We start from the raw sequence: 50,037 nt of genomic DNA on the forward strand, positions 1-50,037 counted from the left end.
TCCATGAAAACAGCGTGACGTGGCGTCGATGTCGTGAAAAATGGCCATTCAATGACCCATTGATGAGAAAGTCACCTTGATTTTCAGCCTCCAGAGCGGCTTCGCCGCGACGTCCGACCTAAGTCGGACAGGCTCCTAGTGACATTGGTATTGGCGAGTAACGAGACCGGATTGTCGCTGGCCCACTTTCCGGGGCAATCGCTTTATGCGATGGACATCTTGTTGGACGACGACTGGTTGCCCGACGGGGTCGAGCCATGCTGCTGATCCCGCTGACCGAAGACGATCTCGAGCTGATTCTTCCGTGGCGCAACGCCCCAGCCGTGCGGCGCAATATGTACAGCCATCACGAGATCACCCCGGATGAGCACCGCGCCTGGTTCCAGCGCATGTGTCAAGATCCCGCCATGCGCTGGTATCTCGCTCGCGACAGTCACGGAACGCCGACAGGAGTCGTCTACTTCACCGACCTCGATCCGGGGCAGGGGAGCGCCTTTTGGGGGTTTTACGCCAGACCCGACGCCACGCCCGGCACGGGGACGCGGATTCTCTATGCCTCGCTCTAACTGGCCTTTGGCGAGTTGAGTCTGCACAAGCTCAATGGCGAGGCGCTAGTTTCCAATTCGGCATCCGTCAATCTGCACAAAAAATTCGGTTTTACTCGGGAGGGTGTTTTTCGTGATCAACATTTCGATGGTACGCACTACGTCGACGTGATCCGATTCGGTTTGCTTTCCGCCGAATGGGAGCCGCAACGTGACCGTCTGCGCGCTCGCATTGCGCAACTGGACGCCCTGACGGACCAGCGGAAATCTACCCCCCCCCCCCCGTAAAATCCTGATCCTGTCCGATGCCGAAAGCTGGATTAACGTCTATGTGGAGGATCTTGTGATCGACTGGGGCGAACTGGGTCATGAAGTGCGTTGGGCGCACCAGATCGAGGAATCGCCCGGCGCGGATTTCTGCTTCTGTCTCAGTTTCGGTCGCCTCGTGCCGAGCGCCACGCGGGCCTTGTTCGGCCATACCCTGGTGGTGCATGAAAGCGATCTGCCGCACGGCAAGGGCTGGTCGCCGCTGACCTGGCAGATCCTGGAGGGCCGCGCCCGCATCCCGGTGACGCTCTTTGAGGCGGCCGCAAACATCGACAGCGGAGCGATCTATGCTCAACGCTGGATTGAGTTCCAGGGCCATGAACTGGTGGACGAGCTGCGCGCCGCCCAGGCGGCAGCTACGCTGGATCTGTGCCACTGGTTCGTCGAGCATTATCCGGCCAGCGTCGCGCAGGCCCGACCGCAGACTGGCGCGGAGAGCCTTTACCCTCGCCGTGGCCCCGACGACAGCCGGCTTGATCCCTGCCGGACCATCGCCGAGCAGTTCGATTTATTGCGGGTAGTGGACAACCGGCGCTATCCGGCGTTTTTCGAGTGGCGGGGGCGGCGGTATCGCATCGCGATCAGCCACCATGCGAATGAATCCAGAAGTCACCGAGTTTGACATTGACATGCTTCAACGACTCTACATCGATAATTATCGCAGTTTCGTCAATTTTGAGTTCAAGCCAGAAGCACTCTGTCTCCTGGTTGGCGAAAACGGCGGCGGCAAGAGCACGATTCTCGACGTCATCGCCTTGTTGCGCGATTTTGTCACCGGGAAAGTAACCGTGGATGCGTTTCCGACCGCCACACTGACACGCTGGGATGCACGGCCGCTGCAACGCTTCGAGGCTGATTTCTGGATTGAAGGACAGATGTTCAGCTACCGCCTCGTCATCGAACATGAAATCCAGCGTAGTTTGCAACGGGTCCAGCAGGAGTTCCTGGAACTCGATGGCAAACCGCTCTACGCCTTTCGGGATCGTGTTGCGCAGCTCTATCGAGATGATCATAGCCAAGGCCCCACCATTGCGTTCGACTGGTCGCGGAGTGGTATCGGGATGCTCCAGTCCGGCCCAAGCAATCTGTATCTGAGCCGGTTTCGCGAGCACCTCGGTCGCATCCTCGTGCTGGGCCTCATTCCAGCCATGATCGCCGCTGAATCGGAGCGGGAAACATTGGTTCTGGATCGAGCCGGCCATGATTTCGTGTCCTGGTATCGCGCGATGGCCCTGGAGAATCCAGCCGCGACCATGAAAGTGGTGACGGCCCTGCGCGAAATGATGCCTGGGCTGGCGGCGTTACCGTTACGCGAGAGTGGCAGCAAACGTCTACTCAAGGTTCAATTCGACGGGGTTGCTGGCGCACAGACGCGGTATCAGGAATACGGCTTCGACGAACTGTCCGATGGTCAACGCGCGCTGATGATTCTGTACGCGCTGCTCTATCTGTATGAAGATCGTTCACTGTTGCTGTGCCTCGACGAGCCGGACAACTATGTCGCCCTGCGCGAGATACAACCCTGGCTGGCTGAATTGCAGGAACGCTGCGCGACCAGCGGCGGCATTCAAGCGATTCTCGTCTCGCACCATCCCGAGTTGATGAACTATCTGGGCGACGAACGCATTCTGCTGATCGAGCGCGATCAGGGCGGCCCGACCCGCGTCAAACCCTTCGCATCCACCGATGGGCTGGATGCAGGCGAGACGCTGGCGCGAGGCTGGCAATGACCCGCCCCAGCGCGACCGAGGTGATCCTGCTGTGCGAGGACCAACGCCATGAGCAATTCTGCCGACGTTTTCTGCTTGAGCGTGGCGTGTCCGCGAGGCGAATCCGCGCCTGCATTGCTCCCGCCGGACGGGGCGATGCGAAGCAATGGGTGATCGATCGCTATCCACAGGAATTGCGTGCATATCGCAGCAAGGCCAACCGTATCAACAATGCGCTAATCGTGATGACCGATCTCGACCAGCAAAAGATAGGGCAACGCCGCCAAACACTTCAGATCGCTTGTCAGGCGGTCGATGTCGCGGATGTCGCGCCCGGCGAGCGGATTCTGATTGCATTGCCAAAATGGGCGATCGAGACCTGGATTCTCACGCTGGTGGGCCAGACAGTGGCCGAAGACGAACGAATTCAGCCGACTCATAAGCAACGGGCTGCCGGTCAAATCCGCGTGGCGGCAAAGTTACTCGCGACTTTGTGTGCATCGCGGCAGGGTGGACAGATACCGGAGACCTTGTCGGCATTGCACGACACTTGTTCTCAATTCCATGGTTTGAGGGAGACTTTGTGATTCTCGGTGTCATCAGCCATGAGTGATCAACTACCATGAACAACAAGTACAGCATTGAGCAGCGTCAACTCTTGTCGGGTTGCCTCCCTCAACTCCATGTTCTCTTGGATCGTTGCTACTCACGTCCGCCGCGAGATGTGTTTTACCGACTGATCGAGCAATATCGTACAGGTTTTCCGGCCTGGCTCGCGCGTTCCGGGGACGGGCGGATCATCGGGTTCATCCATCTTGCGCCGAATAGCAAGGGCGGCACCCTGGAGACACTTGCGGTGGATCCAGACTTTCGACATCTCGGCATTGCACGGGCACTTGTGAACCACTTGCTCGATGCGACGTCTGGTGTCGTGTCATTGACCACGCGGATTCCCGCGTTTTTCGCTACCCAGGGATTTCAGTCGATCAGTGTGTTGCCGGATCAATCCGTCTTCATGATCCATGTCCATTTCGATCGTGAAGACTTATTGCCATCGGAAGTCATCGAATGATCAAGATCGTCGATCATCCTGTTGGCCATAACCACCCACCCTTCGTCATCGCTTGAGATGTCCGGCAACCACAACCAATTGTTGGAGCGGGCGTTGGCGCCCGGCCGATCCGACCACTTCGCGACAGTGCCACATGCGTTGGACCGTCATGACTCGGCATTGGGGGGCTTGGCTTCCGACACCCTGAGAGGGATGTCGCCTACACTGAAACCCAGGATATTCCCGGCAAGCGCAATACATTGACTGGAGCCTTCGCTATGACCATGACGTTACGTATTCCTGAAGACATTGCCGCGGCGATCAAGTGGCCGCGCGATCAGCTTGACCATCAATTGGAGACAGAACTCGCGTACGCTCTGTATGCGCGCGGACTCGCATCGATGGGTACGGCTCGCCGTCTGGCCTCGCTTGACAAATGGGCTTTCCTCGAAGGCCTTGCGGAGCGACGCTTGGCCAGGCATTACGGCGAAATGGAATTGGAGGAAGATATTGAGTACGCAAGAGCCGGTCATCAGTAATTCCTCTCCATTGATCCACCTTGCCAAGATTGATCAGTTGGGTTTATTGCCGGGCTGCTTTGGTGAGGTGCTGATTCCTCGCGCGGTCTATGATGAATGCGTGACGGAGGGCAGGGACCGGCCCGAGATGGCAATGATCAAGCAGGCCGCTTGGCTGCGCGTGGTCGAGGTCGAGAACCTTGATCTGGTCCGGCTTCTCCGCGCGGAGATCGACCGCGGTGAAGCCGAGGCCATCGCGCTCGCCTTGGAGCAGCGAAGATCGCTTCTCTTGCTCGACGATTCTGATGCGCGGGAAAAGGCGCGCATCTTACGGCTGCGAATGACTGGCACGTTAGGTGTGCTCCTTTGGGCCAAGCGGGCGGGGAAGATCGCATCCTTATCGGATCAGTTGAAGGCACTTCGCGATACTGGTTTTTGGCTGAGTCGGCGGTTGACTGATCGATTGTTGCTGGAGGCGGGAGAAGGGTCATGAGCAGTGCCATCGTCATGGCGGATTGGCCGATTGGGGCGACTCATCCACCCTTCGTCATCGCCGAGATGTCCGGCAACCACAACCAATCGCTGGAGCGGGCGTTGGCGATCGTCGAGGCGGCGGCGCGTGCCGGTGCCCATGCCATCAAGCTTCAGACCTACACCGCCGACACCATGACCCTGCCGGTCGTCAGCGGCGACTTCTTCATCAGCGACCCAAACAGCCTCTGGCACGGGCACAGTCTGTATGAGTTATACCAAATCGCCCACACCCCCTGGGAGTGGCACGCCCCGATCATGGCGCGGGCGCGAGACTTGGGTATCCTCTGCTTGAGCACGCCGTTCGACGAAACGGCGGTGGATTTCCTCGAAGGGCTCGACTGCCCCTGCTACAAGATCGCCTCCTTCGAGAACGCCGATCTACCCCTGATCCGCAAGGTCGCCGCCACTGGCAAGCCGGTCATCGTCTCCACCGGCATGGCCACGCTGGCCGAACTCGACGAAACCATGCGCACCCTGCGCGAAGGCGGCTGTCAGGACATCGTGCTGCTCAAGTGCACCAGCACCTATCCGGCCAGCCCGGAGAATAGCCATCTCAACACCCTCCCGCACCTGCGCGACCTGTTCGGCTGCGAGGTCGGCCTGTCGGACCATACCCTCGGGATCGGCGTCAGCGTGGCGGCGGTCGCGCTGGGTGCGACCGTCATCGAAAAGCACTTCACGCTCAGCCGCGCCGATGGCGGCGTCGACAGCGCCTTTTCGCTGGAACCCGCCGAAATGGCCGCGCTGGTCACCGAAACCGAACGCGCCTGGCAGGCGCTCGGCGGTATCCATTACGGACCGACCGAGGCAGAGAAGCCCTCGCTGCGCTTCCGCCGTTCGATCTACGCCGCCGCCGATCTCAAGACCGGCGACATCTTGACGCCCGAGAATCTGCGCATTGTGCGTCCCGGTTTCGGCCTGGCGCCGAAGTATTACGAGACCCTGCTTGGGCGTCGGGTGAACCGAGATCTCGCCATGGGGACGGCGATGGCATGGGAGTACCTCGGCTGACTCAGTCAATGACAACAGGCGGAGAGAGGGTCGGGATCCGCAGCGCCTTCTTTTCCGCCGGGCGCTACACTGGACCCCATGTCCATTGGTCGGTTGCATGTCTCATGACCCAACCCCGTCGCAAACTCCCCATCGGAATCCAAACCTTCGCCAAGATCCGCGAGGGTGAGTATTACTATGTCGACAAGACGCCCCTGGCCTGGCGTCTGGCCCAAACCTCCGGCTATTACTTTCTCTCCCGTCCGCGCCGGTTCGGCAAGAGCCTCTTTCTCGACACCCTCAAAGAGCTTTTCGAGGGCAACGAACCGCTGTTTCGGGGGCTGGACATCCATCCGCGCTGGGACTGGACGGTGCGTCATCCGGTGATCGCCATCAGCTTCGGCGGCGGGGTGCTCCAGACCCGGGCGGAACTGGATCGGCGCATCCTCGACATCCTGCGCGTCAACCAGGTGCGTTTGAGCCTGACCTGTCCGGATCCCCAGGATGTCGCTGGCTGTTTCGCCGAACTGATCCGCCTCGCGCACGAACACACCGGCCAACGCGCGGTGGTACTGATCGATGAATACGACAAACCCATCCTCGATAACATTACCGATCCCGCCACCGCGTGCGCCATGCGCGAGGGGTTGAAGAATCTCTATTCGGTCATCAAGGATCAAGACGCCCATCTGCGTTTCGTCTTCCTGACCGGGGTCTCCAAATTCAGCAAGGTCAGCCTTTTTTCGGGCCTGAACAATCTGCGCGATATCACCCTGTCGCCCGAGTATTCGACCCTCTGCGGCTATACCGACGCGGATGTCGACACCGTCTTCACGCCCGAACTCGATGGACTCGACCGCGACGACATCCGCCGCTGGTACAACGGCTATAACTGGACGGGCGAGGCGGTCTACAACCCCTTCGATCTGCTGCTGCTGTTTCAGGAACGCCAATTTCGCCCCTGGTGGTTCGAGACCGGCACCCCGACGTTTCTCATTCGTCTTCTGACCGAGCGCGAGACCTGGTTACCGAAGCTGGGCGAACTGGAGACCGACGCCGACCTGCTCTCCACCTTCGAGGTCGACGACATCCCCACCGAGGCGCTGATGTTCCAAGCCGGGTATCTGACCATCGCGCGCGAGGAACTGCTCGGCGGCACCTACTATTACCAGCTCCGCTTCCCCAACCGCGAGGTTTACCAAAGCCTCTATCACAGCCTGCTACGCGCCTGGACGCAGGAGCCTCAGGCAACCGTCAAAAATCGCAAGCAACTCTATCGATTGCTCCTGGCCAATGACCTGACGGGCCTGAAAGACCTGTTTCACGCCTTCTTCGCCAGCATCCCCAGCGACTGGTATCGCAACAATCCCATCGCCCGGTACGAAGGCTACTATGCCAGCGTCTTCTACAGCTACTTCGCCGCGGTTGGTCTGGACATCACGCTGGAGGACGCCACCAATCAGGGACGGATCGACATGACCGTGCGCTTCAACAGTCGGATTTATCTGTTCGAGTTCAAAGTGGTGGAACTGGCGCCGGAGGGACGCGCCCTGCAACAGATCAAGGACCAGGGCTATGCCGACAAGTACCGCGCCTTGGGCCAGCCGATCCATCTGATCGGGGTGGAGTTCTCGCGCGAGGGGCGCAATGTCGTGGGGTTCGAAGTCGAGACGCTGTGATGGTCCGGTGACAGTGACCTCCTTATCATCTGCCGATCCGAGGTGGTCGCCAGGATGCGGCGCGCACCAGCCAATGGCGAGCGTCGCTAACGAAGTCGGTTAAGCTTGGTCTGACAGGTTGAGTCTGGCAAGCGGCATGATCCAGATAGGACGGGTCGAATACTCCCGGCTCCCTGACCGGCGCACCTGCCAGTTTCTTGACGCGCATGCCGGACGCGACATTTGCCCCATCCGGCTTTCCGTTCAATCCCCCGTCCCGTCTTTCGGAACGTCGTCGCAAGTTCGCGGCGCGGGCGCGGATGGCGCTTTAGGGCGCGCCCGACTGGCCGATAACTTGCTTCGACGGGAGGCGTAAGGTTTCGGTTCTAAAGCTTTTGGTCCACTGGCCGATACCCCAATCGAACTATCCGTTATCACCCCACGGCAGACCGCTGATGCCCAGCAGATCGCCGGTTCGACGAAGACAGGAGAACAGTCATGGCAATGGTCATCAACACCAATGTTGCGTCGCTCAATGCACAGCGCAATATCACCAAGTCTCAGGGCTCCCTGAGTCAGTCCATGGAACGCTTGAGCAGCGGCCTGCGCATCAACTCCGCCAAGGACGACGCGGCGGGCTCGGCCATCGTCAGCCGCCTGACCTCGCAGGTGAAGGGGCTCGATCAGGCGGTGCGCAATGCCAATGACGGGATCTCGCTGGTGCAGACCGCCGAGGGTGCCTTGAGCGAGTCGAGCAACATCCTGCAGCGCATGCGCGAGTTGTCGGTGCAGTCCGCCAACGGCACCTACACCAGCGGCAACCGCACCACCCTGAACGCCGAGACCCAGCAGTTGGTCAAGGAACTCGACCGCATCTCCAGCAGCACCAATTTCAATGGACTGAACCTGCTGGACGGCACCTCACAAGATGTGAAGTTGCAGATCGGCGCCGAGGCGAACCAGACGATTACCGTCAGCATCGGTACGCTCGACGCCAAATCGCTGGGTGTGTCGGAGTCCGTGGGTGTGGGGTCGATCGGGCGGACGGCGTCCGAGACCGTAGTAGCTCACGCAACGGCTAGCACGGTCGCTGCGGCCATGTCGGCCGCTGTTTCAAACAGCACCACTGGAACGCAGGCCCTGGGTACCGGCGATCTCGTTATCAACGGTATCGCGATCGATAGCGCCAAAGGGTCATCCGATAATGCCTCCGCCTATGGCAAGGAGGCCAGCGCCATCTCGACAGCGGCGGCCATCAATGCGAAGAGCGATCAGACCGGTGTTACCGCGATCGTGGGCGAAACCCGCGTCGGCGGGAGCGCCATGGCCACCGGCCCAGGTTTGGGCGGCGCAGCCACCGGAGTGATTGCGCTGAATGGCGTCAAGATCAACCTAACGATCAGCGCGGTCGCCACGGGAACTGCTTCGGCCGATAATGCGGCCAATCGCGCAAACATCATCAAGGCGATCAATCTGGAAAGTGACCGCACAGGGGTCATCGCGACCGATTCCGGGACTGATAATGGCGGAATTACCCTCACCGCCGCAGACGGGCGCAACATCAGCCTGCACATGGCTTCAGGCTCTTTAAGCGCGGCCAATACGGGTATCGGCGGTCTTGCGACCACTGCCGGTGCACTGGGCGTCTCGCTCACCACCGGCACCGTCACCCTGGTGTCTTCGGGCGGGAAGCCGATCGAGATCACCTCTGGCTCCGAGGGTCACTCGATCGATGCGGGTTTCACGGAAGGCACCTATACCGGGAACGCCACGCAGATCTCCTCGAAACTCGCTGATTCGACGCAAGCCATGACGGCGGGCAACGTCTTCGTCAATGGCGTGTCGGTGGGGCCATCCTACGCCACGGACGATACGGCCTCCTCTGGCTCCAAGGCCGCCAGCGCCATCGCCAAGGCAGCGGCTTTCAATTCAGTCTCCGACAAGACCGGGGTGACCGCGACGGTCAACCAGAATCGTGCCGACAACACGACCGCTCAGGTGTCCGGAGCCGCGAGCGTTGCTGGAACCATCAATGGGGTGAGCTTTGTCGGCTTTAATACGACTGTGGGCGACTTGAGCGCCAACCGCACGGCGTTGGTGAATGCGATCAATGAGATCTCCGATCAGACTGGGGTGAAAGCCATCGATACCGGCGAGAAAGGCTCGGCCGATGGTGGTGGTGTCCAGCTTGTTGCCGAGGACGGTCGCAACATCATCACGAATATTTCGAATGGTGAAAATGTCGGTTTTGACGCTGGCGCCAAGACCTTCGTCGGCGAATTCACGCTCAGCTCCGACAAGGAGATCACTATCACGCGCGGGACGGATACCAATCTTTCCTACTCGGGCCTGGCCTTGGGTAACTACGGCGGCGGCAAGGACGGCCAGTCGCTCTCCAGCATCGACATCTCGACCGTGGACGGGGCGAACAAGGCGATCAAGGCGATTGACAACGCCCTCGAAACGGTCAACAACGTGCGGGCCGATCTGGGTGCGGTGAACAACCGGTTGGACTTCACCATCAACAACCTGTCGAGCATCTCGCAGAACGCCACGGCCTCGCGCTCGCGCATCCAGGACGCGGACTTTGCGTCAGAAACGGCGATGCTCTCCCGGTCGCAGGTGTTGCAGCAGGCGAGTTCGGCGATGCTGGCCCAGGCCAACTCGGCACCGCAGCAGGTGCTCTCGCTCCTGCGGTAAGCTAAAGTCGGATGGGTAGAGCGCCAGCGAAACCCATCCTTTCAGCGCCGAGGTTGCAGGATGGGCAGGCCGCGTCCCGCGAATCAACTTAGGGCAAATTTGCCTATCCAGCGACCTCGCAGCCGAACCAGGGAATCAAGATCATGGCCAGTGACTCTTTCAATGTGGTGTCGGTCAGCCATCTACCGATGGCGGCGACGCCGCACGGTCCGTCTCAGGAAACGGCGCCGTCAGCCAATTCGATACAGCAAGCAGCGCCCGCTGAACGCACTCCGCCCGGTCTCGCCGATGTCAATGCGCTGAACAAGGACCGACCTGCCACGGTCGAACAGGTCGCCCAAGCGGTGGATCGCATCAACCAGATGATGCAGAACGGCCAACAGACCTTGAGCTTTCAGCTTGACGACGATTCCGGGCAGATGGTGGTCCGGGTGACGGACGCCCAGACCAAGGAAGTGATCCGCCAGATTCCGAGCGAGGAAACCCTGAAATTCGCGGAGTATGTCGATGGGTTGGTGGGATTGATTTTTAATAAGAAAGCGTAACACCGCATCTGTCGCGATGGGAGCGCCCAGGTGTCGGCGCTTGGGGTGGGCGGAAAATCCTTCACTGAAGGGTATTGAGCGGCAGGTTCATCGAGGTAAGAGGGCGATCGTCGTGGATACCAACATCATCAGCTCGCTCGGCGCAGGGTCGGGGATCGACATCGCCAAACTGGTCCCCCAACTGGTGGCGGTCGAACGCGCCCCGCAGCAGCAGCGACTCGATGCGCGCCAGGAGACGCTCAAGGCGCAGATCTCCGGGTACGGTCAATTGAAGAGCGCGCTCGCGACGCTCCAGACCGCGATGGGTTCGCTGGGCAGCCAGGATCTCTTCAACGCCCGCTCGGCCACTGTCCCCAGCTCGGAAGCCATTACCGCCGACAGCGTGTCGCCCGGCGCGCAAACCGGCACCTATAAAATCGACGTGCTGGCGGTCGCTAGCGCGCAGTCGCTCGCGACCCAGGCACAGACCGAACGCGACAGCGCGCTTGGCAAATCCGGGTCCATGACGATCAGCTTCGGCGAATGGGGCTATAACGCCTCTAAACAGCCCATTAACTTTACGGTCAACGCGGACCGCGCCGCCGTCTCGATCGACGTGAAGGCGACCGATTCGCTCGATACCATCGCCGACAAGATCAACGCGCTGAATTCGGGCGCGCAGGCGTCGGTGCTGAAGGTGGACGGCCAGTATCAGCTCCTGCTGACCTCGCCCTCGGGCGAGTCCAACGCCATGCAGATCACGGTCGATGACCCCAGTCTGAATGCATTCGCCTTCAATGCAACCACCTTCGCCGATGTCACCGAGACCCAGCAAGCTCAGGATGCCGAATTAAAGGTCAACGGTCTGACAGTGGTACGCGAGAACAACGCGATCGACGACGTGATCGATGGCCTGGCCTTCACCGTCAATAAAGTCTCGACCGAGAGTCTGAGCTTTTCGATCACCGCGGATAAAAGCGCCGCCGAGGAAGCCGTGCGCGGCTTCGTCACCGCCTATAACGCCTTCCAGGAAACCACTCAGAAGCTGGTGGGCTACAGCCGCGACGAGGACAACAATCTGGTGCGCGGCGATCTGGCCGGCGATAGCTCGGCCCGCACTATGATCACTCGGATGCGCGAACTGATCGGCAGCGCGGTGCCCGGCCTGGAGTCGGGTTTCACGGCGTTGACCAATGTCGGCATCCGCACCGAGCGCGACGGCAGTCTCTCGATCAGCGAGACCGAATTCAGCAGCGCGATCGCTAACCAGTTCGACCTGCTCGGCGATCTATTCGCGGACAAGACGACCTCGGCCAACACGGCGGTGACGGTCAATCAGGGCACCTTTGCGGCCAACGCGGTCGCTGGTACCTACGCGGTTAAGATCACTCAGGATCCGACGCACGGACAGGCTCTGGCCGCCGGAATCACGCACGCGAATTTCGTGGCGGCGAGCGATACCTTTAGTACGCCGCTGGATACCTCCGGCGGGGGCTACAACTTCAAGATCAACGTCGATGGCAACAATTCCAATCTGATCACGCTGACCGGCACTTATAGCTCCGCCGAGCAGTTACGGGCGGATCTCCAGTCGAAGATCAATGGCGATGCGAGTCTCAAGGCGGCGGGCGTGGCGTTGGATGTCGGCTTCGATACCGCGACCAACGGTTTCACCTTTACCTCGCGCGACTATGGCGCGATCTCGCGGGCAACGCTCACCGAGACGAGCGCGAGCCTGAGCGCCCTGGGGCTTGCGCCAACGCGGGCAAACATCACGGGGAGCGCGGTGACGCAGACGGGCTTCGATGCGCCGACCGATACCTTTACCACGCCATTGGATACGGCCAGCGGGGATTACGGGTTCAAGATCAGTATCGATGGCGTGGAGTCAAACGCCATCGATCTGACCGACACCTATGCGTCAGCCGAGGCGTTGCGCGCGGATCTCGAATTAAAGATCAATGCCGATGCGAAACTGACGGCGGCGGGCGTGGCACTGGAGGTTGCCTATGACACGACCACCAATCGATTCAGTTTCATCTCAAGCACGGGCGGTGCCAACTCCGCGGTCGCGTTGACCGAGACCGGAACCGACATGAGCAAGCTGGGCATCAGTCAGGCGATGACCGGCACCCGTGGCCTCGACGTGGTCGGGACGATCAACGGCGTGGCGGGTTTCGGTGCCGGCAACGTGCTGTTGCCCGACATCGAGTCGGATGCCTATGGCTTGAATCTCAGCGTTGGCGCCGGGGCGCGGGCGCAGAGCGAGGCGAGCGGAACGAATGGCTTCCAGATCGGCTTCTCGCGCGGTTTCGGCGGCGAGTTATCCAAACTGATCGACGATTTTCTCGGCTCCTCGGGCATCATCAAGACCCGCGAGACTGGCATTCAGACCCAACTCGACGGGCTCGACGAGCAAACGACCCGGCTGGATCGCCGGATGGAGGGCGTCTCCGCGCGTCTCTTCGCCCAGTTCACCGCGATGGAGAATATCGTCAACAGTCTCCAGGGGACCGGCAGTCAACTGGAAGGGCTGGTGGATCGGATGCCGTTTACGGCGTCGAGTTGACGTTCGACGATCCGCGCAGCGGTTCCTGAGAACCGCGAGTTTTTTGGATGGTCCGCTCCCTGAGCGGACTTTTTTTGGACCTAAAGAAATCTCTCGAGCCGCCGTTACTTTCACCATGAGCGGAGCAGGACACCACGCCAAATCCCTGGCGATGGACCGAGAAGAGCCGAAATCCATCCATCCATCCATCAATCACCGCAAGGTAGGTACGAAAGGTGCGTTGTTTCGGCTCAGACTTGGTTGTCACTTGCCCGCGGACGATGAGGGCGTCCTCATGATCGAAGCGATTTCAAGTCTCGCGGGAGTGACTGCCAAAACAGTACAGACGACCGTGAAGACGGAGGCGAAACGCGCCGAAGATCCGTCGGTTTCGAGTCCGCCAACGGGTTCGTCCACGCCGATCGAGCGATCCTCGGAGCACGCGCGGACGCCACCGGAAGAAACCAAGAGCGGCGGTCCAGAGCCGAAGCCCACCACGGAACTGAAGCAGGCGGTCGAGTCGATGAACAGCTTCCTGCAGGACCAAAAACGCGCGCTGGAGTTCAGCGTGGACGAGGAGACGGGGCATGTCGTGATTAGCGTCATGGATGTCGAGCGCAAGGAGGTGATCCGTCAGATTCCGTCGGAACAGGCGTTGAAGCTCATGGCGCAGATGCGCGAGGGTGGCATGAGGTGGACCGGCCTGACTGAGAAGGCGTAGACGCCGCAACTTGTTGTCGATTGACAATTAATCTTTTAACCACTCATCTGGAGTGAAGAACGCCATGTTAGCGATGCGCAGAGAATTACAGCAATACCGTCAGTCCGGTCCCATGGCGGAAGCGGCCGTTGCCGATCCACATCGCTTGATCCAGATGCTGTTCGAAGGTGCGCTTGAGCGCATCGCCGTGGCGCGCGGCGCGATGGAGCAGGGCAATATCCGCGTCAAGGGCGAGAAGCTGAGCCAGGCGATCACGATTATCGACGGTCTGCGGACGTGCCTGGACCACGGCAAGGGTTTGGATCTGGCCGAGAAGCTAGAGGCGCTCTACGAGTACATGTCCCGGCGTCTGTTAGAGGGAAACTTGCGTAACGATCTGGGCGCGCTGGATGAAGTGAGCCGCCTGCTGCGCGAGATCAAATCCGGTTGGGATGCGATTCCTCAGATGTTGCGCCAAGCGTCTTGATGAGGTTTGCGCTGGGTTGTTGACTCGGTTCGGTTGGCGGCGGGCGACCCCCGACGTCTTCCGAGGCTGGCCGAACCGAGGTTTTTCTTCCGGTGGCCTTTTCTCTAGCCGGACGGGGCGCATGCCCCATCCGGCACGGGTTCCAACCATCCTCGCTACAGATAACGCAGGGCGGCGATGACGAGACCCGTGCTGGTGGCGATGAATCCGACCAGCCAGAGAAACTGCTGGTCGTGGCGCTTGAGCATCTCGTCAAAGCGTTTGTCTATCTGCTCGAAGCGTTTGTCGATCAGTTCGAAGCGTTTTTCCATCTGCTCGAAGCGTTTGTCGACCTGCTCGAAGCGCTTCTCTACCATCTCGAAGCGTTTATCGACCTGCTCGAAGCGCTTGTCGATCTGCTCGAAGCGTTTCTCCATCTGCTCGAAGCCTTGGCGCATCAGTTCGCGCTGGTGCTTGAGTTCTTCCTCCACCCGCACCATGCGCTCGCGCAGTTCGATTTCGTAGACTAGCGGCGGCTTGCCGAGGCTTTGTTCGGCCAGCCATTCGCCGAGGTGGTCTTTGATGAAGGCAATATCTTCCTGGGCCAGGGCCATGCGGGCGTCTCCTCTTTCGCACCAATCAAGACAAGGACTCTAGCGGATCGCGGCGCGGGACGACAAGGGCAGTCGATCCATCGCCGACCGACTCGTCCGACGACAAGTCGAACGCCCCAGGGGCCGACGACAAGTCGGCGCTCCCAGCATGGTCTCTCTACGGGAGTACGGTTTCGACCTCGAACCCGACGAGGGTGCGTCGCTCGCGGCTGAATTCCACGCCGATCAGATGGATCGGCTGGCCCTCGGCGCGGTATTGGTCGGCATAGCCTCGGTCCTTGATCTGTTGCAATGCCTTCCCTTCCGGTTCCAACTCCACGACCTTGAACTCGAACAGCCAGATCTGGCCGTTGAACCGTAACGCGAGATCCAGGCGTCCGGCGTGGCTGCTGTCCTCGGGCGTGAGGTCCAGACCGAGCGCGGCGAAATGGCTGTAGAAGACACTGGCGTAATAGCCTTCGTACTCGGTCATTGGGTTGTTGGTCTGCCATTGATAGGGAATGGCGGCGAACAGGCTTTCGAGATGGGCGCGCAGTCCGCTGAAGTCGGCGGCCATCAGCAGGTCGTAGAGTCGGCTTGCCAGTTCGCTGGCCCGACCCGGATTGCCGATCAGCGCCTTGACGAGCACGTCGTTGAGGGCGCTTTCGACTTCCAGATTGGGGTAGCGCAGGGTGTATTCGGTGCGCGCGCCGATGCGTCGCGAGGTGCTGAAGGTGAGATAGCCGGTCTGCCAGAGCAGCGCCTCGGGAGTCAGGTGCTCGACATCGAAGGCCGACAGCAGGGCCTGATCGGCGCGTAGATGCGCCAGACGGGGGGTGAAAAAGCCCTGTTGGGTGAGCAGATCGACCAGAAAGGTTGGGGTGCCGGTCTCGAACCACCAGGGGTGGATGAGGCGTTTGCGGAACAACAACAGCAGGTCGAAAGGGTTATAGACGGCCTCGCCGGTCCAGTTGTAGCCGTTGTACCAGCGGCGGATGGCGTCGCGATCCAGACCGTCAAGCTCCGGCGCGAAGACGCTGTCGACATCCGTGTCGGTGTAGCCGCAGATGGCGGAATAGGCGGCATCGACGGTGATGTCGTTCAGGTTATTCAGCCCGGAGAAAATGCTGACCTTGCTGAACTTGCTCACGCCGGTGAGGAAGGCGAACTTGAGGTTTGCATCCTGGCCCTTGATCACCGAGTAGAGATCGCGCAGTCCGTCGCGCATCTCGCGGGCGATCTCGGGGCGGGTCAGGTTGTCGAGAATCGGTTTGTCATATTCGTCCACCAGCACGACCACGCGCTCTCCGTGTTGTTCATGCGTCCGTTGAATCAGTCGGGAAAAGCGCCCTGAAATGCTCCGGGCTTCGCCCGCGACACCAAGTCGTTGTTCGTTCTCCTCCAGCAAGTCGAGGATTCTCCCGTCGAGTGCCGCGCGGCTGTGCAGCACGCCTTCGGCAAAGCTCAGGCGGATGACCGGGTAGCGGATCGTCCAGTCCCAGCGATCCTGAATGAATAACCCTCGGAACAGCGGCTCGTTGCCGGCGAAGAGTTCCGCCAGGGTGTCGATGAACAGCGATTTACCGAAACGGCGCGGGCGCGAGAGAAAGTAATAGGATCCCTCTTCGATGAGCTTCAGCGCAAAGTGGGTCTTGTCAACGTAATAGCAGTCCGTCGCGCGCAGTTTCGCGAAGGTCTGAATGCCAATAGGGAGTTTTTTCGGGGTCATGCTCAGAATCCTCCAGCGGAATGGTTGGCATCGGCAAACTCCCGCATGAACCGACACAGCGCGTCGACGGCTGCCGGTGTCATGGCGTTATAGATGGAGGCCCGGATGCCGCCGAGCGAGCGATGTCCCTTGAGTCCGCTGAAACCTTGCGCGGCGGACTGGCGCAGAAAGTCCGCTTCCAGGTCGGCGGTCGGCAGTGTGAAGACCACGTTCATCAGCGAGCGATCCTCGCGCGCCGCCCAGCCGTCATAAAAACCGTCGCTGCGATCAATGATGTCATAGAGGCTGTCGGCTTTTTGACGGTTGATGGCGTCCATGCGGTCCAGTCCGCCGATGTCGTTCAGCAACCAGCGGGTGACCAGCAGCACGACATAGATAGCAAAGACCGGGGGCGTGTTGTAGATCGAATGGGCCTTGAGATGGGCGCGGTAGTCGAGCATGGCGGGGAGTCCGTCCGGCGTCCGGTCCAGCAACTCGCGCCGGACGATGACGACAGTGACGCCGGCGGGTCCGATGTTCTTCTGGGCGTGGGCGTAAATGAGATCGAAACGCTCGGGATCGAAGGGCCGCGACAGAAAATCCGATGACATATCGCAGACGCGCGTGACTTGGTCGAGTCCGGGGATGGCGTGGTACTGGATGCCTTCGACCGTTTCGTTGGAGACATAGTGCAGGTAGGCCGCCGTGTCGGAAAAGTCGAGTTCGTCGGGGCGGGGCAGTCGTCGGAAGCCCCAGGGCTCGCCATCCCAGAGGACGCGCACCTCGCCTTCCAGCCGGGCATCGGGAATCGCCTTGGCGCTCCAGTAGCCGGTGCGCAGATAGTCGGCGGTTTGGCGGCGATGGCGCAGCAGCAGCATGGGGATCATGGAGAACTGGAGCGTGGCACCGCCCTGCAGGAAGAGCACGGCGTGGCTCTCGGGAAGCTGGAGCAGTTGGCGGATATTGCGCTCGGCCTCGTCGACGACGCCCGCGAACCAGTCCGAGCGATGGCTGATGCCCAGGATCGACAGCCCGACCTCGGGGACGCACGCGATGGCCTGTTGAGTTTCGGCCAGCACCGTGGCGGGCAAGACACCGGGTCCGCCGGAAAAATTCAGATGGTTCATCGTCAGGTGCCGGATGACCCTGACGCGGCGGCCTGGAGCAGCATGGCGCGAAAGGCGGTAAAAATGGTTTGCATGGCGGCCTGTTTATAAGGGAAAAGATCGACCGGATCCATGGCGTGAACGACCATGGCGTGATCGACCTCGAAGATCAGCAGGCGTCCGTCCGGTAGCTCGGCGCAGTCGATGCCGAGATAATCCAGTCCGATGGCGCGATCGATGGCGGCGAGCGCCGGTCCGTGCCGGACGGCGAAGGCGTGCTCGAAATCGGCCATGAAGGCGGCTTCCTCGGCGCGTTTCTCGGGGCTGTCGGCCATGCCGGCGTTGAGATAATGGATCATCCAGTGGCTGGAAATGCCCATGTGGCAGGCGAAGGGCTGTCCGGCGACGAGGATCACGCGGTATTTGCGAAAAAGCCCATCGGGGCTGCGGTAGTCGATAAAGGGCGCCACGAAGAATTCGTCGTCGGGCAGGGTCTGGAGCTGTGCGGCGAGCTGCGCGGGCGTGTCGGTTTTGCTCAGGTCGTGACCGGCATGCGAGTCGAGCGGGCGGAAAATGAAGGGGAAGCCGAGTTCGGACGGCGGTTGTCGATCCGGCACGCGGCCTTCAGCCAGTGGCCGCAGGGTTTCCCGAGCAACGCGCCAGGTGGGCGGCATGGCGATCCCCGGCAGTCCCTGCAAGCGCCGCGCGGCGGTATCGCGGGCGACGCGGGCGATGTGTCGCGGGTTGTTCAGGATGGGTCTTGGCCAGATGGCCAGATGGGGTAGCCAGTCGGTCAGCAGGCGGCGATTCGCCTGCGATTCGCCGATCGCGACGAACAGCAGGTCATGCTCGGGGAGGTCCGCCGGAGCGGCCTCGCCGGGGAGGGCGTAGTACAGATGAAGCTCGATATCCGAGTCTTCCAGCAGACACTCGATGGGGACATTCGCCATGAGTTCGCCGGGCGCCATGAGCGCCAGCAGGCGCAGCCGGACGGGCAGGGCGGCGGGGATGACGTAGTGCCGGCACAGCCTGAGCGCCTCCCGTTGCAGTTGCAGCGCGAGTGCCGGATTGCCGAGAAACTGCAAAATGATGGCGGCATCGAAGAGCGAGGCGGCATCGTTCGGGTCTTGCGTCGCCCGTGCGAGCAGGGATCGGCCGAGTGGCGTCAAGTCCTCGCCCGCCAAATGGCGGCGCATCAGGTGGGCAAGGCCAAGGGATGTCTGCATGACGGCGCGTTCCGCTCCCGAATGAGGTTCGATTGTCCGCTCGCCCTCGCACGGGTGCAAGCCAGGGGCCTTGTCGGCAGCATGGCTCCGGGTGTGTTGGGTAAGGCAACTCCCCGCGAATCATCGTTCAATGCCTTCGGCGTCGATCATCGTTTCGGCCATCGCTCGTTGTCGTTGTCGATGATCCGATTACGACAACGACAACGACAACGAAAGCAAGAACGACGACCGCGCGACGCGTCGTCCGATGCTCCCTTGTTTAAAAAACCGTCAAAATGCTGTCGCTTTAGCTTCGCGAAATCGCTAATCCATTATTTAATATAGATTTTTTATATCTGGCACGGCTTTGGCTAAATCAAACTCAGGATCAACACTTTGGGGAACTCCCGTGAACCTGAACAGCCAAGCCGAAACGCCGCGTCTGACCCTCGTGTCCTCGGTCGAGCCACCGGTGCGTCAGCCGTCGGAATCTATCGATCCGATCCGGTTTTTACAGGCAATCTCGGCCTCGTTGGATCTCGATCAAGTGCTGAACACGCTCGGCGGCTTCCTCTACGATCTGGTCGCCCAGAGCGGCTGGGTGTACCGGCATGCGGAATCCGAGCTCGAACTGTCGGGCGGAAAGCCGGATCGTCATCGGCTGGAATATGTCTTGACCCTGAACGGGCGGGAGATGGGGACGCTGAAATTGATGCGCGGCCGCCGCTTCTCCGAGACCGAGCAGGTGCGGATCGAGGGGCTGCTGGGTCTGGCGGCGCAGGCGCTGCATAACGCCCTGCGTTTTCATGACCTGAGCCAGCAGTTGGAGCGCGATCCGCTGACCGGTCTCGGCAATCGTCGTGCCTTGACCTTGCAGGGTGCGCAGTGGCTGGCGGACAACATCCGTCATAAGCAGCCGCTGTCGATGCTGGTGATGGATCTCGACCGCTTCAAGGCCGTCAACGACACCCATGGTCACCCGGTGGGCGATCGTTTGCTGTGCGCGCTGGCCAAGACCCTGCGCGAGGTCACGCGCGTTGCGGATCTCTGCGTGCGGATCGGCGGCGATGAATTCGTGGTGCTGCTGCCCAGGACCGATCTTTCCGACGCGATGGAATGCGCGGAGCGGATCCGGTGCGCGGTGGCGACAATTGCGGTCGCGACCGCGACCGAGGGGCAGGTCAATGCCAGCGTCAGCATTGGGGTCGCGACATATCGCCATGGGATGGATCTGGATCAACTCTATCATCAGGCGGATAGCGCGCTCTATGCCGCCAAGCGCGCTGGCTGCAATCGGGTTCTGGCAGGCTCGGGAAACCCCGATTGCAAGCGGGTCGACGCCGTTGGCGTGTCCTAAAGACCGAGGTCGCTCGCGGCCAGTGAAATTGCAGTAGACTCCCAGCACGCTCGATGGCTTCGAGCGATCCTGTGAGTGGAAGGAAAGGCGCCTGTCGGGCGCTTTATTCATGGCGGTCGATGATCTTGACGCGAATCCGACGACATCTCTCGCGACGTTCGTGCCGCTCTCCCCATCGACGCAGGGATGTATCGAGCTTTACTGGTGCTTGTCCTGACTCGGCCTGTCTGAAAAGCGCAACCATCGGTGCACAGGATTCATCAGATCCAGTTTTTATCGATCGGGAACAGTTGTCATGAAAAAGGTTCGTCTGAGTGTCAAGTTGCTGGTGGGCTTTCTGTCGGTGGCGATGATCGTGCTGATCGTCGGGTTGTTTGGAATCAAGGGCGAGTTGGACATGCGCGCTCATATCGAGGCGATCGGCCAGGTGCGACTGCCGTCCATCATCCAGTTGGATCGCATGAATATCGAACGTTTGCAGGTGCGCGCGCAGACGCTTGAGGTGCAGGGTCAGGCGGTCTGGTCGCCGGAGACGCGTAAGGTGCTGGAACTGGTTTCGCGTCAGCGCCTGGCGTCCTGGAAGACGGTCGAGGAGGCGCTGGCCGCGTATGAAAGGTTGCCGAAATCCGCGGACGAGAAGGCCGTCTACGAGGTCTTCAGAACCGAATACGCGGCCTGGCGGGCGAGCTATGCGCGGCTGGATCAACTCCTGGGCAGCCTGATTCAGGCGGCCAGCCCTGAAGACTATGCCCCCTTGCACGCGGAATTCGTTGGCTTGGTGACGGACATGAGGCTGATCTCGGATCGCGTGGGCGTGCTGATCGATACGATGGTGGCGTTCAACAATCAGGCCACCAATGCCGCGGTCGGGAAAGCCCTGGCGGAAGCGAGTCAAATGGTGAAGTTCACCGCGGTCGGGATGGGCCTGGGGCTGCTGCTGGCGGTGTTCCTGGGGCTGTATCTGACACGCGACACGCTGCGTCAGCTTGGCGGGGAGCCATCCTATGTGGTCGAGGTGGTCAACCGGGTCGCGGAAGGCGATCTGACCGCGCGGATCGACCTGCGCCAGGATGACACGACCAGTCTGCTGGCCGCCTTTGCGCGCATGGTGGCGAATATGCAGCGCGTGCTGCGCGAGGTGGCGACGGCCAGCGCGCAGGTGGCGGCGGCGGCCGAACAACTCTCGGCGACCAGCGAGGAGATGCGTGAGCAGGTGAAGCTGGAACAATCCGAGACCGATCAGGTCGCCACCGCCATGAACGAGATGACGGCGACGGTGGAAGAGGTGGCGCGCCATGCCGCGGCCGCGGCGCGTGCCGCGCAGGACACCGACACCGAGACCGATGCGGGGAGCGAGGTGGTGATGCAGACGATCGCGGCCATCGAGTCGCTGGCCCGCGAGGTGGAATCCGCTGGCGAGGTGATTGCGCGGCTATCCGAGGATAGCAAGGAGATCGGGGCGGTGCTGGATGTGATCCGGGGCGTGGCCGAGCAGACCAATCTGCTGGCGCTCAATGCCGCGATCGAGGCGGCGCGGGCCGGCGAGCAGGGTCGCGGATTCGCGGTGGTGGCCGCCGAGGTGCGCACCCTGGCCAGCCGCACCCAGTCCTCGATCCTGGATATTCAGGAGAAGATCGAGCGGGTGCAGAGCGGCTCGGCCGGGGCGGTGCAGGTGATGGAGAAGGGGCAGTCCAAGGCGCGCGAAAGTGTCGCTCAGGCGCGCAAGGCGGGCGAGTCGCTGCATACCATCAGCACCTCGATTACCAGCATCAACGACATGAACCGGCAGATCGCCAGTGCTGCCGAGGAACAGACGGCGGTCGCGGAAGAGATCAACCGCAACATCCACACGATCTCGGGGACGGTGGATCAAACCTCGGCCGGTTCGTCGCAGATCGCCACGGCCAGCGTGCAACTGGCCGGTCTGGCGGCGCAGTTGCAGGAACGGGTGGGGCAGTTCAGGATTTAGGGTGCGATTTTTACTTGCGTGGGATTCGCACTGGCCTGTAGGGGCGAATTCATTCGCCACGTCGGTTGCGCGGATCCAGGGATGTCGGGGCGAATGAATTCGCCCCTACGGCGATGCCGCGCAACATCCGCGCCGAGCGCATATAAATCCTGTCAATCCTGTCCATTCGACGCGTTGATTCTGGTACGAGCTTTCCCGGAAATCGCCTCGGAGAGCAGATCCTGCAATTCCTTTTTGTTGAGCGGCTTCGTGAGATAACCGTCGAGACCCGCGGCCAGGCCCGCCGCGCGCTCCTCCGGCAGCGCGGCGGCGGTGAGGGCGTAAATGGGGAGGCGACTTGGGGTCGGCGCGGTCGCTTCGCGGTCGCGGATCCGGCGGGTGGCCTCCAGTCCGCCCATGACGGGCATCTGCATGTCCATCAGGATGAGATCGAATGGCGCACGCTCGCTCCAGTCGACCGCCTCCTGACCATTCTGGGCGAGCGTGGCCTCATGGCCCCATTTGCTCAGAACCATCAGCATCAGCTTCTGGTTCACGGCATTGTCCTCGGCGAGCAGGATCCTGAGCGCGGCTGGACCGTCCTCCTCGCGTAGCAAGTGACGGGTGATCAGGGGCGCCGGATCCGGCTGATGATCGGTGCGACCCAGCAGCGCATGGATGGCCTTCAGGAGTTCGTGGCGCGCCACCGGCTTGGTGAGGAAGGCGTCGATGCCCAGCTCCCGGCAGCGCATCCCAAGCCCCCGGACGGAGGCGGAGGAGAGCATGATCAGCTTCAGATCGCGGAAACGCGCATCCTGTTGGAGCGCCGCGGCCAGCTCGAAGCCGTCCATGTTCGGCATGTGATAATCGATCAGGAGCACATCGAAGGGGGTGGATACATTGGCCTCCAGAACCTGGAGCGCCTCGCGTCCATCCGCCGCCTCGGTCAGTTGCATCTCCCATTGCACCACCAGCTTCCCCAGCACGCGGCGGTTGGTCGCATTGTCGTCCACCACCAAGACGCGCTTGTCCCGCAGATCCTGGGGCGGGGGCGAGAGCGCCTCGCGTGTGCCCAGACCCAGCCAGAGGACCACATGGAAGGTGCTGCCCTCGCCGGGACGGCTGTCCACCCAGATGCGTCCGCCCATCAGTTCCGCCAGTCGCCTGGAAATGGTGAGTCCCAAGCCGGTTCCGCCAAAACGCCGCGTGGTGGAGGTGTCCTGCTGCGAGAATGCCTCGAAGATGCGGGCCTGGTGTTCGGGCGGGATGCCGATTCCGGTATCGCGCAGGGCGAAATGCAGGTTGAGCCGATCGGCGACGGTCTCCTGTAGCACGACCCGTAGCGCCACCTCGCCGGTTTCGGTGAATTTGATCGCGTTATTGATGAGATTGATGAGGATCTGGCGCAGACGCCCAGGATCGCCGAACACCGCCCGCGGCACTTGAGGGTCGATCTCGCACAGGAGTTCCAGATGTTTTTCGTCCGCCTTGACCGCCAGGGTCTTCATCACCTCATTGATCAAGCGATGGAGATTGAAATCGATGGATTCCACGCTGAGCTTGCCGGCCTCGATCTTCGAGAAATCGAGGATGTCGTTGATGATGGTCAGGAGACCGTCGGCGGACATTCGCACGATGTTGAGACAATCGCGCTGTTCGTCCGTTAATTCCGTGTCCAGCGTCAGTTCGGTCATACCGATGATGCCGTTCATGGGAGTGCGGATTTCATGACTCATGGTCGCCATGAAATCGGACTTGGCGCGGCTGGCGTCCTCGGCTCTCAACACGCTGGCTTGCAGTTCGGCTGCCATCTGTTCCAGGCGGTTGGCATTGTCGCGAAGTTCGTTTTCCAACGCCTCGCGGCGGGCGATTTCAGCCGACAGCACCTGATTGTGACGCTGGAACTCGTCGCGCAGCCGGTCGGATTCGGCATATTCGGCCTGTAATTGAAGGGCGCGCCGACGCAGGCGGTCGATGGCGATGGCGGCGAACAGCAGGATGAACGGAACCGCGCTGAGCGAATAGAGAAAGAGACGGGAGCTGATGTGCCCATAGACACTGTCTTCGGCGATCAGGGTCACCAGCGAGAGTGGCGTCTCCGCCACGGCCGTGCGCAGGGCCAGTTTGTCGGTCAAGGTGGCGCTGGTCTTGGTCAGCGTGCTCACGGGCGCCAGGGTATTCTCCGGCAATCGGGCTAGCATCCGGGCGACATCGCGCCCGAGCGTCAGGCGGCTGCCGGGTGCCGGGATGTCCTGTCCATCGGCGGACAGGAGCAGTTCCTGATAGGGTACGTCCTCCTGGTCGTCCGTCCCGCTGGAAATCAACAGCCAGGCGAGCTGTTTCAGATCGCCGACGGCGACGACCACGCCGCTGTAAACGCCTTTGTGAAACACCGGCGAACTGGTGACGATCTGGTTGTGTTCGGAGTCGATCAAGACCTTGACCGCAGTCTCGAAACCGGCGGGCAGGATGACGGGGGGTGCCGAGGGGCTGAGGTCGGCGAGCGTCTCGCCGTGTTCGTCGAGATAGAGAATGCGGCTGTAAATGGGCGCGCCACGGAGCGTCTTTTTCGCGACCTTCTGGCGAAAACGCTGTTCGATGGCCTCCAGATTGGCATTGAGTCCGTATTGCAGCGACATGCCTAGGGCGCGGTTGATCAGGTAGGCTTCGAGATCCTGGTGCTCGGCCAGTTCAGCGATGCCATCGCGCCGCGCGGCGATAAAATCGCCGATCGCCGCCGCCCGGCGCTGGCTGTCCGCCACCAGCCGGGCATCCGCCGCGGAGCGCAGCAGGTCCTGGGACGTGTGGACATTCCAGAGCAGGATAAAGGTGTAGACGCAAAAGAGGGCCGCCAGAATCAGCGGCCATCGTGGCGCAAGTCGGCCAAGAAGAGTCATTGCCTGATCGGTCCGCGGATGAACAGGACTTGGCCTCAATCCTGGCGGGCGAAAAAGTTAGGGAAATAACGGCGAATGCCGGGATAATACTTGTCGACCAGTTGATCGTAGAGACCATCGGCCTTGATCTTGACCAGGTACGCGTCGAACGCGGCCCGCAGCTCGGGTGCGTCCTTGGGGAAGGCGGCGGCCAGATCCTGATGTTCGGAGATCGGGCCGATGACCTTGATCCGGCCGGCCCATTTGCGCAGGTCGAGGATGGCGTCAGGTACGTCGAGCAGGGTCAGTTCCGCTTCCTCGTTGAGCAGGGCGGGGACCATTTCGTTCAGATTGGTGCTCTTGGTATAGGACTTGAGATCGATCCCCGATCCTTTCAGTCCATAGTTTCCGGGATCCAGACAGGTGCGCTCCATGACCAACAGACTGTTTTTGCCGATGAGCGACTTGGTTTCGCCAATGTCCGCAACGAGGTCGTCGCTGCCCTTGATCGGGGTGAAATTGGAGTCGGAACGGGCGACCAGCAGCACCTGGGAGGGAAAGGTGGGTTGGGAGTACAGCAAGACCGCCTCGCGCCAGGGCAGGACGGTGAACCCCGTGGCGATCATGTCGCCTTTCACGGGGTAGTCGCCTTCCAGCGTGACCGCGTCGCCCTTGCGGACCACGTCCTTGCCGAGGAGATCGCGGATCACATTGTAAAAATCCGAATAGACAAGGGTATAGTCGACGCCGATCTCCCGGGCAAAGCCCTGGATCAATTCCACGTCGAAGCCATCCCCCGCGCCGGTGACGAAATTGGCGTAACGGATGCCGATATGACGTAATTCGCCCCGTTCCTGGATGTCCTTCAGATCGGCCGCCCAGGTTGGGAACGCCATCGCCACCAAGAACAATCCGGCTAAAAACGAGCGGTTCACACTTGTCATGTTCATCCTCGATAGAGTTGCATCGGAAATCCGGGCGAGCCTGGAACAATGGCTGGCGGGGAATGGGCTGATTTCCATCGGCGCGCGGCGGGAACCAGGACGATGAGCAAGTTAAACCTCTTCATGGGTTTGGTCAAAATCCGTGAAGTCTGGGATGATGATCGTCACTTGAGGCTGAAACGATTAAACCCTGGGGGCGATGCGTGATTCGCGTGTTGGTCGTCGAGGACGATGCGTCAACGGGCGCATTGTTGGTGCAACTGATCAAGCGGCTGTGGCCGCAGGCGTCCGTGGTGCTTGCATCCGATGCACTGTTCGCGCTGGAGCACTGGAAAAGCGCTGGCGCGGATCTGGTTCTGCTCGATTGGGGTCTGCCGGGAATGAGCGGCATCGATCTCTTGAAACAGATTCGACGATCCGAAACAAAAACGGTTTGCGTGATGATTTCAGGCCACGCCGACCGTGAGGTGATTCTCGCGGCCCGCACCCATCAGGTCGACGCCTTTATCGTCAAGCCGTTCGCCGCGAAGCAGTTGATGGCGCGTCTGTCCGAGCTCATGGCGCTGCCGAGCGCGGATTCGCAGTTGCAGGCGCCCGTTGGCTCCATCGAGGATTTCATCAAGTATCACATGACGCAGGGGATCCTCGGACTGCCGATCGACCCTGAACTGGCTGGCGCGATCGAGGGAATACGGGAGCTGGACGCGGGAGCAAGGGCCAAAGTCTTGCGCCAATGTCAGTTTCATCCCGCGCTGGTCTTTCGCGCCTTGAGTCTGGCCAATAGCGGACAGTACATTCAAGGTCTGGAGTCGGTCGAAACCTTCGAAGGGGCCATCCATCAGGTTGGCCTGGCGGGATTCATCAATCTCGCCGTGGAGATGTCGCTGCATCCGGGAAGCGAGCTGAAAGCGGATTTTCTCAAGACCCGGCGGCTGCAATTCCACCGCGATTGTCTGTCGCTCGCCGACATCGTCACGAAGCTAGGCACGCACGCGACCTTCGATCTCGCGGCCTCCCGGTCTGCCTGTATGCTCTACCGGGTCGGCGAGCTCTCCCTGCTGCAACTCATGCAGTCATGGATGGACCTGGGGAACGCCATCGACGACAGCCTCTGCGCGTCGATCCTGAAGGCGCATTCAAGCCCGGCCGGGAACCAGATCAAGACCCAATGGAACATCCCCAACACCATTCGCGGACGCATCGGCGCCGCCTATCTGCTGCCGACGGGAACGGTCAGGATCGACTCCATCGTGATGCGCATCGCCGGCTTGCTGTTAATGGGCGATCCTCATCAACAGTTGCCGCGCTTACTGGCTCGCGTCGGTCTGACGCCAAGCAAGGTGGAAGGCTATCGGCCAGCGGAATAGGGGCGAGGCTTTGCCGCTTGCCGCTTGCCGCTTGCCGCTTGCCGCTTTTAACGCGGTCGAGCCTCCGTAAACCGCGAGATCATCGCTTCGAGATGCTTGGGCCGGAGCGGTTTGGGGAGATGTTCGTCCATGCCTGCCTCCAGGCAAAGTGCCCGGTCGCCGGCCATGACGTTGGCGGTCAATGCGACGATGGGGGTGTGAGCGGACCCTTGCTCCTTGTCGCGAATCCGACGGGCCGCCTCGATGCCGTCCATGACCGGCATCTGCATGTCCATGAGCACGAGGTCGAAGGCGGATGGATCGAACAGCTCGACGGCGATTTTGCCATTTTCGGCCAGGGTCACTTCATGTCCCCATTGTTCGAGCAGTTTACGGGCGAGTTTTTGATTGACCGGGTTGTCCTCGACCAAGAGGATCCGCGCGCCCTGTCGTTCGTCTTGCGGCGAGGGGGCTTGCGGGGTGGCCTGTGGCGGCGGCGGCGACGCGGCGGCGACCGCGGGGTCGAGCAGACGGGTCAGGGTGTCGATGAGTTCGCGCGGCGTGGCGGGTTTGGTCAGCGTGGCGGCGATTCCAAGATCCTGGCCGCGTTGCGCATCGCCGGGGTTTTCGCCGCACGCGAGCATGATCATCCGGCCTTGACCGACCAGGCCTTCCGCGGTGAGTTGGGCGGCCAGTTCCAGACCGTCCATGTCGGGCATGCGGGCATCGAGCAGCAGGAGATCGCAAGGCGCGCGGCTGGACTGGCTGCGGCGGGCCAATTCGAGCGCTTCCTGTCCGCTGCCGGCCTCCAGGGTCGTCAACCCCCAGTGACGCAGCCAGCCAGCCAGGGTTCCGCGATTGATCGGATGATCGTCGACGACGAGCGCGCACTGGTGCCGCCAGCGCGGGAGGGGCGTGGCGGGTTCGAGGCGGGCGAGCGGCAGGGTTAGATGAAAGGCGCTGCCCTGACCCTCGCGACTGGTGACCCGGATCTGTCCGTCCATGAGTTCGAGCAGACGGGCGCTGATGCTCAGACCCAGTCCGGTGCCGCCGAACTGACGGGTGATGGTGGCATCGGCCTGACGGAAGGCCTCGAAAATCTCCGTGAGTTTTTCGGCGGGAATCCCGATGCCGGTATCGCGAACGGTGATCTGGATGTCGTCCAGCCGCGGATCCCGCTGGGGGCTGGACCGCACCTTGACCTCGATCTCGCCCGTCGGAGTGAATTTGATGGCGTTGTCGCAGAGGTTCATCAGTACCTGACGGAGCCGCCCCGGATCGCCCAGGCTGAGCTGGGGAAGGTCGGCGGGCAGATCGCAGACCAGTTCCAGACCCTTGTTCCGGGCACGCATGCCGATCGCCTTGAGGGTCTCGGCGACCAGGTCCGACAGAACGAAGGGGATCGGTTCGATGTGCAGCTTGCCGGCATCGAGCCTGGCGAAATCGAGGACGTCGTTCAGGATAGTCAGGAGCGTTTCGGCCGATGACTTGACGATGTTGAGATACTCGCGCTGGGTCGGGGTCAGCTCGGTGCCCAGGGCCAATTCGGTCATGCCCAGGATGCCGTTCATCGGGGTGCGGATTTCATGGCTCATGTTGGCGATGAACTGACTTTTCGCCGCGTTCGCGGCCTCCGCGCTGTCCAGCGCCCGGCGCATCTCCGCTTCGGCCCGACGCATTTTCTCCTCGAACAGACAGGCCCGGGCGGCATTGGCCAGTTTGCGCGCCAGGGGGGCAAAGGCAAGCTGGACATGGCTCGGCAAGACCCCGGCGTCGCAGCGGCGGAGAAAGATCAGAAGGCCGAAATCGGTCAGACGGAAGGCATGCACGGCGCAGCCGGCCTGAATGGAGACCAGGGGCAGTTCGTCTGGCTGCTGGGCAAGCGCTTCATAGAGGGTCGTCGGCGACCAGTGCTTCCAGAAGGCGCTGTAACAGGGATGTCGGGCCAGGTTGCGAGGGAGCATGCAGACGATCGGATCCGATTCGGCTTCCTCCTGACCTTGCAACTGCAGGATGGCACCGCCGCTGCCGTCGAGGAGTCGCAGCATGTCCACCAGAAACCGGCGTAGCATCGGCTCCAGTTCCGTGCTGTCGCCGATGGCGAGCGCGAGTTCGTAGAGCAGCGCGGTGTCGGCGGACAGGCTCATGGGACGGTCGCGCGATCGGCGGGTTCGTGCGTTGCGGATCCGGGGCGAACGAAGGTTTCCAGGAGCGATTCGATGCGTTCCGGCTCCATCGGTTTCCCGATCAGATAGCCCTGGATTTCGCTGACTCCCAGCGCATCGACAAAGTCGCATTGGCGCAGGGTTTCGACCCCCTCCGCGATGACGCTCAGGCCCATGGTCTGGCCAATCGCGGTCACGGCGCGCACGATCACCCGATCCGCCTGGACACAGGTGATATTGGAGACAAAGGCGCGGTCGATCTTGATGGCGTCGATCGGAAAGCGCAGCAGATATTCGAGCGAGGAATGACCGATGCCGAAATCGTCGATGGCGATTTTGATGCCGGTTTCCCGCAGTCGTCCCAGCAAGGCGATGGCGTTGGCGGGATCCTGCATGGCGAGACTTTCGGTGATTTCCAGTTCGATGCGGGCGGGACTGGCGCAGCTGGTCTGGATGGCCTGTTGGATCGTGGCGAACAGGCTCGGTTCCTGAAACTGACGGGGCGAAAGATTGATCCCGACGCGCAGCTCCAGCCCCGTCCGCTCCCAGCGGCTGGCCTGACGGCAGGCTTCCTCCAGAACCCATTGTCCGACCGCCGTAATCAGGCCCAGGCTTTCCAGGGGCGTGATAAAGCGGGTCGGCGACACCAGACCCCAGGTCGGATGCCGCCAGCGCAGGAGCGATTCGACCCCGACGATGGTGCCGCTCCGCAGATCCATCTGAGGTTGATAGACCAGAAAAAACTCCTGTTTTTCGAGTGCGGTGTGCAAGGCGCGTTCGATTTCCAGGGTCTCGACGGAGCGCGTCTGCGACGGTGCGTCGGGCTTCGCCACCAGCATCGGACGGGCCTGGCTCCGCGCCAGTCGCTGGGCATCCTGGGCGAGCAGCAGCAATTGGTTGGCGTCGATGCCGTGCTCGGGAAAGCAGGCGACCCCCGAGGAAAAGGTCAGGATCGCCTCGCCCTGCGCGAGATGAAAGGGGCGGCGCAGATTGAGCAGAATGGACTCGAAGCGTTCGATCGCGTCCAGCGTCCAGGGCGCGCGCAGCATCAGGGCGAATTCGTCGCCGCCGACCCTGGCGACCGCGTCCTGTTTACCGACCAACTCGCGCAGACGCTGTGCCATCCGAATCAGCAGCAAGTCGCCGCCCGCTTCGCCCATGGCCTCGTTGTGACGGTGAAAGCGCGCGATATCGATCCATCCCACAAGCAGGACTTCGCCCGGACGCCCCGCCTTCAATGCCTCCAGCGTCTCGCCAATCCGACGCAGGAACAGGCGACGATTGGGGAGATCGGTCAGTTCGTCGTGCAAGGCCAGATAATCCACCAGCGCCTCGGTGTGACGCAGGTCGGTCACGTCCTGCAAGGCGCCGAGCACCAGATCGTTGTCGCTGCCCTGGACGCCCCGCTCGCCGATCATGCGGACCAGCCGGTCCGGTCCGCCCGCGCTCATCCGCAGTTCCATTTCGATCTGTCCCTCGGACTGACGCACCAGATCCAGCAGACGTCGGGCGCGGCCGCGGTCCTCCGGGTGAATCGTCCGCAGAAAATCGTCCAGATGGCCAAGCTGCTGGCTCGCGATCCCGATGAGGGTTTCGAGATCGTCGGACCAGTACAGCGCATCGTCGGTGAGGCGCCATTCCCAAAACGCCAGCTTGGCGATCCGTCGGGCCGCCGCCTGGCGGAGGCGGTTTTGGCGCACCTCGCGGCCGAGCTGGCCGGCCCGCAGGGAATAGCGGACGCGCTGGGTGAGCAGGGTCCAGTTGATCGGCTTGGTGATGAAATCGGTGGCACCGGCGCTGAAGGCTTTGTCGATGGCCTTGATGTCGTCGGCGCCGGTGAGCATGATCAGCGGCGTCCCTTCGCTCTGATCGAGCCTACGCATGCGCGCACAGGCCTCGAAGCCATCCATGACCGGCATCATGACATCGAGCAGCACCAGCGCCGGGCGTTCTTGCTCGAACAGCGTGACGGCCTCCGCGCCGTCAGCCGCCTCGATCAGTCGAAATCCCTGGCGGTCAAGGACACCGCGAAGTAACCGGCGGGTCGGTGTATCATCGTCAACGATCAGCAAGAGATCGCGATGGTCCTGCCTGTCTTCGTGATCGCCCACTCTACGTCTCCGTCGGTCGAGCCAATTTACAGGTTAAATCGGATACCTGACGGCACTATAATCAACCGCAACCTCTCAAGGAAGCGATTGAGATGAAAGATGCCGTGCGATCGAACGATCTGCCGCGAACCGGACTGGGGGTCCGCATGACCTATTTGGATATTGAAGTATTGGATGAGTTGCTTGACATCTTGGGGGAGGAGGATCTCCGCTCGATCACGGACAGTTTCGTCGACCAGCTCGGTCATCAGTTAACCGCGCTCGCGACGCATTTGGGCCAGGCGGATCACGCCGAGATCGCTCGCATTGCCCATTCGCTCAAGGGCGGCGCGGGCAATCTGGGCGCGCTCGCGCTCTCCGAGGCGGCGGCGGCGTTGGAACGTCATGCCCGCGCGGGGGAGGCGGACATGACCGCTTCGAGCCTGACGACGCTGCCGGAGATCGCCCGCCAGACGGTCGCCGAACTGAGCGAACGCGGCTACGTGAGCACGGACTCCTGAATGGCGTTGCCGTCGAACACGCAGCCGGTCTTCGTGGGCCGGCAGCCGATTTTCGATGCCCGTGGCTTGATCGTTGGCTTTGAACTGCTGTTTCGCGGCGGCCATTCGGCCTCCGCCCCCGGCGCGCGCCATCCGGACACCGACGCGGACGCCACGACCTCCGATCTCTTGCGCAGCATCTTCGTCGATATTGGCGTCGAGAATCTGGTGGGCGACCGCCTGGCTTTCATGACCTTGCCCCGCCATTTTCTCGACAGCGATCTGCTCGCGGCCTTGCCCGCCGGGCAGACCGTGCTCGAAATCTTTCGGGACTGTCCGCTTGACCCAGACAGCGTGGGCGTGGCGCGCGCGCTCGCGGCGCGGGGCTTTCGTCTGGTCATGGACGCTCGACACCTGTTGACCGACCCGGCCGTGGCGCGTGAGGTTGCCGCGATCGTCAGGATCGATATCCGCGGGCTGGAGCGCACGGCCCTGGCGCGGCTAGCCGAGGGTTGCGCGTCAGCGGGGGTCGCCATGTTGGCGGAAAAGGTCGGGACGGAGGCGGAGTACCAGCTTGCCAGGCGTTTGGGTTTTACCTATTTCCAGGGCTTTTTTCTCTCCTATCCCAACGTGGTCGAGGGGCGCCGCATGGGTGGCGGCGCGCTGGCGCTGCTGCGTCTGCTGGAGATGCTGCAGCGAGCGGACAGTACGCTGGATGAACTGGAGCGGCTGGTGACCAGCGATGCGGCCTTGAGCATCGAGATGCTGAAGCTGGTCAATAGCGCGCGCTTTCGCCGACCTGACCCGATCGAGTCGATCCGTCAGGCACTGCTGCTGCTGGGCCGGAAACTCATCGGTCAATGGGCGCTGCTGCTCTCGCTGCGCGCGGCCTCCGGCAATCCGCAGGCCATGGAACTGGCCCTGATCCGGGCGCGCATGAGCGAGTTGCTGGCGTCGGTGTGCGGCCGTAAGGAGGATGCCGAGCGCTTTTTCACGCTCGGCCTGCTCTCCGGCATCGACCGGCTCTTCGGCGTCCCGCTGGCCGAGATTCTGCGTCAGATTCATCTGAGTCCGGAGATGACCGCCGCGCTGCTCAACCGGGAAGGGCAGATGGCCCTCGTGCTGGAGGTCATCGACGCCTTCGAGCACACGGACAATCCCTTGCCCGACGAATTGGATATCTCCCCGGAAGCGCTCTCGCGTCTCTATCTGGATGCCATTTCCTGGACTCGGGCGCGTTTGAGCGAGCTGTAGGTCAGGGCTCTTCCGTCTCGACGGGGGGCGCGGACGGCGGCGGTTCGCCCGCGGCGGCGGTGTCGTCAGGCTCGGGTTTGACCGCGAATCCGGCTGGATCCAGATCGAGCACGCCGTCCAGATCGAATTTGGACAGCTTGAAGAAATAGGGCCGCGCCGCATCCTTCAGCACATAGTCCTCGCTGTTTTCGGCCTGTGAAATGCGGTAAGTCCGCTCGGTGCCGTCGTCGAGCCGGATGTCGAGCACGAGTGTCGGCGCCTGCTGCCGGTACGCGGGAGCGTCCTCGGTACCGAGCACACCGCGATAGCCGAGATTGGCCACGCGCGTGACCAGCGCATTCGCCACGCTCTGGTCGACCGGCTGTTCGCTGTTCTCCAGCCGCCAGACATCCGCCGCCTTGACCAAGGCCCAATCCTTGCTGGCGATGCGCGCGATCCGCTCCCGCTCCAGACGCAATAACCCCGGATCGAGCCAGTCGTCGCGCCGCGCGGAAAGGTCGGTCGGGACCAGACTCAGGTCGTAGACCGCCTGCTCGCCCGCCGGTCGGGCGAAGACTCGGCGGAAACCGGGCGAGTCGCCGATCAGCAGGGTCGCCAGCGGACCCTCTTTTCCCTCCAGCGTCAGGCGGCGCTCGAATCCGTCGTCGGTCAGCTTGAAGCGTTTGCGCGCCTCCTCGCTGGTGGCGATGGGCAGGGGGCGCTTCAGGTCGGCGAGCTGGGTCAGCAAGGGCTCGACCCGGGACGGCGCGACCGGAAAATCAGCCAGATCGGCGAGCACCCAGGCGTCCTCCGACGCGCGGCGCAGCGTCACGCCGCTGGCACCGTTCGCGCCCTCGATGCGGACCTGGACGACGTCGTCCGGGGCGAAGTCGAGCAAGGGCGTGGGGGCGGTCAGCGCGGCCATTCCCGGCGCTCTCAGGCTGAGTCCGAGCGCGAGCAACAGTTGCAGAACCAGCAACAGGGCCAGCGCGATCGCCAGCGGCGAACGTAGAACGGGAGTCCAGCCGGAATCCCCGCCGGAATCTGGGTGGGGGGCGGTCGTGTTCAGCGAACTCATGAGGTTCCTCCGTTGCTCAGAATGGACGCGTAACCTTGTTCGCGGCGCGCGCGCAGTCGTCGATACAGCCAATAGACCAAGGCGAGTCCGCCCAAGGCCAGCAGATAATTCAGCGACTCCCAGAAGAGACGCCCCTGCTGGCCGATGGGTTCGAGCAGCCGGCTGAATTGGCCGCGTCCGCGCAGCGTCAGCAGTCCGCGATCTTCGAGCGACCAGTCCACCGCGTTCTGGATCAACTCGATGGGCTTGAGATAGCGGCTCTGGGTCGCCTCGCTCGCCAGACTGATGGCGGTGTCGGTGAGAAAACTCGACGAGCCGATCAGGATCAGACGCGCCGCGGGCGGGGACGATTCCACGACACCGGAAAACACCGGCGGGGAGGGTTCTTTCGCTTCCGGCGCTTCCGATTCGTCGGGGGCCGCGGGATCCGTCGTGGCGCTGTCCTGGTCGGCCTCCTCCCGGACGAGCAGCGGCGAGGGTTTGCCCGCGAAGGGCGATTGGAAACGGCCCTCGATCGCCACCGCCAGCAGTTTGCGCCCCCGATCGTCGCCGCGCGCGAAGCCGAGCGGGCCATGCTGCTCGAAGTCCGGCTGCATGTTCTCCGAATCGCTGGTCCAGGCCTCGGCGGAACTCTGGATCAACTCGATGACCTGGCGCTCGGCGTTGCGGTCGGCGTCGACGCGGATGGGAGACGACCAGTTCAGCGTGATCTGGCCCAGATTGGACGTGATCCCCGAAATCTCGGCGAGTCCGTCCGCGCGCACGTCCGGGAAGTAGGGATAGTCGAGCGTCTGAATCTCCTGGACGGCGAAGCCGCCCAGGTCGCGCTGGACCGGGATGGGGAAGGGCGTGTTTTGGGGGTCGAGCACCAGGGTCGGCTCCAGATGCAGCCCCTGATGCGCGAGCCAGTCCTCCAGCCCCGTGGAGGCGCGGCGCGCCGCGATCGAGCCGCCGGTCAGGTCGACATGGAAGCTGGACGCCGCCAGGATCGCCGTGCCGCCCTGCATCAGGAACTGATCGATGGCGAACTGCTGCTTGTCGTCGAGATCCTCCGGCCCGATGACCAGTAGCAGATCCGTGTCCTCGGGAACCTGGCCGGAGGTCAGATCCGTCTCGCGCAGGCTGAAGTTTTCCCGCAGGCTCTGTTGCAGCAGGCTGTCATCATTCCCGGCGCTCATGCCCATCCCGACCTCCTGTGGGGCAGGGGAGGGCGTGTAGAGGGCCAGTGTCCTGAGCATGCCGGGGGCGAAGCGTTTGATCGCCGCCTCGATGGTGCGGTTCAGTCCGGCGCGGTCGAGCGATTCGGGAAGTGGAATCGGAATCGGCGCGGCCCGGTCGTCGGACTGGAGCACCATGTAGAAATAGAAAGGAGTCGGATCGAGCAGACTGGTCAACAGCGGTTCAAAACCGAACTGCTCCTGGATGCTTTTTGCCAGGGATCCGTCACCGGCCGCCGGGTCCGCGATCTCGAAGCTGAAGCGTCCGGCGGATTTCGCGGCCAGCTCGCCCAGCAGCGCTTCCAGTTCCTGACGTAGCGCCGGCAGCGGCTCGGGCAGCGCCGCCGAATCCGAGATGAAGCCCTGGAAGTGCAGCGGCCCGGAGAGACTGGCGAAGAGGTCGCCACCGCCCCGATAGCCGTAGAGCACCTTCTTGATGGTGCGGGTCAAGTCGTACTCGGGGTTGCGCAGACGCACGTCGAGGTCGGATTCGCTGCGCACCTTGACCTCGATCAGATCCTGAAAACCCAGGGTCTCGAATTGATCGCCGTATTTCACCAGGAGATCGAAATAGGAGTTGACCACCGACGCCTGATATTTGGTCTCGGTCTGGAAGGCGACCGGGCGGATGCCGTATTGCTCGCCGGCCTCGCGCTCCAGCTCCGGGGACTGCTGCGGATCGACGAATTCCACCCGTACTCGACCTTTGCCTGCGACCTCGAACTCTTTCAGCAGGTCACGCAATTGCGGGACCAGCGGGGCCAGCAAGGGATGCGTCTGGGCGCTGAAATAGCCGCGGATCAGCAGCGGTTCCTGGAGCTGGTCGAGATAGGTTCGGGTCGCCTCGGAGAGACTGTAGAGCCGCCCCTCGGTGAGGTCGGCGCGGACGACGGAGACCGGATGGAGCCAGAGATTGGCGGCGGCCAGATTGGCGACGGTGAGCGCCGTGACCAGAGTCCAGCGGCGATGATGACGCGGATTGGCGCCGTGCTCGGCCCAGCGCAGACGCTCCAGGCTGTAGACCGTCAGGGTCAGAAAGATCCCGACGAGACTGAGATAGTAGTAAAGATCCCGCAGGTCGAGAACGCCACGGGTGATCGACTCGAAGCGCGCGCCGCTGCCGATGAGCCGCAGCAGCTCGCCGCCGCCATGACCGACCAGCGCGGTGAGTGCCGGCGAGCCGATCAGATAAAGGACTGCGGAGACGAGTGTGGCGCCGATCAGCGCCACGATGGGATTATCGGTGCGCGACGAGACGAAGAGCCCGATCGACAGATAGGCGGCGGCGAGCAGCAGGGTCGCCAGATAGGCGCCGATGACCGGCCCCCAGTCGAGCGGCCCGAGCAGCGCGACGGTGAGCGGCAGGGGCAGCGTGAGGGCCAGCGACGCGCTCACCAGACCCAGCGCGGCCAGAAATTTGCCCAGCACCAGCCGGGGCGTCGCCACCGGCAGGGTCAGCAGGGTTTCGAGGGTTCCGGCCCGCCGCTCCTCGCTCCACAGGCGCATGGTGAGCGCCGCGCAGAGGAAGATCAGCAGGATCGGCATCCACTCGAACAGCGGGCGCACATCGGCGATATTCCGGGCGAAAAAGGCATCGACCCAGAAGAAGACGAACAGCGACACCGCCAGAAAGGTGCCGATGAAGAGATAGGCCACCGGGGAGCCGAAAAAGGCCGCCAGTTCACGGCGGGCGACGCGCAGAATTTCAGACATGGGTAGCCTCCGCCGGTTCCGGGTTGAGTGTCTCCAGCGTCACGGCGCCGAACAGCGCTTCCAGATCCTGGCGTTCCGGCGCCAGTCCGAACAGCGGCCAGTGGTGTTGACTGACCGCCTCGGCAACCGCCGGGGCAGCGGCGCGCGGAGCGGTCGTCTCCAGCGCATAGCGGCGCAGGTCGCCATCCCGGTCCAGCAGGGTCGCGCCAGTAATTCCAGTCACACCGGACAGCACGGGTTCGGCCTCCGCCGGCGCGCGGTCGAGCGTGACGATCAACCGTGGCTGGCGTCCGATGGCGTTCAATTCGCTGTCCAGGGCGAGCCGTCCGCCGCGCATGATGAGCACGCGCCCGCAGACGGCCTCGACTTCCTGTAGCACATGGGTCGAGATGATCAGGGTCGCATCGGCGGACAGTTCGCGCACCAGACCGCGCATGTGCTGGATCTGGGACGGATCGAGTCCGTTGGTCGGCTCGTCCAGGATGAGGATGACCGGCTCGTGCAGGATCGCCTGGGCCACGCCGACCCGCTGGCGGTAGCCGCGCGACAGCGTGCCGATGACGGCGGTCGCCTTGGCGCCGAGTTCGGTGCGCTCCACGGCGCGACGGATCGCGGTCGCGCGGCGGGGCGGGGCGAGTCCGTGCAGCGATGCGTGATAATCCAGCGAATCCAGCACCGTCATTTCGGGATAGAGCGGGCAGTTCTCGGGCAGATAACCGATGCGCCGCTGGATCGCGCGACGCTGTTCGGCGATGTCCAGTCCGTCGACGCGGATTGTCCCGGCGCTCGGTTCGAGATAGCCGGTGAGCATCTTCATGATGGTGGTCTTGCCGGCCCCGTTGTGGCCGAGCAGACCGACGATCTCGCCGTGACCGATGTCGAACGAGACGTCCTGGACCGCTTTGAGTTCGCCATAATTGCGACTGAGCGCGCGCACCTCGATCATTGAGGGTAACTCCTTCGTTCGCCGGGAAGTCTGAGGAAAGTCGAATAGACCGCTTGGGCGCGGATTTGATCCAAGTTCGGAAGATCGCGCAAGAGGAAATTGACAATCCGTTCGGTAGATGCCAGACCGAAGGTCGCCGAACCGTTATGGTGTCTCGGTGCGGGCGCAACGTCGCCGCGCGAAACCAGGCACTTGACACCTCAATAGTCACCAGCTCACGCCGCTTGACCGACAAGCTCCGTCTCCACTGGCAATTGTTCAATCAAGGCGTTGCCAACGGGACACTGTCTGATTTTGGAAAAACGCCCGCGTGGCGTCGACAGCGCTCGCCAGCGCGTCATTGTCGTTGACGCTGGAATGACTGACCCGGATCAGTACCTCGCCGGCGGCGGCTCGTGTCGGGTCAGGGTCTCGATTCCGGCACGATGCCCCTGGTCGTCGCGATGGATGCGGAAGGCTTGGTAGCGGTTCATGGTAAAACCTCCACTGGAATCGTCCCGATCCGGCCGCGCCACTGGGCCGGTCCAGTCTGGTGGATCGATTCGCCCCGACTGTCGACCGCGACCGTGACCGGCATGTCCGCGACCGCGAATTCGCGGATCGCCTCCATCCCGAGATCCGCAAAGGCGATCGGTCGGGAGCTTTTGATCGCCCGGGCGACCAGATAGGCCGCGCCGCCGACCGCGATCAGATAGACGGCGCCGTGACGTTTGATCGACTCGATGGCTACCGCGCCGCGCTCGGCCTTGCCGATCATGCCGATCAGGCCGGTCTCGCCGAGCATCTGTTCGGTGAACTTATCCATGCGGGTGGCGGTGGTCGGGCCGGCGGGACCGACCACCTCGTCGCGCACCGGATCGACCGGGCCGACGTAGTAGATAAACCGATTGCGCAGATCGACCCCGTCCGGCAGCGGCTCGCCCCGGTTCAGCAGGTCAGCGATGCGCTGGTGCGCGGCGTCGCGTCCGGTCAGCAGCTTGCCGGAGAGCAGCAGCCGGTCACCGGGTTGCCAGGTCGCGATCTCTTCGCGGGTGATGCCGTCGAGATTGACCCGGCGCGCGCCCGCCGCCGCATCCCAGACGATCCTGGGCCAGTCGTCCAGACTGGGCGGCGTCAAGATCACCGGGCCGGAACCGTCCAGGGTGAACTCCAGATGCCGGGTGGCCGCGCAGTTGGGAATCATGGCCACCGGCAGCGAGGCGGCGTGGGTCGGATAGGTCAGGATCTTGACATCCAGCACCGTGGTCAGACCGCCCAGACCCTGGGCGCCGATGCCGAGCGCGTTGACCTTCTCGTGCAGTTCCAGCCGCAGTTCCTCGATGGGATCGGAGGGACCGCGCGCCTTGAGTTCATGGATGTCGATCGGTCCGAGCAGGGACTCCTTGGCCAGCAGCATTGCCTTCTCCGACGAGCCACCGATGCCGATGCCGAGCATGCCCGGCGGACACCAGCCTGCCCCCATGGTCGGGACTGTTTTCAGAACCCAGTCAACCAGGCTGTCGGTCGGGTTGAGGATGGCAAATTTCGACTTATTCTCGGAACCGCCGCCCTTGGCGGCCAGCCGGACTTCGACCCGGTCGCCCGGCACCAGTTCCAGGTGGACCACCGCCGGGGTATTGTCGCCGGTGTTTTTGCGGATGCCGATCGGCGGCGAGACCATGGAGGCGCGCAGCGGGTTGTCCGGATCCCGATAGGCCCGGCGCACGCCTGCGTCGACCATCGCCTGCACGCTCCGCGTCGCTTCCCAGCGCACCGCCATGCCGATTTTCAGGAAGACGACCACCATGCCGGTGTCCTGGCAGATCGGACGATGACCCTCGGCGCACATCCGCGAATTGACCAGGATCTGGGCCATGGCGTCGCGCGCCGCGGGGGATTCCTCGATCGCATAGGCAGCGGCCAGTGACCGGACGTAATCGCGCGGGTGATAGTAGGAAATGAACTGGAGCGCGTCGGCGATGCTCTGGATGAAATCGGTCTCGCGGATGGTGGTCATCGGGTTTGCTTGGTTTGAGGCTGACGAAGACGGCCAGTATAGTCAGATCGCGAACCGTCGCAAAAAAACGCTTGCGGTCTGGGGATGGCTTCTGTACATTTGCCAGCTCTTAACGACAGGCGCGTAGCTCAGCTGGTTAGAGCACCACCTTGACATGGTGGGGGTCGTTGGTTCGAGTCCAATCGCGCCTACCAAATACTGGCTGTCTGCCTTCAGCAATCAGCTTTCAGCTTGGCATCAAGTCTGAGAGTCAATCGCTGAAAGCAGATAGCTTTTTTGTTGCCCATTAAGTCTGTGTTCATCAGGATTGGGCCGCACTGAACGACTCATGTGATCCCTCGTATCGATCACCACTGAAACCAAGGATCCGACATGCCTCTGATCACTCTTCCCGATGGCTCCCAGCGTCCGTTCGAGCAACCCGTCACCGTCCGTGAGGTGGCTGCTTCCATTGGTCCGGGTCTCGCCAAGGCGGCGCTCGCCGGGCGCGTCGATGGGGCGCTGGTCGATACCTCCTTTCTGATCGAGCGCGACGCCGAACTGGCCATCGTGACGAGTAAGGACGAGACAACCGCGCTGGAGTTGCTGCGCCACGACGCCGCGCATGTCATGGCGCAGGCGGTCCAGGAACTCTATCCCAGCACCCAGGTGACCATCGGGCCGGCGATCGAAAACGGTTTCTACTACGACTTCGCCCGCGACGAACCCTTCACGCCAGAGGATCTGGAGCGCATCGAGACGCGCATGCACGAGATCGTCAAGCGCGATCTGCCGATCGTCCGCGAGATCTGGGATCGGGAGGAGGCCAAGCGCCGCTTCGGCGAGCTGGGCGAGCAGTACAAGGTCGAGATCATCGAGGACATCATCCCCGAGGGCGAGGCAGTTTCGATTTACCGTCAGGGCGACTGGTTCGATGTCTGTCGCGGCCCGCATCTCCCCAGCACCGGCAAGCTCGGCAACGGTTTCAAGCTGACCAAGCTGGCGGGCGCCTATTGGCGTGGCGATTCCAAGAACGCCATGCTCCAGCGCATCTACGGCACCGCCTGGCGGGATAAAAAAGAACTGACCGCTTATCTGACCCGTTTGGAAGAGGCCGAGAAGCGCGATCACCGCAAGCTCGGCAAGCAGCTCGATCTCTTTCATTTTCAGGACGAAGCGCCCGGCATGGCCTTCTGGCACGCCAAGGGACGGACCGTTTACCGGCTCGCCGAAGCCTATATGCGCGAGAAGCTCGACGAGTACGGCTATCAGGAGGTCGAAACCCCGCAGATTCTTGATCGCTCGCTGTGGGAGCGCTCCGGGCATTGGGACAAATTCGCCGGCGGCATGTTCACGACCCAGCTCGATGACCGCGATTACGCCATCAAGCCGATGAACTGTCCCGGCCATATTCAGCTCTATAATCAGGGTCTCAAGAGTTACCGCGATCTGCCGCTGCGGATCGCCGAGTTCGGCGTGGTCCACCGCAACGAACCCTCCGGTACCCTGCATGGCCTGATGCGCGCGCGGCGTTTCACCCAGGACGACGCCCATGTGTTCTGCACCGAGGCGCAGCTTCAGGCCGAAGTCGCCAAGCTGATCGACATGGTGTTCGAGACCTATCGGGATTTCGGTTTTACCGAGATTGATCTGGCCCTCTCGTTGCGGCCCGAGCAGCGGGTCGGCGCCGACGATCTCTGGGATAAAGCCGAGTCGGCGCTCGAACGATCGCTGACCGACAAAGGGTTGACGTTCCGGGTGCAGCCGGGGGAGGGCGCTTTCTATGGCCCCAAGATCGAATTCACCCTGCACGACAGCATCGGTCGCGCCTGGCAGTGCGGCACCATCCAGGTCGATTTTTCCATGCCGGGCCGCCTCGGCGCGCACTATATCGCCGAGGACAACAGCAAGCAGACCCCGGTGATGATCCATCGCGCGATCCTGGGTTCGATCGAGCGCTTTATCGGCATTCTGATCGAACACTATGCGGGATTGTTCCCGCTCTGGCTGGCACCGGTTCAGGTCGTGGTGCTCAATATCACCGACCGTCAGGCCGAGTATGTCAAAGAGGTCGCTAAGACCTTGCGCGACAAGGGCTTCCGTGCCGAAATCGACTTGAGAAACGAGAAGATCGGCTTTAAAATCCGCGAGCACACCCTGCAACGGGTGCCCTATCTGATCGTGGTCGGCGATCGCGAGGTCGAAACCCGCTCCGTCGCCGTGCGCGACCGTCAGGGTCAGGATCTCGGCATTCTCGAACTCGACGCCTTCATCGGGCGTCTGCGGGAAGAGGTCGCGAACCGAATCCACTAACGTTCGGCTCGGCGAGGGCGACCGCGAGTACGGTCACCCGGCCGTTTTTATTTGTGTTTTTGGAGGAACCTGCTATCGCTGCACCAAAGAGAAACCGCGTCAACAAGGAGATCAACGTACCGGAGGTCCGGCTGATCGGCGCGGATGGACATCAGGTCGGGGTCGTCAATACCCGCGAGGCCCTGGAGATGGCCGTCACGGCGGGCATGGACCTTGTCGAGATCGTGCCGACGGAAGATCCGCCGGTTTGTCGGTTGATGGATTTCGGACGGTTTCTCTTCGATCAGAAGAAGAAGAAAAACGAAGCCAAGAAAAAGCAGAAGCAGGTTCAGATCAAGGAAGTGAAATTTCGTCCAGGCACGGACGAGGGAGACTATCAGGTCAAACTACGCAACCTGACCCGTTTCCTCCAGGAAGGGGACAAGGCCAAGGTCACCATGCGTTTTCGTGGGCGCGAACACGCCCACCGCGAACTCGGCTTGGAATTGCTCAAGCGCATCGAGGGTGATTTGTCCCCGCTCAGCATCGTCGAACAACAGCCGCTCATGGAAGGGCGTCAGATGGTCATGGTGCTGGGGCCCAAAAAGAAATAGCGACGATCGGACGCCTGTGCCGGAGCGAATCGTTCCGGTACAGGCGTCCGCATCGGGTGCCATCGGTGCCCGATGCGTCATTCCGCCAACGGCAGGCGCTGTCGTCGCATCAAAATCATCGATCAATCGCGAAGTGAAGAAAAAATGCCCAAGATGAAAACCAATCGCGGAGCCGCGAAGCGCTTCAAGCGCACCGCCTCCGGTGACGTCAAGTGCCATTCCTCTCACCGGCGCCACATCCTGACCAAGAAGACCACCAAGCGGAAGCGTCAGTTGCGCGCGCCGAAGCGGCTGCATAAGTCGGATGTTCGGTCCGCGCTGCGGATGATTCCTTACTGTTAAAACGCGACCGGCATGACTGGCGTTGTTTGTGTATTTGATTTGGCCTTGACTGCATCCCTATGCGTTGCAGTCGCCGCGTTTTAAGTATTTAATTTTCTTAACTATTTAAACCGCGTCTCAACGACCGCAGCAGGTCGCTCCGAGGCCGGAGCTACTCGAAAACAACGCAGATCACGCTGGACGCGGTTTAAATATGCTTGACGAATTATCGGAGATTCAGGATGCCAAGAGTAAAACGCGGCGTAACCGCCCATGCCCGACATAAAAAGCTGCTGGACCAGGCCAAAGGCTATTATGGCGCCCGCAGTAAGGTCTATCGGGTTGCCAAGCAGGCCGTCATCAAAGCCGGACAGTATGCCTACCGCGACCGTCGTCAGAAGAAGCGCCAGTTCCGTACCCTCTGGATCGCCCGGATCAACGCGGCGGCGCGCGAGAACGGTCTGTCCTACAGCCGCCTGATCGACGGTCTCAAAAAGGCCGGGATCGAGGTCGATCGCAAGATGCTGGCGGATGTCGCCTACCATGACAGCGTCGTCTTCGCGGCGCTGGCCGAACAGGCGAAGACGGCCCTGGCCTGATTTCGCGCCACACCGTCCGCGTCCGCCATCGACAAAGAGGGGAAGGCCCAGGTCTTTCCCTCTTTTCGTTTGCGACAAGATTCAACGTTGCGGGTTTAAAGCATGGCCGAACAAACCGGACTCGGGATCGTCTCGCTGCGCGAGGCCGCCATTGACGCCATCGAAAATGCCTCCGATCTCATGGGGCTCGATCAGGTGCGCGTGCGCTATCTGGGCAAGACGGGCGACTTGACCGTCCTGCTCAAGCAGCTTGGCACGTTGCCGGCCGCGGCGCGTCCCGCCGCCGGGCAGGAGATCAATCAGGCGAAAGCCGCCGTCCAGAGCGCGATCGATGCGCGCAAGACCGTTCTGGAACAGGCATCGCTGGCGTCGCGTCTCGCCGCCGAGCGGATCGATATCACTCTGCCAGGACGTGGGCAGCAGCCCGGCGGGCTACACCCTGTCACTCGCGCGCTGCGACGCATTGAACGCCTGTTCGCCAACGCCGGATTCGCCGTGGTCGAGGGGCCTGAAGTCGAGGACGCTTATCACAATTTCGAGGCGCTCAACATCCCCGCGCATCATCCCGCGCGGGCGATGCACGATACCTTTTATTTCGATGCCGACCGGCTGTTGCGCACCCATACCTCGCCGGTGCAGATCCGAGTCATGGAACGGCAGGCCCCGCCGCTCAAGATCATCGCGCCGGGCCGGGTCTATCGTTGCGACTCCGATCTGACCCATACCCCGATGTTCCATCAGGTCGAGGGTCTGCTGGTCGACGAAGATGTCAGCTTCGCCGACCTCAAGGGCGTGCTCTACGATTTTCTGCGCAACTTCTTCGAGCGCGATTTGAAACTGCGCTTCCGCCCGTCGTATTTCCCCTTCACCGAACCCTCGGCGGAGGTCGACATCCAGTGCGTGATGTGCGGCGGCAGTGGTTGCCGGGTCTGCAAACAGACCGGCTGGCTGGAAGTGCTCGGCTGCGGCATGGTCTATCCCGAGGTGTTCAGGCACGTCGGGATCGACCCCGAGCGTCATCTCGGCTACGCCTTCGGCATGGGCGTCGAGCGACTCGCCATGCTGCGTTACGGCATCGACGATATCCGGCTCAATTTCGACAATGACCTGAGATACCTGCGCCAGTTCGTCTAATGATTTTTCTATCGAAAAATCATATGTTTTTATAAATTTAATTTCAGTTTCTCTCAACGCGCAACGCGCTTTGAGAGTCGGACACGGGAAAGCAGGACATGCGATTCAGTGAGGCTTGGCTGCGCGAGTGGGTGAATCCGTCGGTCGACACCCAACAATTGGCCGATCAGCTCAGCATGGCGGGTCTGGAAGTGGACGCCATCGAACCAGCGGCCCCCGCCTTCAGCGGCGTTTTGATCGGCCTGGTGCAGCGCATCGCGCCCCATCCGGATGCCGCTAAGCTGCGCATCTGCACGGTCGATCTGGGTCAGGACGAACCGCTGCAAATCATCTGCGGCGCGGCCAATGTTGCCGAGGGCATGCGGGTTCCGGTCGCCACCGTCGGTGCCTGCCTGCCCAACGATTTCAAGATCAAGAAGGCCAAGCTGCGCGGTGTCGAATCCTTCGGCATGATCTGCTCCGCCACCGAACTCGGACTGGCCGACACCTCCGATGGCATCCTGCCCCTGTCGGCGGACGCGCCGATTGGCGAGGATTTTCGCGCCTGGATGGCCCTGGACGATTACTGCATCGAGGTCGATCTGACCCCGGATCGTGGCGACTGTCTTGGCATCGCCGGACTCGCCCGTGAGGTCGCGGTCATCAACCGCGTCCCGCTACGGGCGCCCGCCGTGCAGCCCGTGCCGCCGACCTGCGACGACCGCGTGACGGTGCGTCTGCTGGCCCCCGACGCCTGCCCGCGCTATGTCTGCCGGGTCATCCGCCAGATCGATCCGACCGCCACGACGCCGCTGTGGATGCAGGAACGCCTGCGCCGCGCTGGACTGCGCGCGATCAGCCCGGTGGTCGATGTCACCAACTATGTCATGCTCGAATTGGGTCAGCCCATGCACGGGTTCGATCTCGCCAAACTCCGCGGCGGGATCGACGTCCGTCTGGCCCAGGCCGGCGAACGGCTCGCGCTGCTCAACGGCGAAGAGGCCAGTCTGCGCGGGGACACGCTGGTCATCGCCGACGCGAACCAGGCGGTGGCCATGGCCGGCATCATGGGCGGCGCCGCGACCGGCGTTGGCCCCGAGACCCGCGACATCCTGCTCGAAAGCGCTTTTTTCGCGCCGCTCGCCATCAGCGGCAAGGCGCGCGGTTACGGCTTTCATACCGATTCCTCGCACCGTTTCGAGCGCGGCGTCGACCCGCAACTCCAGGTCCGCGCGATCGAGCGCGCGACTCGTCTCCTGCTGGACATCGTCGGCGGCGAGGTCGGCCCGGTGGTGGACGTGGCCGACGCGACCCATCTGTCGCACCGCGAACCCCTGCATCTGCGCGAGTCGCGCGTCGCCCGGATTCTCGGGCTCGCACTGCCTGCCACGACCATCACCGATGTGCTGGAACGTCTGGGCATGACCGTCGAACGTCTCGATGACGGCTGGCGGGTCACCCCGCCCAGCGCCCGTTTCGATCTGGTCCACGAAGTCGACCTGATCGCCGACATCGGGCGTATCCATGGCTACGACAACATCCCGGTGAGCCACGCCAGTGCCGCCTCGGTCACCCAATCCACGCCCGAGGCCGCGTTCGATCTCGACCGGGCGCGCCTGGCGCTGGTCGACCGCGGATTCCACGAGGTCATCACCTACAGCTTCGCCAGTCCCGAGATCCAGTCGCTGGTCGAACCCGAGGCCGACACCCTGCGGCTGGCCAACCCCATCAGCGCCGAACTCTCGACCATGCGCACCAGCCTCTGGACCGGCCTGTTGCAGACCGCTCGTTACAATCAGACCCGTCAACTGGAGCGGGTGCGGATCTTCGAGTCCGGTCTGCGGTTTCGGGTCGGCGCGGACGGTCTGCGACAGGAGCCAGGGCTCGGCGGTCTGGTCATCGGCGCCGCCGCTCCAGAGCAATGGGGCTGGCAATCTGGCAAGGTCGATTTTTACGACCTCAAGGCCGACGTGGAAGCCTTGCTGGCGCTGACCTGCGCATCCGCGCAATTCAGGTTCGTCGCCGGTGCGCATCCGGCCCTGCATCCGGGGCAGACGGCACGGATCGAGCGCGCGGGGAAACCCGTGGGCCTGATGGGGATGCTGCATCCCTCGCTGGCCGCCAAGCTCGATCTTAACGGCGACGCCTTTCTGTTCGAGCTGGATCTGGCCTCGCTGGCGGATGGAACCCTCCCTCGCTATGCGCCGATCTCGCGCTTTCCAGGTATTCGTCGCGATCTGGCGATCGTCATCGACGCACGGATCGCTTACGAGACCGTCGCCAACTGCGTTCGCGCCGCCGCCTCGGAACTGCTGCGCGAGGTCATTCTGTTCGATGTCTACACCGGTAAGAACATCGATTCTGGACGAAAAAGTCTTGCTTTAGGATTGATTTTACAGTCTTCTTCCCAGACACTGACGGAAGAAATCATTGACGTCGAGGTGGGGCGGATCCTGGATCGCCTGGCCTCGGAACTTGCCGCACGATTGAGGGATTGAGGGTATGGCATTGACCAAAGCCGAAATGGCTGAACATCTGTTCGATGAACTTGGCCTGAACAAACGCGAGGCAAAGGATATCGTCGAGATGTTTTTCGAGGAGATTCGCACTGCCCTGGAGCGGGGCGAGCAGGTCAAGCTGTCTGGATTCGGCAACTTCGACCTGCGCGAGAAAAACGAGCGTCCGGGCCGCAATCCTAAGACCGGCGAGGAAATTCCCATCACCGCGCGACGTGTCGTGACCTTCCGGCCGGGCCAGAAGCTCAAATCACGGGTGGAAGCCTATGCCGGAACCGATGGTTAGTGGCGACGAGCCAGGAGACGGCGATCTCCCGCCGATTCCCGGCAAGCGTTACTTCACCATCGGTGAAGTCAGCGAGCTGTGTGGCGTCAAACCGCACGTTCTGCGCTACTGGGAACAGGAATTTCCGCAGCTCAAGCCGGTCAAGCGTCGCGGCAACCGGCGTTATTACCAACGCCATGACGTTTTGATCGTGCGCCAGATCCGCAACCTGCTGTACGACCAGGGATTCACCATCGGCGGCGCCCGTCAGCAATTGAGCGGAGAGGGCGCCCGGCACGACATGAATCAGACCCATCAGGTGCTGCGCCAGTTACGTTTGGAGCTCGAAGAGATCCTCCAGATACTGCGACGTTGACGTTCAGTGGGTTAGGCTTTATGATTACTCGTCTTCTCGGGGCGTAGCGCAGCCTGGTAGCGCACCTGAATGGGGTTCAGGTGGTCGGAGGTTCAAATCCTCTCGCCCCGACCAATTTAAGCAAGTAATTACAAGCGGTTACGTGGATCGCGTCGCCGCCTTGAGGAGCATCTGCCAAAGCGGTGTGCCGGAAAATGTGCGGCGCACTTCTTCTGGTTTTCTTTTTATGATCCACGTTTCTGCTCAATCGTCTGAATGACAGACAACCCCGTCTCGATTTGTGCCGCGTGTTTCGCAAGATGCTCAGACGAAAGATGTGCGTATTTTTGCACCATTGCAAAATCTGACCAGCCACCGAGTTCTTGAAGAACATGCAGCGGGGTTCCCGACTGCACATGCCAAGAAGCCCAGGTATGTCGCAGATCGTGCCACCGAAAATTCTCGATCCCAGCCCGCAGAAGTGCTTTTCGCCAAGCCCGGCCACCGGCTTTTGTGACACTCGTCCATTTCATCTGAGCATTCTCGTCCCGACGGGGATAAGCGAAGACGCGTTCTTGATGTCTGCCAATCCATCGCCGCAGCACGAGAACCGCATCGGCATTGAGCGGTACGCCAATCGCCCGCTTCGCTTTCGCTTGGTCAGAATGAATCCAGGCTACGCGCCGAACCAAATCAACTTGGCTCCATTCAAGTCCAGTCACATTCGCCTCGCGCAGTCCGGTCGCTAAACTGAACCGCGCCATATCCGCCAGGTGCTCCGGCAGTTCTGCGATCAAGCGGTTCGCCTCGTCACGGGTCAGCCAGCGGATGCGTTGTTTGGGTTCTGGGAGCAGCGGGATGGTCGGCGCACGATCGAGCCACTCCCAAATCCGTTCAGCACGACGCAAAATCGTATGCAGAACAGAAAGCGTCCGATTGACGGTCGCATTGCTGACTGCACCACCCGCTTTTCTTTCCGAACAAATTAGATGCAAGCGTTCTCGATCAATCTGATCGAGATACAGCCCATTTAACATGTGACTCACCCAACGTAAATGGCACAGGTCGTCTTCGTGACTCGCCTTATGCGCGGTCTCCTCCACCCAGCGCACCACGGCTTCCTGCCAGGTATGACGTGGTTTATCGCCCATGCGTTCCTGTCGCCAGAGTTCCTGCTTCAGCTTTGCTTCGTATTCTTCGGCCGCTTTTTTGTCCTCCGTGCCAGCACTGCGTCGTACTTCTTTGCCGTCTGGTGTGGTGAACCGAATCCACCAAAAATGACTGTTCGATCTGCGGTAGAGCATGCGGATACCTCGTCTGGCTCTGCCGCCCGCGCACGGTCAGCATACCGCTCGCGTATCCAGTTCGCCAAATCTTCGTCAATAAACAACCAATGTTTTCCCGGTTTGGCGCTGGGAATGACGCCAGCGACCGCCTGACGGCGCAGGGTCTCCGGGTGCATCCGCAAAAACACGGCGGCTTCAAGCAGATCAAGCGTCTTCATCCATCGTCCCTCTTGGTCGTGGCAACGGTGTCCAGCAGCGCCTGCACCGTGCGCGTCCCGAGCAAGGCGCCGCGCTTGCGCATCAAGGCATCCGGTCGATACCCCCACGCTCTGAGTAGGCCATCCGCATCGCCCGATGCCCCCAAGCGCGCCAAGACGCGCCGTAAAAATTCGCGATGGGTTAAAAA

42 protein-coding genes and 2 tRNA genes are annotated in these 50,037 nt (G+C 62.0%); 29 read left to right on the forward strand and 15 right to left on the reverse strand.

Annotated features, from left to right (window positions below):
- The first annotated feature begins 257 nt into the window (after positions 1-257).
- The 14 genes from QZY07_RS07525 to fliS all read left to right on the forward strand — a co-directional run bounded on the left by QZY07_RS07525 (position 258) and on the right by fliS (position 14,291).
- Entirely contained in the window at positions 258-566 is a 309-nt protein-coding gene (locus tag QZY07_RS07525) for a GNAT family N-acetyltransferase (protein ID WP_295401251.1), read from the forward strand.
- Positions 567-876: 310 nt separating this feature from the next.
- Positions 877-1,494, forward strand: a complete 618-nt coding sequence (locus QZY07_RS07530; RefSeq protein ID WP_295401253.1) for a formyltransferase family protein — start codon at positions 877-879, stop codon at positions 1,492-1,494.
- Between the two features lie 7 nt (positions 1,495-1,501).
- Positions 1,502-2,602: an AAA family ATPase gene (locus QZY07_RS07535; protein ID WP_295401255.1), complete on the forward strand. Its 1,101-nt coding sequence runs from the start codon at positions 1,502-1,504 to the stop codon at positions 2,600-2,602.
- The gene (locus QZY07_RS07540; protein ID WP_295401257.1) at positions 2,599-3,168 is read left to right on the forward strand and encodes a hypothetical protein; all 570 of its coding nucleotides are present in this window, start codon (positions 2,599-2,601) and stop codon (positions 3,166-3,168) included. The genes QZY07_RS07535 and QZY07_RS07540 overlap by 4 nt, the downstream gene beginning before the upstream one ends.
- 35 nt (positions 3,169-3,203) lie before the next feature.
- Positions 3,204-3,653, forward strand: coding sequence for a GNAT family N-acetyltransferase (locus QZY07_RS07545; protein ID WP_295401260.1), 450 nt, complete (start codon positions 3,204-3,206; stop codon positions 3,651-3,653).
- Between the two features lie 257 nt (positions 3,654-3,910).
- Entirely contained in the window at positions 3,911-4,171 is a 261-nt protein-coding gene (locus QZY07_RS07550) for a UPF0175 family protein (RefSeq protein WP_295401262.1), read from the forward strand.
- Positions 4,143-4,643: a DUF3368 domain-containing protein gene (locus QZY07_RS07555; RefSeq protein ID WP_295401264.1), complete on the forward strand. Its 501-nt coding sequence runs from the start codon at positions 4,143-4,145 to the stop codon at positions 4,641-4,643. The genes QZY07_RS07550 and QZY07_RS07555 overlap by 29 nt, the downstream gene beginning before the upstream one ends.
- Entirely contained in the window at positions 4,640-5,695 is a 1,056-nt protein-coding gene (pseI, locus tag QZY07_RS07560; protein WP_295401265.1) for a pseudaminic acid synthase, read from the forward strand. The genes QZY07_RS07555 and pseI overlap by 4 nt, the downstream gene beginning before the upstream one ends.
- Positions 5,696-5,799: 104 nt before the next feature.
- Complete coding sequence (locus QZY07_RS07565; protein WP_295401267.1) at positions 5,800-7,353, forward strand: ATP-binding protein; 1,554 nt, start codon at positions 5,800-5,802, stop codon at positions 7,351-7,353.
- A 477-nt stretch (positions 7,354-7,830) separates the two neighbouring features.
- The gene (locus QZY07_RS07570; protein WP_295401269.1) at positions 7,831-10,032 is read left to right on the forward strand and encodes a flagellin; all 2,202 of its coding nucleotides are present in this window, start codon (positions 7,831-7,833) and stop codon (positions 10,030-10,032) included.
- 143 nt (positions 10,033-10,175) lie between these two features.
- Positions 10,176-10,577 (forward strand): flagellar protein FlaG, encoded by a 402-nt coding sequence (locus QZY07_RS07575; RefSeq protein ID WP_295401271.1) that lies wholly within the window; start codon positions 10,176-10,178, stop codon positions 10,575-10,577.
- A 112-nt stretch (positions 10,578-10,689) separates the two neighbouring features.
- Positions 10,690-13,125 (forward strand): flagellar filament capping protein FliD, encoded by a 2,436-nt coding sequence (gene fliD / locus QZY07_RS07580; RefSeq protein WP_295401273.1) that lies wholly within the window; start codon positions 10,690-10,692, stop codon positions 13,123-13,125.
- A 43-nt stretch (positions 13,126-13,168) separates the two neighbouring features.
- A complete protein-coding gene (locus QZY07_RS07585; protein WP_295401275.1) occupies positions 13,169-13,825 on the forward strand; it encodes a flagellar protein FlaG in 657 nt (218 codons plus the stop codon).
- A gap of 64 nt (positions 13,826-13,889) precedes the next feature.
- Positions 13,890-14,291 (forward strand): flagellar export chaperone FliS, encoded by a 402-nt coding sequence (fliS, locus tag QZY07_RS07590; RefSeq protein ID WP_295401277.1) that lies wholly within the window; start codon positions 13,890-13,892, stop codon positions 14,289-14,291.
- A 155-nt stretch (positions 14,292-14,446) separates the two neighbouring features.
- Here the strand turns inward: fliS and QZY07_RS07595 are convergent, their stop codons facing one another.
- The 4 genes from QZY07_RS07595 to QZY07_RS07610 form a co-directional block, all read right to left on the reverse strand.
- Positions 14,447-14,884: a hypothetical protein gene (locus tag QZY07_RS07595; protein WP_295401279.1), complete on the reverse strand. Its 438-nt coding sequence runs from the start codon at positions 14,882-14,884 to the stop codon at positions 14,447-14,449.
- Between the two features lie 157 nt (positions 14,885-15,041).
- Positions 15,042-16,592, reverse strand: coding sequence for an ATP-binding protein (locus tag QZY07_RS07600; RefSeq protein ID WP_295401280.1), 1,551 nt, complete (start codon positions 16,590-16,592; stop codon positions 15,042-15,044).
- 2 nt (positions 16,593-16,594) lie between these two features.
- Positions 16,595-17,698, reverse strand: coding sequence for a phosphoserine transaminase (locus tag QZY07_RS07605; protein ID WP_295401282.1), 1,104 nt, complete (start codon positions 17,696-17,698; stop codon positions 16,595-16,597).
- Between the two features lie 2 nt (positions 17,699-17,700).
- Entirely contained in the window at positions 17,701-18,903 is a 1,203-nt protein-coding gene (locus tag QZY07_RS07610) for a RimK family alpha-L-glutamate ligase (protein WP_295401284.1), read from the reverse strand.
- Positions 18,904-19,291: 388 nt separating this feature from the next.
- Here QZY07_RS07610 and QZY07_RS07615 point away from each other — a divergent pair, with 388 nt between their 5' ends.
- The gene (locus QZY07_RS07615) at positions 19,292-20,239 is read left to right on the forward strand and encodes a GGDEF domain-containing protein (protein ID WP_295401286.1); all 948 of its coding nucleotides are present in this window, start codon (positions 19,292-19,294) and stop codon (positions 20,237-20,239) included.
- A gap of 295 nt (positions 20,240-20,534) precedes the next feature.
- Positions 20,535-22,208, forward strand: a complete 1,674-nt coding sequence (locus QZY07_RS07620; RefSeq protein ID WP_295401288.1) for a methyl-accepting chemotaxis protein — start codon at positions 20,535-20,537, stop codon at positions 22,206-22,208.
- Between the two features lie 152 nt (positions 22,209-22,360).
- On the opposite strand, the gene QZY07_RS07625 is transcribed toward QZY07_RS07620, so the two are convergent.
- Together QZY07_RS07625 and QZY07_RS07630 are read right to left on the reverse strand one after the other, a co-directional pair.
- Entirely contained in the window at positions 22,361-25,084 is a 2,724-nt protein-coding gene (locus QZY07_RS07625; RefSeq protein ID WP_295401289.1) for a response regulator, read from the reverse strand.
- A gap of 35 nt (positions 25,085-25,119) precedes the next feature.
- Positions 25,120-25,959 carry a transporter substrate-binding domain-containing protein gene (locus QZY07_RS07630; protein WP_295401291.1) on the reverse strand — a complete coding sequence of 280 codons (840 nt, stop codon included), beginning with the start codon at positions 25,957-25,959 and terminating at the stop codon, positions 25,120-25,122.
- A gap of 260 nt (positions 25,960-26,219) precedes the next feature.
- Here QZY07_RS07630 and QZY07_RS07635 point away from each other — a divergent pair, with 260 nt between their 5' ends.
- Positions 26,220-27,374 (forward strand): response regulator, encoded by a 1,155-nt coding sequence (locus tag QZY07_RS07635; RefSeq protein WP_295401327.1) that lies wholly within the window; start codon positions 26,220-26,222, stop codon positions 27,372-27,374.
- 47 nt (positions 27,375-27,421) lie between these two features.
- Here the strand turns inward: QZY07_RS07635 and QZY07_RS07640 are convergent, their stop codons facing one another.
- Positions 27,422-29,500 carry a response regulator gene (locus QZY07_RS07640; protein ID WP_295401293.1) on the reverse strand — a complete coding sequence of 693 codons (2,079 nt, stop codon included), beginning with the start codon at positions 29,498-29,500 and terminating at the stop codon, positions 27,422-27,424.
- Positions 29,497-31,629 carry an EAL domain-containing protein gene (locus QZY07_RS07645; protein WP_295401296.1) on the reverse strand — a complete coding sequence of 711 codons (2,133 nt, stop codon included), beginning with the start codon at positions 31,627-31,629 and terminating at the stop codon, positions 29,497-29,499. The genes QZY07_RS07640 and QZY07_RS07645 overlap by 4 nt, the downstream gene beginning before the upstream one ends.
- A 92-nt stretch (positions 31,630-31,721) precedes the next feature.
- Between QZY07_RS07645 and QZY07_RS07650 the strand changes: the two genes are divergently transcribed.
- Positions 31,722-32,129: an Hpt domain-containing protein gene (locus QZY07_RS07650; RefSeq protein WP_295401298.1), complete on the forward strand. Its 408-nt coding sequence runs from the start codon at positions 31,722-31,724 to the stop codon at positions 32,127-32,129.
- The gene (locus QZY07_RS07655) at positions 32,130-33,362 is read left to right on the forward strand and encodes an HDOD domain-containing protein (protein ID WP_295401300.1); all 1,233 of its coding nucleotides are present in this window, start codon (positions 32,130-32,132) and stop codon (positions 33,360-33,362) included. It abuts the gene before it with no gap.
- 1 nt (position 33,363) lies between these two features.
- On the opposite strand, the gene QZY07_RS07660 is transcribed toward QZY07_RS07655, so the two are convergent.
- The 4 genes from QZY07_RS07660 to QZY07_RS07675 all read right to left on the reverse strand — a co-directional run bounded on the left by QZY07_RS07660 (position 33,364) and on the right by QZY07_RS07675 (position 40,291).
- Positions 33,364-34,419: a DUF4340 domain-containing protein gene (locus QZY07_RS07660; RefSeq protein ID WP_295401302.1), complete on the reverse strand. Its 1,056-nt coding sequence runs from the start codon at positions 34,417-34,419 to the stop codon at positions 33,364-33,366.
- Positions 34,416-37,349, reverse strand: a complete 2,934-nt coding sequence (locus QZY07_RS07665; protein WP_295401304.1) for a Gldg family protein — start codon at positions 37,347-37,349, stop codon at positions 34,416-34,418. Before QZY07_RS07665 ends, QZY07_RS07660 begins: the two co-directional genes overlap by 4 nt.
- Positions 37,342-38,295: an ABC transporter ATP-binding protein gene (locus QZY07_RS07670; protein WP_295401306.1), complete on the reverse strand. Its 954-nt coding sequence runs from the start codon at positions 38,293-38,295 to the stop codon at positions 37,342-37,344. Before QZY07_RS07670 ends, QZY07_RS07665 begins: the two co-directional genes overlap by 8 nt.
- 469 nt (positions 38,296-38,764) lie before the next feature.
- Positions 38,765-40,291, reverse strand: a complete 1,527-nt coding sequence (locus tag QZY07_RS07675; protein ID WP_295401308.1) for a fumarate hydratase — start codon at positions 40,289-40,291, stop codon at positions 38,765-38,767.
- Between the two features lie 117 nt (positions 40,292-40,408).
- On the opposite strand from QZY07_RS07675, the gene QZY07_RS07680 reads away from it, so the two are divergent.
- From QZY07_RS07680 to QZY07_RS07725, 10 genes are all read left to right on the forward strand, one after another.
- A tRNA-Val gene (locus QZY07_RS07680) sits at positions 40,409-40,485 on the forward strand.
- Positions 40,486-40,663: 178 nt separating this feature from the next.
- Positions 40,664-42,583, forward strand: coding sequence for a threonine--tRNA ligase (gene thrS / locus QZY07_RS07685; protein ID WP_295401310.1), 1,920 nt, complete (start codon positions 40,664-40,666; stop codon positions 42,581-42,583).
- Positions 42,584-42,642: 59 nt separating this feature from the next.
- Complete coding sequence (gene infC, locus QZY07_RS07690) at positions 42,643-43,176, forward strand: translation initiation factor IF-3 (protein WP_295401312.1); 534 nt, start codon at positions 42,643-42,645, stop codon at positions 43,174-43,176.
- Between the two features lie 144 nt (positions 43,177-43,320).
- Positions 43,321-43,518 (forward strand): 50S ribosomal protein L35, encoded by a 198-nt coding sequence (rpmI, locus tag QZY07_RS07695; RefSeq protein WP_295401314.1) that lies wholly within the window; start codon positions 43,321-43,323, stop codon positions 43,516-43,518.
- A gap of 221 nt (positions 43,519-43,739) precedes the next feature.
- Positions 43,740-44,096 carry a 50S ribosomal protein L20 gene (rplT, locus tag QZY07_RS07700; RefSeq protein WP_014778018.1) on the forward strand — a complete coding sequence of 119 codons (357 nt, stop codon included), beginning with the start codon at positions 43,740-43,742 and terminating at the stop codon, positions 44,094-44,096.
- Between the two features lie 102 nt (positions 44,097-44,198).
- Positions 44,199-45,230: a phenylalanine--tRNA ligase subunit alpha gene (gene pheS, locus QZY07_RS07705; RefSeq protein ID WP_295401317.1), complete on the forward strand. Its 1,032-nt coding sequence runs from the start codon at positions 44,199-44,201 to the stop codon at positions 45,228-45,230.
- A 98-nt stretch (positions 45,231-45,328) separates the two neighbouring features.
- On the forward strand, positions 45,329-47,707 hold the full coding sequence (gene pheT / locus QZY07_RS07710) for a phenylalanine--tRNA ligase subunit beta (protein ID WP_295401319.1): 2,379 nt from the start codon (positions 45,329-45,331) through the stop codon (positions 47,705-47,707).
- 4 nt (positions 47,708-47,711) lie between these two features.
- Entirely contained in the window at positions 47,712-48,011 is a 300-nt protein-coding gene (ihfA, locus tag QZY07_RS07715; protein ID WP_014778015.1) for an integration host factor subunit alpha, read from the forward strand.
- Complete coding sequence (locus QZY07_RS07720) at positions 47,992-48,366, forward strand: MerR family transcriptional regulator (RefSeq protein ID WP_295401321.1); 375 nt, start codon at positions 47,992-47,994, stop codon at positions 48,364-48,366. Before ihfA ends, QZY07_RS07720 begins: the two co-directional genes overlap by 20 nt.
- Positions 48,367-48,403: 37 nt before the next feature.
- A tRNA-Pro gene (locus QZY07_RS07725) sits at positions 48,404-48,480 on the forward strand.
- Positions 48,481-48,590: 110 nt separating this feature from the next.
- On the opposite strand, the gene QZY07_RS07730 is transcribed toward QZY07_RS07725, so the two are convergent.
- The 3 genes from QZY07_RS07730 to QZY07_RS07735 form a co-directional block, all read right to left on the reverse strand.
- Positions 48,591-49,613: a site-specific integrase gene (locus QZY07_RS07730; RefSeq protein WP_363183902.1), complete on the reverse strand. Its 1,023-nt coding sequence runs from the start codon at positions 49,611-49,613 to the stop codon at positions 48,591-48,593.
- Positions 49,523-49,849, reverse strand: coding sequence for a helix-turn-helix domain-containing protein (locus QZY07_RS27340; RefSeq protein ID WP_363183899.1), 327 nt, complete (start codon positions 49,847-49,849; stop codon positions 49,523-49,525). The genes QZY07_RS07730 and QZY07_RS27340 overlap by 91 nt, the downstream gene beginning before the upstream one ends.
- The coding region (locus QZY07_RS07735; protein WP_295401325.1) for a hypothetical protein at positions 49,846-50,037 on the reverse strand (192 nt) is incomplete at its 5' end. The genes QZY07_RS27340 and QZY07_RS07735, both read right to left, overlap by 4 nt.

Source organism: uncultured Thiocystis sp. (assembly GCF_903866365.1).
GTDB lineage: Bacteria > Pseudomonadota > Gammaproteobacteria > Chromatiales > Chromatiaceae > Chromatium.

Excerpts from the sequence above, each read along its gene's own strand:
- QZY07_RS07600 (WP_295401280.1), bottom strand. The coding sequence starts at position 16,592 with ATGACCCCGAAAAAACTCCCTATTGGCATTCAGACCTTCGCGAAACTG.
- QZY07_RS07665 (WP_295401304.1), bottom strand. The coding sequence starts at position 37,349 with ATGTCTGAAATTCTGCGCGTCGCCCGCCGTGAACTGGCGGCCTTTTTC.
- QZY07_RS07540 (WP_295401257.1), top strand. The coding sequence starts at position 2,599 with ATGACCCGCCCCAGCGCGACCGAGGTGATCCTGCTGTGCGAGGACCAA.
- QZY07_RS07655 (WP_295401300.1), top strand. The coding sequence starts at position 32,130 with ATGGCGTTGCCGTCGAACACGCAGCCGGTCTTCGTGGGCCGGCAGCCG.
- QZY07_RS07570 (WP_295401269.1), top strand. The coding sequence starts at position 7,831 with ATGGCAATGGTCATCAACACCAATGTTGCGTCGCTCAATGCACAGCGC.
- QZY07_RS07535 (WP_295401255.1), top strand. The coding sequence starts at position 1,502 with ATGCTTCAACGACTCTACATCGATAATTATCGCAGTTTCGTCAATTTT.
- QZY07_RS07545 (WP_295401260.1), top strand. The coding sequence starts at position 3,204 with ATGAACAACAAGTACAGCATTGAGCAGCGTCAACTCTTGTCGGGTTGC.
- QZY07_RS07620 (WP_295401288.1), top strand. The coding sequence starts at position 20,535 with ATGAAAAAGGTTCGTCTGAGTGTCAAGTTGCTGGTGGGCTTTCTGTCG.
- QZY07_RS07630 (WP_295401291.1), bottom strand. The coding sequence starts at position 25,959 with ATGGCGTTCCCAACCTGGGCGGCCGATCTGAAGGACATCCAGGAACGG.
- QZY07_RS07525 (WP_295401251.1), top strand. The coding sequence starts at position 258 with ATGCTGCTGATCCCGCTGACCGAAGACGATCTCGAGCTGATTCTTCCG.
- QZY07_RS07625 (WP_295401289.1), bottom strand. The coding sequence starts at position 25,084 with ATGACTCTTCTTGGCCGACTTGCGCCACGATGGCCGCTGATTCTGGCG.
- QZY07_RS07605 (WP_295401282.1), bottom strand. The coding sequence starts at position 17,698 with ATGAACCATCTGAATTTTTCCGGCGGACCCGGTGTCTTGCCCGCCACG.
- QZY07_RS07565 (WP_295401267.1), top strand. The coding sequence starts at position 5,800 with ATGACCCAACCCCGTCGCAAACTCCCCATCGGAATCCAAACCTTCGCC.
- QZY07_RS07650 (WP_295401298.1), top strand. The coding sequence starts at position 31,722 with ATGAAAGATGCCGTGCGATCGAACGATCTGCCGCGAACCGGACTGGGG.
- pseI (WP_295401265.1), top strand. The coding sequence starts at position 4,640 with ATGAGCAGTGCCATCGTCATGGCGGATTGGCCGATTGGGGCGACTCAT.
- ihfA (WP_014778015.1), top strand. The coding sequence starts at position 47,712 with ATGGCATTGACCAAAGCCGAAATGGCTGAACATCTGTTCGATGAACTT.
- QZY07_RS07660 (WP_295401302.1), bottom strand. The coding sequence starts at position 34,419 with ATGAGTTCGCTGAACACGACCGCCCCCCACCCAGATTCCGGCGGGGAT.
- QZY07_RS07670 (WP_295401306.1), bottom strand. The coding sequence starts at position 38,295 with ATGATCGAGGTGCGCGCGCTCAGTCGCAATTATGGCGAACTCAAAGCG.
- QZY07_RS07595 (WP_295401279.1), bottom strand. The coding sequence starts at position 14,884 with ATGGCCCTGGCCCAGGAAGATATTGCCTTCATCAAAGACCACCTCGGC.
- pheT (WP_295401319.1), top strand. The coding sequence starts at position 45,329 with ATGCGATTCAGTGAGGCTTGGCTGCGCGAGTGGGTGAATCCGTCGGTC.
- rplT (WP_014778018.1), top strand. The coding sequence starts at position 43,740 with ATGCCAAGAGTAAAACGCGGCGTAACCGCCCATGCCCGACATAAAAAG.
- QZY07_RS07550 (WP_295401262.1), top strand. The coding sequence starts at position 3,911 with ATGACCATGACGTTACGTATTCCTGAAGACATTGCCGCGGCGATCAAG.
- rpmI (WP_295401314.1), top strand. The coding sequence starts at position 43,321 with ATGCCCAAGATGAAAACCAATCGCGGAGCCGCGAAGCGCTTCAAGCGC.
- QZY07_RS07640 (WP_295401293.1), bottom strand. The coding sequence starts at position 29,500 with ATGAGCCTGTCCGCCGACACCGCGCTGCTCTACGAACTCGCGCTCGCC.
- QZY07_RS27340 (WP_363183899.1), bottom strand. The coding sequence starts at position 49,849 with ATGAAGACGCTTGATCTGCTTGAAGCCGCCGTGTTTTTGCGGATGCAC.
- QZY07_RS07575 (WP_295401271.1), top strand. The coding sequence starts at position 10,176 with ATGGCCAGTGACTCTTTCAATGTGGTGTCGGTCAGCCATCTACCGATG.
- QZY07_RS07720 (WP_295401321.1), top strand. The coding sequence starts at position 47,992 with ATGCCGGAACCGATGGTTAGTGGCGACGAGCCAGGAGACGGCGATCTC.
- thrS (WP_295401310.1), top strand. The coding sequence starts at position 40,664 with ATGCCTCTGATCACTCTTCCCGATGGCTCCCAGCGTCCGTTCGAGCAA.
- QZY07_RS07675 (WP_295401308.1), bottom strand. The coding sequence starts at position 40,291 with ATGACCACCATCCGCGAGACCGATTTCATCCAGAGCATCGCCGACGCG.
- pheS (WP_295401317.1), top strand. The coding sequence starts at position 44,199 with ATGGCCGAACAAACCGGACTCGGGATCGTCTCGCTGCGCGAGGCCGCC.
- fliS (WP_295401277.1), top strand. The coding sequence starts at position 13,890 with ATGTTAGCGATGCGCAGAGAATTACAGCAATACCGTCAGTCCGGTCCC.
- QZY07_RS07610 (WP_295401284.1), bottom strand. The coding sequence starts at position 18,903 with ATGCAGACATCCCTTGGCCTTGCCCACCTGATGCGCCGCCATTTGGCG.